This window comes from Limnospira indica PCC 8005, assembly GCF_000973065.1.
Taxonomy (GTDB): domain Bacteria; phylum Cyanobacteriota; class Cyanobacteriia; order Cyanobacteriales; family Microcoleaceae; genus Limnospira; species Limnospira fusiformis.
Map to the genome: position 1 here is coordinate 3,254,718 of NZ_FO818640.1, position 57,671 is coordinate 3,312,388.

Sequence of the window (57,671 nt, forward strand, 5' to 3'; positions counted from 1 at the left end):
TTTAGAGCCCATAAATTGGCCCGTTGACCCGATAGGTTTCCCCTGTGCGCCACCCTACTTCCTTAGAAACCCGGTTTCTTTGAGAAACCGGGGTTTCTTGACCTCGGCGATAATTGTAGGGGCGGGTTCTGGTGTCAATTTTTCCATCCCTACGACTATCTTAATAAACCCGCCCCCCGTCTGCGGCTGTCAATTTTCCATCCCTAGGACTATCTTAATAAACCCGCCCCCTCCCGATAATTAATGTGGTGCGTCAGAACCATAAAATTGGCCGTTGACCCGATAGGTTATCCCTGTGACGCACCCTACTTCCTTAGAAACCCGCCCCACCCCCGATAATTAATGTGGTGCGTCAGAACCATAAAATTGGCCGTTGACCCGATAGGTTATCCCTGTGACGCACCCTACTTCCTTAGAAACCCGGTTTCTTTGAGAAACCGGGTTTCTTGACCTCGGCGATAATTGTAGGGGCGGGTTCTGGTGTCAATTTTCCATCCCTACGACTATCTTAATAAACCCGCCCCCTCCCGATAATTAATGTGGTGCGTCAGAACCATAAAATTGGCTGTTGACCCGATAGGTTATCCCTGTGACGCACCCTACTTCCTTAGAAACCCGCCCCACCCCCGATAATTAATGTGGTGCGTCAGAACCATAAAATTGGCTGTTGACCCGATAGGTTATCCCTGTGACGCACCCTACTTCCTTAGAAACCCGGTTTCTTTGAGAAACCGGGTTTCTTGACCTCGGCGATAATTGTAGGGGCGGGTTCTGGTGTCAATTTTCCATCCCTACGACTATCTTAATAAACCCGCCCCCCGTCTGCGGCTGTCAATTTTCCATCCCTAGGACTATCTTAATAAACCCGCCCCCTCCCGATAATTAATGTGGTGCGTCAGAGCCATAAAATTGGCCGTTGACCCGATAGGTTATCCCTGTGACGCACCCTACTTCCTTAGAAACCCGCCCCACCCCCGATAATTAATGTGGTGCGTCAGAACCATAAAATTGGCTGTTGACCCGATAGGTTATCCCTGTGACGCACCCTACGAGGGTGATAATTATTAATTATTAATTATTAATTATTAATTATTAATTGGAATTGTCCAAAATCTCGATCGTTCCCCGGTAGCCGTCTACCCGGACCCGTTGACCGGTCTTGAGGCGGGACATGGCTTGGGAGACATTCATCACCGCCGGAATGCCATATTCGCGGGCGACGATCGCCCCATGGGATAACTGACCCCCCACCTCAGAAATAATCGCCGCCGCCCCCATGAGTAAAGGAGCCCAACCCGCATCAGTATAGGGGACTACCACAATGGGCTTTTCGATGCCATTTTCCAAGCCTTCCGCCAAATTCCGACAAACCTGTACATAGCCTTCCACGGAGCCGACACTGGCGGGAATTCCCTGTAAAGCGCCTTCGAGGGGTTCTGGTTTAGGTTCGGGTAGCAAATTCCCATAAACTACGGGAGGGACGGTGCGATCGCGATCGCATTCATACTGTTGTCGCCGCCGTTTGACCACTTCCCGCCATTGCGGATCAATTCCCGACTCTATCCAACTGCGAATTTCGGATAATTTCAAAAAGAAAATATCCCCCGGTTGCGTGAGAATTTCCGACTCTAAGGCGACGGCTTCAATTGCCAAAAAAGTCCAGCGCAAATGAGCCAATAATTTACCATAAACCTCGGAAATTTCACCCTTAATTACAGCTCGTTTATAACACCGATTGAGCCGCCATTTTTGCCAGACACTAAATCCGCCTACATTGCGATTAGTGCCGCTGGCGGGATTTTCCGCCATAGTGAATAACATCTGCCGAAATGTCTGGGGTTGTTCCCACCAAGTCGCGACGGAAATATCGGTTCCCACTTCACTTAAATATCCATACTCGCGCAACCATTGTTTAAACTGTTGTTGCAACTCAGGATTTTGAGAAAACTGGTCTGCTAATACCTGTAAATTTTCCCCTTCCGGGAGGTGATCGGCAATTTTCTGCAACTCTCGCATGGAAGCGACTTCGGGGGAATTAGCCACGGGTAGCCATTCCTCTGGGACTTGAAAAAGCGATCGCCGAATTGCCAAGCCAATGGGTCCCAAAATATTGTAATAAGTTGCTAATTTCAGGATTTCTTGAATCCGGTCAACCCGTTGGATCAACTGTGGTAAAGATAGGGAACTTGGTAGGCGAGTTTCATAATAACTATCAGCTTCTAATCGTTGTAAACCCGGATCGAAAATCTTGTCGCGATCGCGTTCAAATTCATGGACTAGCGCCAACTCTCTCTGTACCAATAACCATAAACCTGGTACAGAAGCCAACATAGTTTTTAGGGGTGGTTTACCCATATTTTCCCCCCGCAACAGAAACTCTAAACCCTGTTCTGGTAATCCCATCATCCTAAAAATTTCCCCCAACAGGGTGGCATTAAAATAGGCGTGGGAACCCAAGAGGGTCGCGGTTTCTTGAAAGTCTAGTTGACTGGCTTTTTTCCCTAAAACCAGGCTAAAAATTTCCCCCCATACTCCACAGGTCAAAGGCCGATTAATTGACCAAGTGAGGGGAGGAATTACCCCCGGAATTACCTCGGCGGCAATTTTCCGAGTCCAAATAGGTCGCAGGTTGGTAATGGGTCGAGTTTGCAATATCCAAATCTGTTCGCCATCCCAAACCCATTCTATATCTTGGGGTAAACCATGATAAAAGGCTTCGATCGCCTGTGCTTCTGCTACTAAATCCCCTAGTAGCGATCGCGATAATAAACCATCATCTCCCAGTTTATTTAAACTCTCATAAGTAGCCGTTTCTGTGGCGGTGTCTATTTCTAAATGTACGGGGGTATTTTGCCCAGAAACTACGACATCTCCTTCCCCGGCTAAGGCTTCTATGACCACCTGGGAACCTCCATCTAAGGGATTCCGGGTAAACATGACCCCAGATATCTGGGCGCTAATATAGGGTTGAATTAAAACGGCAATTCCGGTGTCATATAAATTCCTTTGGTGGCGATAGGCTTTGGCTTCCGCACTCCAGTAAGAGTCTCTACAACGGGCGATCGCTGACCGCAATTGTGCCTCAGATGTAATCAGACCAACGGTGGTATATTGTCCGGCGGCGGAACTGCTATCTCCATCTTCTCCCAAGGCGGAAGAACGCACAATTAACGGATAATGATAAGTTGGTGTTGGCAGTTGAAAATAGTCGATTTCGTCTTGATGTTGAGATTGGCTATCTCGGGCAATTTCCTGATTGCCCATAGTTGGTAAAACCCAGCCGGAAGGAACTTTAAACCCGGCTTGTTTTAGTTGACTAAGCCGGGTGGCTTTTTCACCACAGCTATCAAGATCTAGGGGGTCATTTAAGGATAATAATTGCTGTTTCATAAACAAGCCAAAATCATCACCTTGGCGCAGGTTAATTATAATCAACACCAAAGCTAAAGCGATCGCTGCTAGGAGTTCTGCTAATGATAAATCACGATGATCCGGGAGACTATGCCAAGCAGACAACCAGAGGGGACTACTTAAACAGGCGAAACGCATAGCCCGCAGTCGGGCGCGGGTAGGTTGACTCGGCCAAATAGTCAGGGCTAACCGCCACAGTAATAGACCGCTAATCCCTGCGGAGATAGCCACTGGGGGAGAATAAACTAAAACCCCCCAAGTGGCATTAGTGACACCGCCGCCTTTGGCGATCAGATATCGACCGACTACCAGGAAAACTAGGGAAATTAGGGCTAAGGGTTCCCATTCACTAGGAAATAGCGATCGGGCGACAATTACTGGGATAATACCTCGGAGCGCTTCAGCTACAGCCGCGAAAATGCCCGCGACCCTCCCGGCTTGGGTAAAAGCTGCCGCAACCCCGACGTTACCGCTACCCTGCTTGGCTAAGTCAATGCGAGTTAACCCTTTGACAATCCAACTGGTTAGGGGAAGTCCCCCTAACACAAAGCTACCGACCATCATCAATAATCCAAAAACCCAAGGTGGCATTGGGAATTTTTCCTCTACAGCGCGCAATGTATGTATTGCAGTGTAACCCCAAATGGAAGTGAAAAACTCCTAGCCTGCTCTATCAGGTAGGATAATCGTTAATACATTGGTGAAGTGAAAGGAAATATCTATCATGGAAAATACCCTTTGGATTCCGGTAGCTGTGTTGGTTGTGGGTTTTATTGCTGCTGTGAGTATTGGCTCGATCGCTTGGTACAATTCTAAACGACCCCCCGGTTGGGAAGGTAAGGATCGCCCCGATTTTATCCCTAAAGTTGGTAAGGATGATCCTAAATCCTAACCCACCTATCCGGTGGTAGTTGACTGCCTAGGGCTTAGACAATAGGCCCTAGGCTGGGGTTAGTGACCATCAACCCACGATTAACCCCTTTTTCCCTTGGGAAATTGGTTGATTTGCGCTGAACCGTAGAAAATTAGGGACTCATTCTGAATCCGCATCCGATCAACCCGTAGTTGTGTACCTTCTAGGGCAAACTTATCGAGATCAAGTAAATTGTTGACGTGATCAATCATGGCTTTACCTAGGTTGACAGCCTCTTGGTCCCCGTTATATTGGACGTTGACAAATTGGATATGCCGACGTTTTTGTACTTCGACCTGGGCGCAAAAATCTACACAGGTTAAACTCCGAGAGTCGCCAATCCTGATCTGAGACTGAAACCCCAGGGTATTATCTGGGTTGACCTGCATTTGGGTTTTCTGAAACTTTAGGGGTTCGCCCTGATACTGGAGACGTTGTAACTTCTCTACAATGAAGGGGGTATTAAAGGATTCTGTCAGATCCTCTTGGGTCAAAACTACTCGCATCACTGCCATTGTCGGTTGTCGCAGTTGGACTTGACCCGAAAAAATGGCGCTAAAGTCGATCGCCACTGCTTCTAGGTAGAGTTCCATCACTGCGATCCGCAGACCATTGTACATCAGCATTCCTTTGCCAATGAAGTCAAATCCATCTACGCTTCCCTGTAACAGCTTGGCCACGGGTTCGGCACGGACGTTAGCTTCTATGTGATCAGAACGTTTGAATAATGAGGCGATCGCTGCCCCGACAACTTTACTGACCAGGCGATCGCCACTTGGGGTCTGAATCGGACTGCTTCCAAACAAAGCCTGTACCATTCCCTTTGCTCGCTTGCTATCGCCCGCTATTATAACGGAATCTTAAGATATGTTAAATACTTTGTCGCGATCGTCTCCATAGATAACCCTTATATCCCACATAAGACAGGGTTTTTCAGTTTTGGGTTTGACAAAATCACACTGTACAGTCTATCCTGATGCTCCAGTAGCACTCAAACTGTAAAATCTAGCAAGTATCAGGGATTATGGATATATTATCAGTGGCGCTACTACTGGGGGCTATTGTGGCTTCCGATGAAATTTTAAACCGCAACTGGCAACTATCGCGCCGTTTACTGGAATGGATTGATAACTTAGGGAAACAGTCCCGCCAACCAGACAGAAACCCGCCTCGTTAAGGCGGCGATTTTCCCTCGACCCCCATACTCCGGCGTTTTCCTCGGCGGGATTATACCAGGCTTGGTCTATTTTGTCAAGTAATCAATCGGAATAATTGATCATCCCAAATCAAATCAGTTTTGGATTTGTTGAATGACCAATTGGCGGTTAATTTTACCTCGGTCATTGCGGGGTAATGTATCAACTGCTATCCAGTTTTTGGGATGTTTATAACGACTGAGGCGATCGCCTAAAGAATTGGCTAATATTTGAATAGATACCGGAGGGTCATGGGGAACATAAACCGCCGTGACCACTTCTCCCCAGTGGCGATCGCCAATTCCCACCACACAAACATCAGCCACCATTCCCGTGGCTAAAATAGCGGCTTCTACTTCCACCGGAAAAACATTTTCACCCCCAGTAATAATTTTATCTCCCTGTCTTCCCACCAGGGTTAAATATCCACATTCATCAAAATATCCCAAATCATCAGTAATCAACTGGGTGAGTCTAGGTTGATTTATCTGTGTGTCATGACCCCAACTGAGAGAATTAGCCTGAATTTTAATCAACCCAATTTCGGGAGATTTTACCGGTTGACCCTGTGGATCTACAATCATGACCTTAGCATGGGGAAGGACGCGACCGCTGCTATTGTTTCCGGCTAAAAAATCATCAGGTTTGAGGGTGACAACCCCGGAAGCTGTTTCGGTCATTCCATAGGTGGGAGAAAGTCTAATTTGGTGTCGTCTGGCTTGGTTGAGTAACTCTAACCAAGGGGGACTTCCCCCCAATAAAACGGTGGTAAATTTGGATAACCAATTAGCGGTTTGGGGATGGTGTAAAAGGCGGTGTAGTTGGGTGGGAACTAGGGAAATAAAAAAATCGGAAATATCTAGTTGGGGATAGTCACGGTTTTCTAAATTTTTGCCAGACCAAATTACCAACTGTCCCCCAGTAATTAGCGATCGCACAAATTGCATTAACCCACTCACATGAAATAGGGGTAAAATACAGAAACTATTTATCTGGGATTGGTCAAAATACTGTTGAAATCCTATGGCGGAAGCGGTGAGGGTTTCCCAGGTGTGAACGGCAAATTTTATGGTTCCTGATGTACCACCTGTGGGAATTAATATCGACCCATCAGGAAAAGGCGATCGCCTCATATTTACGGGATTATTGACATGATCAATATTGGCAATCTTGGGAATCTTCCCAAATTGTAAATCCGTTTGACCTATGCGATTAAACACCTGTTCCCATTCCCCAATACTCCAATTGGGATTAGCTAAAATCAGGGAACAGTTAGCCATAATACCCGCCCAAAAGGTGGCTAAAAATATGACCGGATCAGGTTCCGCCATTAAAATAGTCGCTGTTTTCCCATATTCTTGATGATAATTAATCAATTCGCCCAGAGTTTGCTGCACAATATCTAGAAATAAATCGCCGTTTTCAGCAATTAAAAAATTGTGAGGGTTAGGGATATTAAAATTCTGTGATTTAGGAGATATTTGATAATCCATAGATTACAGCAAGCCAGACATTTCATAAAGTCTTCGGACTAAAGCCACAATGCGATCGCCATATTGAGGGTCATCAGACCATCTTCCTCCCAAAGAAAACACAGAGGGAGCGACCCCCCTAGTGATATAATCAAAACGAGGGTCTACAATTTCCTGAACAATAGGTTCATGGGTAGCGTAGGCTTTCAGATGTTGAATATGCGCCCTCACCCCTTCTTCAGTAGTAGCAAATGCAGCAATTTCCGAGGAACCCCCAACAGTTCCCAAACCCGCAAAATTATAGTCTGAAGGTTTGACAATTCCGCCAAATTTGAGGAAATCCGTCTCCAAACACATCTGACAAAAAGCCACATCATAATTAACCCCTTCGACCATAGCTTCACGGCGATATAATTTAGCAATTTCGGGAAACTGATTAGGCGCATCAGGATTTTCTGACTTCAGAAATACAATCATTTGTACTTCCGTGGTATATCCTCCCCCCATAATGCGATCGATTTGGTCGTTATAGAGTCGAGAAATCGACCTTAAAACCACCGTCCGATTAGGATTATCCCAACTGACAGCAATACCAAAATTCCGCAAGTCGATCGCCTTAATATAAACAATATTATTATATCGAATCCGAATCACCCTAGCCAATTGGGTTAAGTCAATTCCTAGGCGGTCTACCAAATCGATAGGTATATAAGAGTTACCATTAACCAAAAGTCCCCTTTCCCCATAAACCTGACCGTTAATTCTAATCCCAATTGAACCATAAACCCGATTTCCTGGGGGTAAAGGAGGGGTGGGATTAATATGTTCACTTTTCACCCAAGCCACCAGACCATCAGCCAGACCGGTAGCGATATCTGCGCGGCGGCTTTGTAAAATATTCCGGTCATTAGGATTAGTCAAATAACCGATTTCTATATATAAGGAAGGAATAGCAATCCAACGGCAAAAAATTAGATGTCCGAGTCCAGTTTCCGTGTCCGGTTTAGCGCCACGGCTGGGAAACTGAGGAACCCGCCGCAATAAGGACCAGAGAATCAACTCGGCATCTTTTTTGCGTTGAGAATTATATGCTATATGAAATACAGTAACCCCTCGATTAGAAGGATTAGGAGAGCCTCCCATGTGCAATTCAATAGCCACATCACCACGATGGGAATAAGTATTAATCCAGTCAATAGTTTGGACCTGAGATAGATCATCAGGGACCGCCAAAGCCTGAACCCCACGAGAACGCAATTCTGATAATAATATATCTCGAATTCGGATCATTTCTTGAGCTTCAGTAGTTCCCCCGGCTACAATACCAGGGTCTCTAACCCCATTCTCAAAACCTCCATGACCAGCAGATATAAAAATTCGCGCCATTGTTCAATTAATTAAGTGATCTCGATGAAAGTAATCAATGATATTTAAGACTAGATTATGCCGATCGCCTGATCCCAAAAGTAACTATGATGATCAAGTGTAGTCAAGCCCCCCCTTTTTAAGTTCCCAAATATGGTTTTACACTGTCACGCGGCTGTTGTCACCATCTCGACCCCTAATCTGGCCCAACTCAGCCAATTTTATAGTGATTTATTGGGGATGCCACCCCAGATCTATATTGAGGGAGTGTATGCGGAATTTCAATTACCGGGTTTACGATTAGGGATATTTGAACCCAGAAGCGGCGATCGCCAAGAATTTAGTTCCCCTAAGGGCGCAATGAGTTTATGCTTGCAGGTAAGTGACCTAGAAAAAGCGATCGAGAATTTTCGCGAATTAGGCTACCCACCACCGGGCGAAATTATCACAGCCTCCCACGGTCGGGAAATTTACGCTTATGATCCTTGCGGAAACCGGATTATTGTATACGAATCCAAAACTTGACAGTTGACAATTAACAGTTATTAATTAACCCTGTCCCATATATTCCTACTTTCCTAAAACTCTGTGTCAGAATCACCACAAGTCACCCGGTCCCTGGTGGGAATTGCCACCATTGTCGCGATCGCCACTCTGATTAGTAAAATCTTTGGCTTAGTCAGACAACAGGCGATGGCCGCAGCCTTTGGAGTAGGGCCAGCCATCGATGCTTACAACTACGCCTATGTAATTCCTGGCTTCCTGCTGATTTTATTAGGTGGCATTAACGGCCCCTTCCATAGTGCGATCGTCAGCGCGTTGGCCAAACGTAAACGGGAAGAAATCGAACCCCTAGTAGAAACGATCACCACCCTAGTGGGGACTGTCTTGCTATTTGTGACGGTGGGATTAATCATTTTTGCCACCCCTATGATTGATCTAGTCGCCCCAGGACTAAGCCAGACCCCGGAAGGCATAGAAATTAGGGCGATCGCCATTCAGCAACTCAAAATCATGGCTCCGATGGCCCTTTTATCTGGGTTAATAGGTATTGGCTTCGGTAGCCTCAACGCCGCCGATATGTATTGGCTACCCTCCATTAGTCCCCTATTTTCCAGCCTCGCCCTGATTGGCAGTTTAATCGCCCTCGCCCTATATTTGGGCGAAAGTATCACCCAACCGCAATACGCCCTGTTAGGAGGGCTAGTATTAGCCGGAGGAACCCTATCTGGGGCTATCCTACAGTGGATAGTACAACTTCCCGCCATGTGGCGATCGGGACTCGGTAAACTGCGGCTGCGCTTCAACTTCCAACAGCCCGGAGTCCGAGACGTAATGAAAGTAATGATTCCCGCCACCCTGTCATCAGGGACGCTACAAATTAACGTCTATACCGACCTATTTTTCGCCTCCTACATACCCCAAGCCGCCGCCGCCATGGCTTATTCCGGGTTAATGGTACAAACGCCCCTCGGCATCATTTCCAACATGATTTTAGTGCCATTCCTGCCCCTGTTTTCCCGCTTGCGAGACCCCAGCGACTGGCCAGAATTAAAAGACCGTATCCGTCAGGCTTTAACCCTAACGGCGATTACCATGTTACCCCTGAGTGCATTAATGGTAGCCTTAGCATTGCCTTCTGTGCGGGTGGTATATGAACGCTACGCCTTTGACCTAGCCGCCTCCAAATTTGTGGCTTTAATGTTAATGGCCTATGGTAGCGGAATGTTTGTCTACCTGGGGCGAGATGTTTTAGTCAGAGTCTTCTACGGTCTCGGAGACGGACAGACTCCCTTTCGGGTTAGTCTCTTTAACATTTTCCTGAATGCACTATTAGACTACATTTTGGTTAATGCTTTCGGTGCGCCCGGTTTAGTTTTGGCTACCGTGGGAGTTAACTTAATCTCTATGGTGATGATGTTATGGTTATTACATATCCGCCTAGGTGGTTTACCCTGGAAAGATTGGAGTCGGCCATTTCTCGGCTTGGCTGCTGGTAGTATAGTCGTTGGCTTAGTGGCCTGGGTAATTCGTCTCGGTTTGGAGGAGTGGTTAGGTAGCCGAGGATTTTTTGCCATATTATTGGAACTGTCTATTCCAGGATTTATTGGTTTGGGGTTGTTTGCTTTCTGGGCGTTACAGATGAAATTACCGGAAGTGGATTTACTGATTTCCCGAGTTAAAAAACGCTTCCAAAAATAGGAGGTTTGAATGCTAGGGCTTTTTTTCCGGGTGATCAGATTTCCCGGTTGCCAAAATATCCGGTAGGGTTTATGGTGGTGACAGGTCATAAATTTTAACAACCAAAGCACCATGAGTCAAAAAGAACAACTGATTTTAATGGCAGAAGATGAATTAACGGAGTATAGTACAGAAGCCCGCAAAATGGAGAAACTGCGCCGTAAATTTAGCTTTGCAGTCCCCTATCCCCAACAGCATAAAATCCGCGAAGAAATTATGGCGGAAATACCTAATAATTTTTTGGTGAAATTAGTGGAAAAAAATCGGCAAATGGTAGCTTTGCCATTTTGGGGAATTGGTGGCTTGGGTCTATTGTTCGGAATTTCCTGGTCACAGCCTCTGGATTTTATCGCTACAGCGGTGGGGTTTTATGCGGCTTTTTCGATTCAGCAATTAGGATGGAAACTACAAGCGAAACGACTGGTAGTTAAAACTTTAGACCAAATTCAAGAAATTGTGACTTCCCCAGAAGAGAAAACCAGGGAGACTAATTCTTAGTTACCCCATAAATACCCGCCAACAGTAACCATCCTAACAGATTAACCCGAAAATCAAATATGGTGACATCGGCTAAGTTAAATAAAACACAGGCCCCAAATGCTACGATATAACTAAATAAAACTAGGCGATCGCCTTTAGTTAAATAGGGTCGCCCCATCAATTTTACCCCATCTACTAATACCCATCCCACCCCAGCCCAAAAAGCTATAGTTATCGGAATACCGACTTCCGCCATCATCATTAATGGTAGACTGTGGGGGTGTCCCATCCAAACATTCATTTGGGCTTCATAAACGGGGGTAAAATTTCGCAAACCCCAGCCAGTAATTGGTCGTTGTCGGGTCATTTCCCAAGTAAATCGCCACTGAGTTATCCTGAGAGTTTCTAGGGGGCGATCGAAATTTTCATCGGTTAATCTTTGCCAAAAATAGCCTGGAATAATTACCCGTAAACTATCCCGAAGAGGAGAAGGTGCAAAAGCAGCCCCCAACACCGCAGCCACAACTACACCGACCAACCCTAACAACCAATTCCAACCCAAATATATGGCGTATGCTAAACTAACACAAACCCCCACAATCCAAGCATTACGGGAGTTAGTGACAATTAAACCCAACCCGGAAAGTAGAGTTGTAGTAGCAGCAGTTACCAGCAAAAATCGAGGATTAACATTAGTTAAAATCCCGTGTTTTTCATAATTTACATCAGTTATTAACCCTAATTCTGCGACTAGCAAACCCAAAGAAAAGGCGAAAACAATGACTAAATAAGCAGCCAAAATATTCGCATACATGAACACAGAAGCCATCCGCCCTTGTGGGTTTCCTCCTGGTGCTAATACCCAGCCTAAAACACTTTGTAATAGTTCGATACCGGACCAACCCAGAAATTGCTGTCCCCAACCCAAAATCACAATAGGAATTCCGGGTAAAATCAATAACCAAGACAGCCATCGAAGTTGTGCAAAATTCTCAAGGAGGATTGCTACAGCAGCAAAGACGATAAAATAGGGGATAAAATTAGCAGTGCCCAAAATTGCCTCAACTGGATTTTCGGCAAAAATAACGGTTAACAGTAACAGTCCAGCTAATCCTAATAAGCCTCGGATTTTAGGTAGATTAAGTATCTGTTGATATCTGTGTTTAAGGGTAGTAATGACGGCTACAAAGATGGCAATAGCCCCTAAATTAGGCAATAGGGGCAAGGCTAACACTCCCAACTGTATGCAATTCCAGGCAGTTTGTAAAGAGCGATCGCTGTGAGTTGGGAACCACTTCCAGGTCATATCAAACCATTACACCATTTGCCAACTATAGTCGCCACGAGTTAACCGAATTTGCGCCAATGCAAAAATAGTCGGAATAATCCTCGCATAATTAGTAGCAATGGCGCGCCAACCGAGGTCGGCTAAAAACCAAGTCCACAACACGGGACCCAAAAACCCCAAAATACTGCGGGTAGCGCCATAACGGGCGGCGGTCAAAGCCATACCCCGATTAGCAGCCTGGGCCGCGAGATGTCCCTGAATTTGGGTAGCAGCCACTGTCCCCCCTTGAATTAAGGTTTGGCGCGCGACTTGATATTTAGCAAAATGCAAAGCAAACTGATGGGCAATATGCCCTAGAATAACAGGTCTGACTACAGAACTAATAGCTACAGCGCTTCCGGCTTTAAACAGCAACCCTAAAGGGTCTTTCTGTACAGACATCGGCAAAGGCTGCATAGGTTTAGATTTAGCTAAGGCCTCTTGTACACGACGGGTCAGGTCTTGCTGTTCAGATACGGGGAGACGGTCCCAAGCGCGACCCAAGAGGGAAAGAAAAATTTCCGCCTCCAAATCAGTAGTAGACAGTTGTCTGGAATAGGGAATCTTGAGATACCGACAAACCTGGATCAAGGTTTGACGATAGGTGACTTGTTGGGTTTTTCCCCTCAAGACAGTCATTCCGTCGGCAGCCAAATAACGGAAACGTTGTTCCAAAGAATCCAACCACGCATCGCGATCGCGACTCTGTACGTCAATAGGTTGGGGTGTGTTAACATAATCCAACGGGTTAAACCGACGGCTAAATAGAAGTTCAGTCAACTGCTCTAACTCATCTTCTGTTGCCAATTCTAATGCTGTTCTCAGTTCATCCAAAATCGATGCCCTCCTCAGCCCCAGATGATACCATAATTATATATTTTACTCTCTGCCCGGCTATCAAAAGTTAAACAGGAGTGTAGGGAACTCTTGACGGTAGCCATAGAGTCAATCAATATGATTGACATCAAAGTAATGGTGTTCCCTAGGCATGGAGTCCCCTGGCTAACCTCATTCACCAGATTTCGGAAAAGTATCTACTATTGCCATTTTGATTATGACCCAAGTTGATATAATTGTGATTGGTGCTGGGATTGCCGGGTTAATTTGCGCCCAACAATTGCGGCGGGGTGGATATTCGGTGGTAGTTGTGGAGAAGTCTCGGGGAGTTGGGGGACGCGCAGCTACTCGTCGGGTAGGCGGAGATCGGGTTGATCATGGTTTACGGTATCTCCAACCTACTGGGGAGACTGTGGGAAAGTTAATCACGGCTATGGGGTCGGATCTGCAACTGTGGACTGATACGATTTATCAGTTTCGGTCGGGAGAATTTCACCCCTCACCAATGCAGCGCCTTTATATTTGTCCCCAGGGAATGAATGGGGTGGGTAAATTCTTAGCGGCTGATTTGGATATTTGGTTTGGTCGCCGGGTAGAGTCAATTACTCCCCAGGATAATGGCTGCTGGTTTTTGGATTTAGCAATAACGGCTGATAACTACCCGGAAACTCCCCAAAATATCGCGGCTAAAGCGGTAGTTGTAGCTATTCCAGCCCCCCAAGCGTTAATTTTATTAGAATCTCCGGCAGCCCAAATTCCGGCGGCGCTGGTGGCACAAATACGATCGCTTAACTATAATCCCTCTCTGGCAGTTATGGCGGGTTATGGTGAGGATAAATGGGCAGCATTAGAGAACAGAAATCCCCTCTGGAAAGGGGTAGAATTTCCCGAAGGCGATCGCCTGGAGTGGGTCAGTTTGGACAGTAGCCGCCGCCAGAACCCCAAAACACCTATTTTGGTTTTCCATAGTACCCCGGAATTTGCCCGCCAATATCTTGATGTCACGGACTTAGAAACCCCCGGAAGGATTCTCCTACAAACTGCCAGCGATCGCTTATTTTCTTGGTTAAACTCCCCCGAATGGATGCAGGTTCACCGATGGCGTTATGCTTTTTGTCAAGAATCTTTATCGACTCCCTGTATAACTACTATAACCCCCCTGCCTTTGGTGGGGGCCGGAGATTGGTGCAGCCCCAAATCTATTAATGGTGTGTTAGAATCAGGAATGGCGGCGGCTGATTGGGTTAATTCCCAGTTACAAAAACGCCGATTGCCTGGTGAACAAATCTGGCAATTATTGGCTGCTGATTAGGGTGCTTATCTCGATTTAGTCCCGTTTGGTTACAGTATATAATGAGTTACCCCAAATTATTTGGCTTCAAACATTACTTATTGTGGGCTACTGCTTTAGTATTGGCTATGGGTGGATTAATTCGCGCCCAGGCTAACTCACCCCAAACCTATAGCTTCTCGACTGAGTTTCAAGGGGGGATTCTGCAAGGAACATTTACCGGATATGATGCCAACAATAATGGAATGTTAGAACAGCAAGAGTTAACCAGTTTTGTGGCTACTTATAATGGCTTTAATACTGAACCTACAACCGCTAATTGGAATCAATCCCATATCCGCCGATTTCAAATGGATCTCAACTCTCAAAAGATTATCCTGTTAGCGATCGCTACTCAAGATATACCAGAATCAGGGGTTAATTGCAGCCTGGAATTTATTTTGCGTCTGGGGGGATATGTGGAAGGACGAGATTTAATTGAAATTGAAAGATCATCGGGCTTTTTTAATCAAGTCTGTCTCGATAAATTCCCGAATTTGAGAAACCATGAAACTCAGTCTTTACAGGTTAATTTGATGAACTGATCTGCCTCCTAAAAACCCCCACCTTGGGGGTAAAATTTAGGGATTTTGGCGGACACAACTATCAGGTAAGATAGGTGTATTTTCGGAGTTCAGTAACAAAGGGAAGAGTATTAATTCCATGCTTGACAGCTTCGGGATTGTTTTCCAAAACTTGAATAATACAATCAGCAAAATTGTAACGGCGATCGCTAAGACCATATCGCTTAGTTAAGTAGCCCAAAAGTTCCAAAGCATAATCATAAAAACTCAACATATCAGCCAAGCAGGCTAATTTAAGAATCCGGTCTGGGGTTTTGAGGTGATGATTTTGGTCAGGTCGAATTAAATCACGGAAATAATAGCCATCAGTCCAGACAAACTGTCCGCGATGTTGTCGGGACATGAGACTAATTCCTTGTCGCAAGCCATGCCATTTTTGACCGATATCAAACAAAGTAAATTCGGAGTTTCTCAGATATTGATCAACATCTGCAAACAGAGGTTGATGCTTGTATAATTCAATAAAATTCACCTCCACTACGGCGGCGAGGACATCAGGGATAATGTGATTTTTACCTCCGAGTAAAACATTCAATTCTCCCCCTTGTACATCCAATTGTATAAAATCAATGGGATGTGCTAAATTGGCAAAAAAATTATCCAATGTAGTGGTAGCGACCTGAGTAGTGGAGATTAACTTATGGCGATCGCTATATTCTGATAATCGGTCAATCACGACATCATTAGGGGGATATAGGGAACAACAACCTGGATGTTGAGTAACATATAAACAAGCACCTTGACAGTGATTCCAGAGTGCGAGGGGGATATGTTTTTCAGTCCAATTAATATTTTGAGAAGCGAGTTCAGCATTACGGCGATCGCAGGCTTCTTGGTCAGCATCAAAGCCATAAATAGTCAAATTCGGGGCAAAAATTTCCCAACCTTGGCGGGAATAATCCAAATCAGCAAACTCATCTATTTTCCGCGACCCGACAATACAGAGGGTGAGATGAATAGAATCTAAATAACCCCATTGTTTTAAAGTAGGTACAAAAAAGGACATTTTGGTAATCTCAAATCCGGTGTTAATGACATCTGATAGTGCTAGGTAGGGTGTGTCAATAATGACGCACCCTACAGGATTATGGATTATCCAATAGTAGCAGCCCGCTTGTAGGCTTCATCAAGAACTTCTGATAAAGTCGGGTGAGTGTGGACTAAAAAGGTTAAGGTATTGACAGATTGACGGAGAGCGATCGCATTAGCAGCCTCTTGAATCAAATCGGAAGCATGGAGGCCAAAGATATGAACTCCCAGGAGTTCCCCGGTATCTTGGCGGTAAATAACCTTAGCAACTCCCTCAGTATCGACCTCAGCGATCGCCTTAGAATTACCCTTAAAATAGCTTTTGACAGTAGCCACCTCAAAGCCTTGAGATTTACCCAACTCTTTAGCGGCGGGTTCAGTCATACCCACATAACTAATTTCTGGGTGAGTAAAAGCAGCAGCCGGAATACTGAGATAATCGACTTGGCGATCGCGTCCACAGATAGTTTCCACTACTGCGACTCCTTGGGCTGATGCAGCATGGGCTAACATCATTTTACCAGTAACATCACCAATCGCCCATAGATGTGGTACTCGTTTCGTCCCGGAGAGGGCCCCCAAATAATTGTCAACGGGAATAAATCCCCTTTGAGTTTCCACCCCGACAGTTTCCAATCCCATATTTTTACTAACAGGAATGCGACCAGTAGCCACCAAACAAGCATCAACTTCCAAAACCTGTTCGACCTGTTTAGTTTTCGCGTCAGCGAGTTCAATTAACACCGGAGAACCGGGAGTCACTTTCAGGGCTAATTTACCAGAGAAAGTTTCGACATCGCGGGATGACAGAAGGACCCGTTCAGCCAATTTAGCAATATCGGGGTCAAAAGTAGGCATCAAATTATCGAGGGCTTCAATCATGGTAACTTCACAGCCCAAAGCCGTATAAATATCGGCAAATTCCAAACCAATATAGCCACTCCCCACAATAGCAATCCATTGTGGTAGTGATGACAATTTCAAAGCATCATCACTGGTAAAAACGGTTTGATGGTCAATTTCAATACCTGGGGGTACAAAGGGGACAGAACCGGGGGCGAGAATGATATCCTTAGCGGTGATAATTTGTTCACCGTCCCCAGTAGCGATCGCCACTTTTTGGGGTCCAGCCACCTTACCCCAGCCATGAAATGTATCGACTTTCAGGCGTTTAAGGCTATTAGTTAAATCCGATCGCAGTTTAGTAACAATATTTTCGGCGTGGTTAGCAATAGTTTGGCGATCGAAATTAACCGCCCCCACCTGAATTCCCAGGGACTGCAAATGGTGGGCGTTACGAAGTTCCCGCACCCTTCCAGAAGCCGCTAATAAGGCTTTAGAGGGGATACAGCCACGGTTAACACAGGTTCCCCCCATTAGGTCGGCTTCCACAATTGCGGTCTTTAAGCCGCAGTTGACGGCGTGGATAGCCGCCCCATGTCCTCCCACACCCGCGCCAATAATTACCAAATCATAATCAAAACCTTGGCTCACAATCACTCTCCTGGTGCGATTCTATTCACAATCATTTTCACAATCATTGTTAACCAGAAAGGGTACATCAGACAAGACCATCTGAGGACAATTCTCGCAATTTGTCTATATTTCCACTCGCTAAAACCTCAAGATGGGCGGTAATTTTTGCGGCTTCCCCATCCCACCAGGACAATTTTTGTAATTGTTCTATTACTTCATCTGGGAAGCGTTTACGAATGATTTTGGCGGGATTGCCACCGACAATCGTATAGGGTTCTACATTCTTAGTGACTACAGAATGAGCCGCTATTATTGCCCCATTTTCGACTTTAATGCCGGGCATAATAGTAGCTTTGTAGCCTATCCAAACATCATTTGCAATAATGGTATCTCCTCGACTGTATTCGGAATCAGGCTGGACTTTTTGCCAACCATGACCGAAGATTTCAAAAGGATAGGTGGTAAAATTATCTAAACAATGGTTAGCGCCATTCATAATAAATTCTACATCACTGGCGATCGCACAAAATTTGCCAATAATTAATTTATCCCCGATAAAGTCAAAGTGATAGCGCACATTTTTCTCAAAGTTTTCGGGATGGTCCAAATCATCATAGTAGGTGTAATCTCCCACAATAATATTGGGATTTTTGATAATATTCTTGAGAAAGCACAACCGCCGATAACCAGGTAAAGGATAGGTTAGGTTAGGGTCAGGTCCCCATTCTGCGTTGGTGGTCATGATAGTTGAGGTGTTGATTTTTAGTGGAACATTCAAAATTCGTGGCACAATTATTTATATAGTACCGAGAGCCCCAAAAATCTCAAGTAAACCCAAAATATGCAATCAACCATTACAGCCAAATCAGTTGTGGACTTTTTAGGCTCAGAAATTGTCCCGAACCAGAAAACCGACAAAGTAGCCATTTTACCAATTCCCTTTGAAGCCACCACCACTTATCGCAAAGGGTGCGAAAACGGGCCGGGAGCCATCTTAGAAGCCTCCCAACAACTGGAATGCTATGATGATGAACTGGAAGCGGAAATCGGCTTAATCGTGGGAATTTACACCCATGAAGCCATTGCCGATACCCGCGAGAGCCAGTCGGTGTCACTGGAGGAAATGCTGCGCGTGACCACAGAGACGGTAAAATCTCTAGCTGATCAAGGTAAGTTTGTGATTGCGCTGGGGGGGGAACATGGCATCACGGCGGGAGTAGTGGAAGCCTACCGCCAAAGCTCAACGGAACCATTTACAGTAGTCCAAATCGATGCTCACGGTGACCTACGCCACGAATACGAAGGGTCTATCTACAATCATGCTTGTGTGATGCGTAGGGTGGTGGAGATGGGTTTACCGACCGTACAAATAGGGATTCGTAGTATCTGTAAAGCCGAAGCCGATCTAATTCGGGATCAGGAAATGAAGGTAATTTGGGGTCGCGAAATTGCCAGGGGGTCTGATTGGATACAAAAAGCGATCGCCAGTATACCTACAAAGCGAGTATTTCTGACCATAGACCTAGACGGTATCGACCCCAGCATCATACCCGGAGTAGGCACACCAGAACCCGGAGGACTTTCCTGGTATGATTTAATTGCCTTTCTGCGACAGTTATTTATATCCCAGGAAGTGATTGGCTGTGATGTAATGGAATTAGCACCTGTTGTGGATTCGGTAGTTTCTGAATTTACCGCCGCCAAACTGGTCTATAAACTGGTAGGGTATCAGGCATTAGCCAAAGGTTGGATTCAGTCAGCACCCCCGGCTGAAGCACGGGGGCTTCCTGCCCCCCGCTTTCAGGTAGCTGACCAGCTTAAGCCTTAACTGGCTACGTGAGCGAGCAAGAGTTAAAGTTCCTACCCTGGAATGCGTGCTAGTTCCAGGCACTAGAACCAAATCGTTAAACAGTCCTAAGGGGTTAAGACAGTGCGATTGGGAAAGTACCGACTCTGAACATTAGCGTTCGCGCAGCGTGCGCGTTAGCGCAAGCGCAAACATTACCCCGCAAGGGAGTCGGAGCCAACCATAGCTCCATGGAGGGGCAACCATACCCCTCCACCCCGCAAGGGGGTGCTGGCGGCGGTCAGCCGCTTGAGTCGGTTTTCCTCTCCGCGATAAATCACGGAGCTTCCAACCCTCCCAGGAGTTTTACGTGACGCACGCGGAAGACAAGCAGTGGGAGCCAAAGCAAGTTCAATGGCACGGGATTCAAGTTCGTGCAAGGGTTTCAGACTGGTGATATGGTCAAGACAGTGGCGGGTGCAGGTAAAAAGATCCGAACCTATTTGGGTTCTGTGGGGATTCGCTCCAGTGGTAGCTTCAATGTGACCACTGCGAGGGGCTGGTGCAAGGCATCAGCCACAAATACTGTACAGCTATACAAAAAGGATGGCTACGCTTATGGCTATTGAATGGGCAATTTCGGGGGTATTTAACCTCGCTAAATTGCCACTCCTGTCCCGACCCACCCACGAGGGGATGGGGTTTCTCGGAGGAAGATTATGAAAGGTACTCTGATTAACAGCTATGCTCCTGACTTTGAATTACCTGGGGTGGATGACGAAGTTCACCACCTAGCCCGCTATCTGCAAAGGTTTCAGGCTGTCATCGTTATCTTTATGTCAAATTCCTGCCCCTACGTTCAATCTTATTTGGGGAGAATGAAGGCACTGCAAACCTATTTGCAAACGGTGGGAGCGACTATAGTGGGGATTAATGCTAATGACCCATTACAATCGCCGTCTGACAGCTTTGAGCAGATGAAAATCTTTGCCCAAGAACATGATCTGAATTTTCCATATATTCGGGATGTGACCCAGGACGTGGCTCACTGTTTTGGCACGGAAACTACCCCGGAAGCCTTTGTGCTGGATAACCAGGGAATTTTGCGCTACCGAGGGGGTCTCGACGATAACCCAGAATCCCCGGAAGCGGTAACTATCAACTATCTCAAAAATGCAGTATCTCAATTATTGGCTAGAGAAGCGATCGCCCCGGAAACTACCCCCCCTATTGGTAGTCCGATTCAATGGCGAAGATGATGGTTCCCTCTCACAAAAAACCTGAGATTAATAACAGCTTTCTGGTATCTTGAATTGGGACCGAACCTTATATCTGCGTAATCCGTAGATGGGATATAGCCATTGTCAATAGGGGATCTAAATGGGGACAAAATATAAACGGATCTTACTGAAACTCAGCGGTGAAGCCCTTATGGGTAGCCTGGGATATGGCATAGACCCGATTGTGGTTCAGGAAATCGCCCAGGAAGTTGCTGATGTGGTCAATAAAGGGGTGCAGGTAGCCATTGTGGTGGGCGGCGGTAATATCTTCCGAGGAATGAAAGCGGCTTCTGCGGGAATGGATAGGGCAACCGCAGACTATGTGGGTATGATTGCTACAGTGATGAATGCGATCACCTTACAAGATGCCCTAGAACAAATAGGTGTGCCGACTCGTGTACAAACGGCGATCGCTATGCAGGAAGTGGCTGAACCCTACATCCGCCGCAAAGCTATTCGCCATTTGGAACTAAACCGGGTGGTGATTTTTGGGGCGGGTTCGGGTAATCCGTTTTTTACCACGGACACCACAGCCGCACTGCGGGCGGCGGAAATTGACGCAGAGGTGATTTTTAAAGCCACTAAGGTAGATGGAATTTATGATTGTGACCCGGCAGTTAATCCTGATGCTCGTCGCTATAATACTCTTACCTATGGCTATGTGCTGACCCATGACCTACGGGTGATGGATAGTACGGCGATCGCCCTGTGCAAAGAAAATAATCTTCCTATTATTGTATTTAACCTGACTGAGCGTGGCAATATTGGCCGGGCTGTGGTCGGTGAAACTGTTGGAACTTATGTCGGAGGTTCTTGTGAAGTTAGCTGATGTTGAAAACCTGATGAAAAAAGCCTTAGAATCTACGGGGCGATCTTTTAATACGATTCGAACCGGACGGGCTAATGCTTCCCTATTAGACCGGATTACCGTAGAATACTACGGGAGTCCGACTCCTCTTAAATCTTTGGCAAGTATCAGCACTCCTGATGCTTCGACTATTACTATTCAACCTTTCGATCGCAATTCTCTTAACAACATTGAGAAAGCTATTTCTATGTCAGACGTGGGACTGACACCTAATAACGATGGCTCAGTTGTACGTCTGAATATTCCGCCGCTGACGGAAGCACGCCGCCAAGAATTTGTCAAACTTGCCGGAAAATATGCCGAAGAAGGCCGGGTCTCAGTTCGTAATATCCGCCGAGATGCGATCGACTCCGTTCGCAAACAAGAAAAAAACGGGGATATCTCCGAGGATGAATCCCGCGATATTCAAGACAAAATTCAAAAACTCACCGATAAATACACAGCCAAGGTCGATGAACTACTCGAAGCCAAAGAAAAGGATATTATGACCGTCTGATGTATTCTCTTGGGGGTTCATCCCCCAAAACCACCCGCAACCCCCCCTTGATGTAAACAAAGGTTAATCACGGAAATTTATGTTTGACTGTATCATTGTTGGAGCTGGTCCCGCTGGTGGGGCGGCGGCTTATCATCTCGCTAAACGCGGGCGCAATCCTCTGGTGGTCGAAAAAAACTCCTGGCCGCGAAATAAACCCTGTGGTGGTGGGGTTTCTCCGGCGATCGCCGCCTGGTTGGATTTTGATTTTACTCCCGCCATATCCACTACTGTTGATAAAATCCGTTACACTTTCAAACTGGCTGACCCCGCCGAAACTGCTATATCAAAACCTATGTGGATGGTCCGCCGAGATGTGTTTGATGCTTTCCTTATCCAGCAGGCTCAAGATCAAGGCGCTAGTTTCCAACCTAATACGGAAGTTACTGCTATTGAGTTTAAAGGCGACAGTTGGCAATTAACTACTGCTAATGGTGAAACCCTCACAGGTCGATATCTGATTGCAGCAGATGGCGCAAAAGGCCCTGTGGCTTCATGGTTACGCCTCAAACAGTCTAATCCCCGACTGGCTATGGTCACGGAAGCTACTCAATTATCAGATGTGCCAACTTTTGAATTTGGTATGGTGAAAAATGGCAGTCTGTGGGGGTTTCCCAAGGCTGATGGTTACACGGTTAGCACTACTACTTTCCGGGGAAAAGAACCTAAAAATTTGAGCCAAGATTTGAGCCAATACCTGAAAGCCTTGGGGCTAAATCCTAATTCCCCTATTGTTGAACATCCTTTGCGACTTTGGGATGGCGATCGCACCCTTCATAGTCAAAATGCTCTCATCGCCGGAGAGGCTGCTAGTATTGTTGACCCCCTCTCTGGGGAAGGTATCCGCCCCGCTATTTTGACCGGTATCAAAGCCGCAGAGGCGATCGATATGGCGATCGGTGGTGACCAAAGCGCACTCGAAAAATATACCCAAATTATCCGAACCGAATGGGGCGTAGATATGGTTTGGGCTTCACGGTTGGCTGGTGTCTTCTACAGTTTCCCTGGTATTGGTTACAAGGCGGCGGTTAAAGTTCCTGCTGCTACTGAGTTGATGACTAAAATCCTCTCTGGCGACCTTCGCTATGGTGATGTGGCTGGTCGCGCTATCAAGAAATTGAGTCCTTTCTGATTTTCACCCGGAATCAGTTTTGTTGATTTAGGGGTTGTGCTAAACCCCCACAAGTCTCTCCCAGGGGGCTTATTTTCAAAAAAAAAATTTTTCGCCGCCCCCCGCCCTAAGGGTTGACAAGCACCGGGAACTAATGGTAGTATATTGATGTACAGTTAAATAATGAAAATTTAGCCACAAATAACAAAATTGTCACTATTCCCATTATCTAAAAGTATACCAGAAGCCGACCAAAAAGACAAGCACCCCCCAGCAAAAAAATTTTCCGCAACAAAACTTAACAATTTGTTACAATACTTAACATAACCCTAATCATAGAGTTATCGATTGTGGATGATTGAGATTAAGGTGAAATAATGAAGTTCCCTGGCCAGGTATTGGATGGGAATCTCTCATTGTTTTGTTAGAATAACTACAATCGACATATCGTAGTAGCCACCAATGTTCTGAAAAGAGCAGCAATTTTAAATCACCAAAGCAGACTAAATATCTGTGAAAAATAGTAAAACCTAATTTAGCATTGTAGTTAAATAGAGAGAATCTCAACGGGATTCTGGAAACTGCCTCCCCAATCAGGAAACTTATGTACACTGTGGACACTGCACAAGACCTTAAATCTCAACTTGATCATCAAGTTTTGCTACGTCGAATCATTAGTAGGATTCGGCAATCACTAGAACTTCCAGAAATTCTGAAAGCCACAGTGGCGGAAGTCCGTTCATTTTTAGGAACAGACCGGATTATGATCTATAGATTTGATCAAGATGCGAGTGGTGAAGTGGTGGCGGAGTCGATTTATGACGATCGCCTTCCTTCTTTGCTAGGGTTGCATTTTCCGGCGGATGATATTCCCCAAGAAGCACGCGATCGCTATGTAAAACTTCGGCAGCGAACCATAGTTAATGTGAACTCTGGAACCATAAGTATAAGTCCCCTAGACTCTCCAGAAACGGGGGAACCGCTACCGACGACAGAAATCAAATCGAGATCTGTAGATCCTTGTCATATCAGTTATCTGACGGCGATGGGAGTGCAGTCTTCGGTAGTTGTACCGATTCTGTACTCGGGGCAAAACCATGATAAATCCCGATCTGGTCAGTTTTCAACCTCATCAAATCAATTGTGGGGGTTATTGGTTTCTCACCACTCTGAGCCCCGGGAAACTTCCCCATTAGAATTGCAGATTTTGCAATTAGTTGTCGATCAGATGACCATAGCCATTGGTCAAGCTGATATGCTGGCTAAAACCCGTAAACAGGCGATGTTAGAAGCTGCCATTAATAAGGTAGCTTCTCTCCTACATGAACAACCGACGATTCAGTTACAAGCGGCTTTAGAGGCGACTGTGGAGGACTTCCAAGGTTCAGGAGGGCGACTATATATCCAATCTCATCCTGAAAAGACCCCGGAGGTGTTTTATTGTGGTGAACAGCCAACGATGCCTTCATGGGAAACCAAATCAATCATGGAAGAACATCCCCTCTGGCAAAAGTGGCTCAGAGAGGGGTTTAAGTCTAACAGTGGTAGGCGATCGCTTGATAGTTGTAGGGGGAATATTTGGGCGATTACAGATTTATATAGAGAATCAGAACTGCGAATTTTTACCCCAGCTTTTCAAGCTACGGCCATTCGGGGTTTGTTAGTATTTCCGATTCAATACCGCCATAATAACCTGGGATGTCTAACTATTTTTCGTAATGAAATTGACACAGAAACCATCTGGGCGGGACGTTTTGATCCTAGTTTAAAACAAATGATGCCCAGACAATCATTTGAAGTGTGGCGGGAGTTAAAACAAGGTCAAGCCCAACCTTGGACAGCGGATGAAATCAGGTTAGGTCAAGCATTAGGGAAACATTTTTCCATGGCTATTCAACAATATATGCTGTATCGAGAGGTTCAAGAATTAAACAGTACCCTAGAAAAACAGGTACAGCAGCGGACTATTGAACTCAAAAGGTCTTTAGATAATGAACAAGCGAAAACGGAACAGTTAGAAAAGACTCTGGATGAACTGAAACGTACCCAAAGCCAACTTATTCAAACGGAAAAAATGTCAGGTCTGGGTCAGTTGGTGGCTGGAGTCGCTCACGAAATTAATAATCCGATTAACTTTATTTTTGGGAATTTAAGCTATGTGAACGAGTATAGCGATAGTTTACTTAAACTCATCCTCCTTTACCATCAATACTATCCCGAAAGACACCCGGAGATTGAAAGCTATGAAACGGAAATCGAATTAGATTTTCTTCAGGAAGACTTACCGAAAATTCTGGCATCAATGCAGATAGGATCCCAAAGAATTCGCCAACTGGTGTTATCACTGCGGAATTTTTCCCGTCTTGAGCAAGCCGATCGCAAATCAGTTGATATTCACGAGGGTATTGATAGCACTCTGTTAATTCTGCAACATCGTCTGAAGCCTAGACCTCATCATCCCACCATTGAAATCGTGAAAAATTATGGTGATATTCCGCCTGTAGAATGCTATGCGGGATTACTTAATCAGGTGTTTATGAATATGCTAAGTAATGCGATAGATGCTATGGAATCTCATATTAAAGAACATCCAGAGGATAATTTTTCACCCCAAATCATGATTAGCACTGCTTTAATTCCTGATATCGATAATGGTAAAAATTGCTTGCAAATTTCCATAGCTGATAACGGTCCGGGAATCCCGTCAAATATTCAATCTCATATCTTTGACCCTTTCTTTACGACTAAACCGGTAGGATTAGGTACAGGTTTAGGTTTGTCTATCAGCTATCAAATTGTGGTAGAAAAACACCAAGGTAAAATCAACTGTTGTTCAGAACCTGGTCAAGGTACAGAGTTTAGGATTACCATTCCGGCTTATAATATACCTACAACCGAGTCTAAGTAAGTCTCAGGAATACGAGAAAGCGATTAACAAAAATTGATGATCATGAGAAATCTGTTAACTATTTTACTGCTGAGTGTTAGTTTATTGTGGGGTTGTTGGACACCAAAGGCGATCGCAGATAATCTGAATATTGAGAAGGGGGGGGAAATTTTTAGCGTCCACTGTGTGGGCTGTCATGCTGGTGGTGGTAACATTATTAGGCGGGGTAAAAATCTGAAACAGCGGGCTCTCCAACGGAATGGCTACGACTCAATAGAGGCGATCGCAGAAATTGTGGCTAATGGTAAAAGCAATATGTCGGCTTATTCTGACCGTCTGAGTGTCTCGGAAATTCAACAGGTCGCCGCCTATGTCTTAGACCAAGCCGAGAAAAATTGGCGTTAATCAAATGTTGATGATTAACTTCTGGCGGTAACAGATAACCCTTCGACAATCAGAGATGGAGTATAAATGGAACCATTCCAGTTACCATCTCCTCCCACACTAACCACTTGTTTTAAGGCGGTGTAGACATTTCCGGAAACCATGGTATTTTTAACCCGACCGACAACCTGACCATTTTCAATGCGATATCCCAGATCGACATTAACGGAAAATTCCCCAGTAATTCCGGCACCAGATCCTAACATCTGATCAATAATTAGACCGTGGTCTAGCTGTTTAATTAAGTCTTGCATAGAGTCGCGTCCCGGTTCAATTAACAAATTGAATAATCCGGGGATGGGATAACTATTTAAATCAGCTCGAAACCCGTTCCCTGTGGTGCCACTACCGAGGGTGCGCCCAGTGGTTAAATCAGTATAAAATAGCTTGAGTATGCCATCTTGAATAAAGACAATGGGGCGAGTGGGGATTCCCTCATCATCAAAGGGGCAGCTAAACGGCCCTAGGGCGGGTTTCTGAGAGAGGGTAAGGGAGGTAGACACAACTTGAGTTCCGAGGCGATCGCTCCACGGAGAAGACCCTTCTAGGACTTGTTTACCATTGAGGGCGGCGGAAACTGTACCCCATAACATATCTGCCGCTTTAGCGGTAAATAAAATGGGGACACGCCCAACCAAGGGGGATGCGTTTTCCCTAGCCCATTCCAGCCGTTGAAGAATGCGTTGGCTCAATAACTGTGGTTCAAGGCTACCCCGTTGAGTCTGACCGTCGGAAATGTAGAGAAAATCACTGTCGCGCACCCATTCGGTTTCTAAATAAGCGCTGAGGGTTGTATCGGTGTGGCTACAATCAAGACCTCTGGAATTAATCAGGCGGGTTGATTCTACTTCACAATCCCATTCTCCCGAACAGATAATATCTGGGTGGATATCTCGAATGCAGCCAATAGTCTCTTTTCCCCAAGCCATAAGCTGTTCTACTTCCATAGAATTTCCGATCGCCGGATAGTGATTTCGGGAAGTATCATCGGCTATGGTAATAGTTTCGGGGTCATTAAGGGCTGATAGGGCGATCGCTCGCTCCACTAATTTTTGAGGGGGTACTGCACCGTGGGCGACAGCCAATCCGGGGCGGCCATCGCGCCACAATCGCAGAACAATTCCCTCTGATTCAATGCGTTCGATTTGTTTGAGTCGGTTAGCTTCAAAAAAGAGGGGGCGAGCTTGGGACCTAGCTCGGAATACCTCCGCCACTTCGGCTCCGGCTTTTGCCGCCAACTCCAGAAGCTGTTCGGCTATCTGGTCCTGGGTCATGGATGGTCGATTCTGCCATAGCTTTCACATCGTTACATCCTACCCTGTGGCGAGCCATAAAAAACGGCTATTTTCCAGAGAGATTACCAAAGGGGGGTTAATCGGTCTCCTGGGGTCCAAAGACCATTTGCAGGACCATGGGTTCACCTCCGATCTCATGATAGCGATCGGCCCACTGGCGAATAATCTCATCTAACTCTTCTAAAGCCGACTCAATGCGATCGCTCGGAATATCCAATTCTTCCAAAACCCGCATTACCTTGGGCTGACGTTCCGCCCAGTCCTTCATTAAACGGAAATACCTCGCCGTATCTTCCACCATAATATAGGTCCGTTCTTCCTGATCTTCGGGAGAATAGGAAGCCCGGGTCAGAGCATAGAAAGGCATCCCCCAAGGAGAATCTATTTTCGTCACCGTGCCAGAGTAGATCAAGCGCCGTTTAATATGTTCTGTTAAGGCTTCACTTAATGGCATCCGTCTACTAGGTTCGATGTCTTCTTGGGAACGTCTGTGAAGAAACTCGATCAATTCCATAAACTGAAAAGAATTGATCAATTGAGCGTCGGGTAAATACTTGGGTAAACGACTTTCAATTACCCGTTTTTCATCTTGAGTTAAGCTCGTGCCGGGGACTCTGGCTTTTCCCGGTTGCCAGGGGTACTGTTCTAACCACACATAGGGAAACTGAATCAGATAACGGGGTTCCGTAGAACCCAACATTTTTAAGAGCTTCCCTTCCGTCAGGGCTTCCCGCACTTCCTCAACAATCACTTTCACCCGTTTGGGTTCAATATGATGTAGGTGTCCAGTCATGCGGAGGTTTTCACCCTGCTCCATATAAGTTGTATAGATAGCACATTTGGCCGCAGTTGCCGCCGCATCTAAAAAAGCCCCATGTCTATGCCCACTGGTTCTCATGGCGCTAAAAGCCAAATAAAGCATGATCTGATCCATGGCGCTGGGGCTAAGGCTTTTGATCAGATCTGTATCTTTTTTCATGATAATCCCTGGAATTTCATAAATAATATATGGGATGAATGGTATCATCCCCATTAGTGAGAATGGATGATCTTACCCAGATCTATTGCTGAGTAAATAAATAAACGACTGGAGACCGCGCAGTTTCTATCCCTGATGCTAGTATGGGTCTGCCACGGGGACTTCTGACCGGGCGCAACCTATTTGATTAGACAACTGACCTGGCCTTTCCTCAATTGGTAATATAGTAGTTTGGATGCACCCTCGGCACTCAGGGCTTTCCAATTGAGATGAGTTTGATTGAGATATCGTTATTATACACACAAAACCGCCCAACATCCATAAACTAATGGAAATGTTCGGCAGTTGTGGTCTTTATAGATTGGTTGTATTTGTTGACAAATGCTCGGATTTATGTTCTAAAATTTATTGGGGCTAAAACATGACACTAGAAGGGGATTTTTGTACCGGAATCATCAGTCATTGATTAGCTCTGCCACTGCCACGATGGGGAAACAGGGATTCTGATGGAGATGTTTGCTCGAATGTCTCAGCAAATCCCCGTCGGGGTGTTCCTTGCCAGGGACTGCGGGAGCCATGATGCTCCGTTTGCGCTGAGAGCATATATTGGTTAGTCATGGATTCTAATTGCTGTCTGCTTGGTCTTATTTCCATAGCTTGGGCGGCACTGCTCATGCCTAACAACAGCAACATAGAAAAGCCAAAAGTAGGGTTGAGTTTCATAGAAATGTCCGTATTAAAGCGTCCATTTCCTGATACCAACCCAATAGGCCTACATCAGGATAATCTGATAATTTTTTCCTTCAGCCCTACAATACTTGACTTGTGGCGCTGGCATCTGCCGCTGGGGGTTGACAGTTTTCGGACGGTAGTGGTATTATTAAGATAGTACAGATTAATTTGGGAATATGTAGGCAAAAAATAAAATTGTTAATATTCCCATTATTACATAGACTACCACAGGGCGATCGCTTTTGTCAACCCCCCCAGTCATAAAAGGCGATTTTTTTTGTTACAAAACTTAACATAACTCTTTGATGACTTCGACGAGTAGCCAGCGACCGGCGGAGTTGTGTCGTCCCCAAACGGTGATGGGGGTAGCGGTAGGTATGGTTTGTAATTGTTGATTAATGTGTGGGTGGAGGGTAACGAGACTCAAGACCTGACCGAGGAGTGAGTGAGGTTGAGAGAGGGTGAGGGAATATTCTTGGTCTGGGTGGCGGTGAAATTGTCCGCTAAATTCTGATAATGAGGGTGATATTAATTGTGTCGGGTGGGGGTCGGGTGGGGGAACTTCACCAGTTATGGGATAGGCTTGTGGGTGGTCTAAATAGTATTGTTGCCATTTGAGCCAATCGGCGCGATCGCCTGTAAGGTTAAACAGGGGAATAATGGCGGCGGGGGCTATGGGGTCGGTTAATAGTGCTTGTTGAAGCGATCGCACTGATAGCATTCGGGGAGATATGCGCTGTTGGACAGATAAAGCCGCAGCCATTCCCGCCGCCTGTCCGATACCCAAAACCACAGGTTGTAGACGGGTAGCGCCATTAGCGATATGGGAAACGGAAATATTTTTCTCAGCCACAATTAAGCCCTCTGTAGTTTCTGGAATTAGGGTACGATAGGGGATAGTAAAGGGGGTTCCCGTCCAGCGACCTCCCCAGCGTAAGAGTTTAAGTTTAACTGGTAGTAACCCGGCGCTGTAGTGGTGATCATTGGGATAGTTACCAATGGCGATCGCCTCACATTGTCCATTGTGGTCTATAGGTAAGGCGGCGACGCGACTTCCTGAGACAGGTAAAATATGATTTTCTGTAATCGTTTGGACTCCACACAGACGGCGACTTTCTCGGTAGTAGGGATGAATAGCAAAAGCGCCAAGTTGCTGAGGAGTTAAGCCTAGGTCAGTTTTCCAAGCTGACATGGTATGGGGAAATATGCTCTCAGCCAAGCCGTAGCGCCTTCCTAGGTGCTGTTGAATGAAGGCGGCGAAGTTCAGACTATGCTGTAGACTTTCCCGCCAGAATGCCTGTTTTTGTGGCGCTGAAGCAATCAAACGATCCAATCCTACCCCGTAATCATTGCCTTTATGGGGCCAGTTTATCATCATTAACCCCCCAGGTAGGCGACCATAGTTGAGGAATTGTTGGGGGTCGTAGCCATCCCAAGCGCCCTGAAATTTGCTAAAATCGGCTTCTGGGGTAGGTTTAATGGCTGGGGCTTGTGTTTCGCCAAAATCCTGTAATAATACTACCCAGGTGGGGTCTTGTACTGGACAATTATCGGTAAATTGGCTAGATTGAATTGGGGCGCTAGGTTCTTGCCATTGCTGTTGCCATTCCCAACCCCAGCGATAGGGAATTTCACCTTGAGCTAAAATATCTCCTAATTCTGTGGCATCAATGGTAACCTGGGCATTAATGGTAAAATCTGGGAATCTCACCCCAGTAATGCGATCGCCTTTCCGCAATACTTCTAGGGGTGCATATCCAGAAATCCAATGTAGATTTTTTTGAGATTTTACCCAGTCTGACCAAATTTGCGCGCCTATGCGGGGGTCATAATTAAAAAAACTAACCCATCCCCAGTCTAAACCCGTGGGTTGTTTTTGTCTAAGTTCTCTTAAAAAAGCACCCCATAGACCCGTCTGAAAGGCTACTAATTCGTTCCCGTCTGGTGCAGCTACTCCGGCGGAGGTTAACATTCCTCCTAACCAGGAAAATTCACTCACTAAAATAGTATTAGCCCCACCACGGGCGCTCTGGAGGGCGGCGGCAGTTCCCCCAGCACCTCCACCAACCACTAAAACATCTGTTTGCAATTGTTCCATCAATCTCGGCAATTGTCAATCACGAAAGATAGTTATAACACAATTAGGCGATTCTGAAAATAGGTGGATAATTTTATTGAAATGGATAATATCATCAAACATAATCAAATTCTCAAAAACGGGCTGATTTATACAACCCAAAAAATATGTTTTTTCGGATTAACAGTCAACTGTGTGGGGTTAACATGGCTGTTGATGTCTCTCCCGGCTGGGGGGGAGTTTTTACCACCGCCACCAATGCCGACAATTAATCATGGTAATAATGGGGCTAACAATTGGTCTCCTCTGGTGGTGGGGGAATATATTTTAGGGGCGGGTGATACCATAGAAATTGATATTTTCAATGTTCCCGAATATAGTGGCGAAAGAGGTCGTCATCAGGTGTCAGTAGATGGAAGTTTAAACCTCCCGTTAATTGGGAGAGTGACGGTTCAGGGAATGACAATTGATCAAGTTTCGGAACTGCTGAAAGAACGATATGGGGAATATTTACAACGACCACTGATTACGGTAAAATTATTAGAGAGGAGACCTGTTCAAGTAGCGATCGCTGGAGAAGTTAAGAGACCCGGTTCTTATATGGTATCGGGTAATTCCCAGAGTCAAAATATGGGAGGTGTTTCTAATGCTGCTACTGTGACAGGTGTTTTGCGAATGGCGGGGGGAATAACTACTAGCGCCGATATTCGCCAGGTAAAAATCCGTCGTCCTGGGGGGGGAGGTGAGGAAACTATTGTTAATCTTGATTTGTGGGAACTTCTCCAAAATGGTGACCTGAGTCAAGATCTAGCCCTGAGAGATGGAGATAGGATATATATTCCGACTGTTACAAATATTAATCGCCACGAAGCGCGTCAGTTGTCTAGTGCTAATTTTGCTAGTAATGCTGACGGACCGATTAATGTGGCGGTGGTGGGGGAGGTGAACCGACCAGGAACCCATATCCTTAGCATTGACACCATGGCTGGGACTGAGGGGGAAAATGTATCGGAGTGGCGAGGTATAGTTGGAGTTGATCCGGTTGGGGTGTATACAGTCACCAGGGCTATTAAAGCGGCGGGGGGAATTACACCGGAAGCAAATATTCGAGAAATTCAGGTGCGGCGCATTAGTCGTACAGGGACGGAACAAACTGTTATGGTTGACCTATGGAAACTTCTACAAGAGGGAGATCTCCAGGAGGATATTGCTTTACAAGGGGGGGATACAATTATTGTGCCTAAAGGGGGGACTGTAGATGCTACAGTTTCTGGTAATGTGGCAACAGCTAGTTTTTCTCCGGGTATAATGCGTGTTAGTGTGGTGGGGGAGGTTCTACAACCTGGGGCGATTAGTCTACCCCCCAACAGTTCCCTAAACCAGGTGATTCTGGCGGCGGGAGGTCTGAAACGGGGTCAGGCTGACTCCAATAGGGTAGAACTCATCCGTATATCCCCGGATGGGACTGTTTCCCGAAGGGTGATCTCGGTTAATCTATCGGATGATGTGAATGAGGCTAATAATCCGGTCCTGAGAAATAACGATGTAGTTATGGTGAACCGTTCAGGGGGTGCGGCTTTTCGGGAGGGAATGGGTACGGTTTTTAATACCTTAAATCCGATTAGTAATGTTTTGGGGTTGATGAGGTTTATAAGTATCTTTTAAGCAAAATTCATTTTCTGGTTATTTAGCACACGCAAAAATCGGGGAGTAAGGTAAGATGAAAAAGGCTAGACGTTCCCAGTTATCGATGATTTATACCCGGAGTTCATCGGCGGAGGGTATGGGATTTTCTCCCTGGTATCGCGGAGATTTGGAAGCTAGAAATGTTGAGATTGTTGGGGCTAAACCGAGGGGAATGTTGGCGAAAATTGCGGATCTGTTTTGTCGCCGCTGGTTGGTGGTTGTGGGGGTGGCTGCGACAACAGTGACGGGGGTTTATTGGTGGACGGTTGAACAATTACCTGAGTATAGAGGGACGTTTCAACTGTTAATAAGTTCCTCAGATGAATTGGGGGAGTTAGACGAAGCATCTCAGTTGACAATGCTACAGAGTCCCCAGGTTATGGCTGATATTTTGGAGAATATTCAAAGTCGCTATCCCCAGGTTGATTATCGGTTTCTGTTTAATGATAAATCTCCGGGTCGGTTGGAATTGCGAATGCTGGAAGGTGCTAAGATTTTGGAGGTGAGTTATCAAGATAGTGAACCGCAAAAGATCCAGTTTATTCTGGAAGCGATCGCTTCGGGATATCTGGAATATCATCAAGGGTTACAACGTCCGTCGGAAACCAGCCAAAAGCTGGAGATGATTAATCAAAAAATTAATCCCCTAGTTACCCAGGTGAATAACCTCAAACGAGAAATTGTGAATCTCCAGCAGGAGCATCTGATGATTACGCCGGAAGTTACCAGCCGCCAAATAAGCGATCGCTTAGGGATGATAGAAACGGAAAGACTACAAACTCAAACCCAACTCCAAGAGGAAAAGTCTCGGTATTTAACTCTACAACAACAACTAGGACTCGACCCCCAACAGGCGATGATGGCTTCGGCTTTAACAAATTCTCCTCGCTATCAAACCCTCCTACAAAAACTCTTAGCGGTGGAAACGGAGGTAGCTGTAGAGTCGGCTAGGTTTAAGGAAGCATCCCCGCAAATTCAATCTTTATTAGACCAACGCAATCATTTATTACCATTACTCCAAGAAGAGGCGGTGCGGGTTTTGGGTCAAGACTTAACTACTGTAGACCCCAGTATTTTAAGTCACCAAGACTCCCTGCGAATGGGATTAATTCAGCAGATGATGGTAGCAGCACATCAGATAGAAATGCTACAGGTACGCGATCGCGTTTTACAAACAGCAGCGACCAGTTTACAAGAATACTCTCAAAGTTTACCGGAAGTCATCCGCCGCTACAGAGACTTAAATCAGCAGTTAGAAACCGCTACCACCCGACTAAATGACTTATCGGATCGCCAGGCGGAATTAGAATTAACTATAGAACCGCCTGTTAGATCCTGGCAATTAATCGCCCCCCCCATGATTCCTCGCCAAAGATCCGGACAACTGGAGACGGTTTCGCCGAATATTCCCCTAAATCTAGCTTTGGGAGGATTGGCGGGTTTAGGCTTGGGAATGATTATAGCTCAATTGGTCGATCGCCTTAATAATGTGTTCCACAACAGCGAAGAAATAGCGGAGAATACCCCCATTCCGCTGTTAGGGGTAATTCCAGCCAGCGATGATGCTTTGATGCTTCCGGCTAATTCTCGGTTGACTGGGGAGACCGATGTTCTACCAAATTTGTCGATGGTCCCCTGTGGGATATTTCACGAGGCTTTTCGATCGCTTACGGCTAATTTACGCCACTTGGCTACGGAATCACCCATCAACTCCTGTGTGATTAGTTCCGCACGACCTGCAGATGGTAAGTCTACTGTAGCCCTAAATTTAGCGATTGGGGCGGCGGCGATGGGTCAGCGGGTGTTATTGGTAGATGCTGATTTGCGTAACCCCCGTATTCATTCGATGTTGGGGGTGTCTAATTTACAGGGTCTCAGTGATGCGATCGCTGGTAATCTGGAGATCGAGACTTTGATTAGGCGATCGCCATCGGATGAAAATCTGTTTATTTTAACTTCCGGTCCTCTACCTGTTGACCCGACTCGAATGCTGGCTTCTGCGCGAATGCAGGAGGTTATGGCTCAACTGCGCCAACAGTTTGATTTAATTGTCTATGATACTGCTCCCCTGTTGGGTTTGGCTGATGCTAATTTACTCGCCTCCCACACTAATGGGTTGATGATGGTGGTCGGGTTGGGAAAAACTGACCGATCAGCTTTTAATCTGGCTCTGCGAGAGTTGGAAATGGCTGGAGTTCCCGTTTTGGGTATGGTTGCTAATGGCGATCGTCAGGAAACTAATTATTATTACAGTCAACGCTGAAGTTGAACTACCCGGAAAATGTCGTCTATGCACAAAATGTCGTTTTTGTCAATACCCCTAAAAATGGCCCCCTGATTTTACCCAAAAACTCGTGAATCGCAAATTTAATTTTTTCGGTAGAGAATAACTTTAAGGGCGATAGAATGCGGGTTGTAGCCTCTATTTTTGAATAAAGGCATAGTAACCCCTTGGGTGCGATTTATTTGAGGATACCACAACCCCTATAATCTCGTCAACTATTTGCGAGGAATTTTCAACAAAATTGTAACAATTCTTAACAATATTTTGCTATTTAAATCTATCTTGCCAGACAAATTAGGAAAACTTATGCTATGGACAGGATTTTGATAAGTATCTTCACGGTTGTAGACTATCATCAACCGAGTGTAAATTAACCGTAAAAGAAGCGCGATTTTTCGCTAGAATATGCGATCGCAGAGTTAAGCATTAATTGAGTAGCTTCTTCAGCAGGTAAAGCCTTAGAAAACAAATTATTATTTATTACCGTCAACGCTGAAGTTGAACTACCCGGAAAATGTCGTCTATGCACAAAATGTCGTTTTTGTCAATACCCCTAAAAATGGCCCCCTGATTTTACCCAAAAACTCGTGAATCGCAAATTTAATTTTTTCGGTAGAGAATAACTTTAAGGGCGATAGAATGCTGGTTGTAGCCTCTATTTTTGAATCAAGGCATAGTAACCCCTTGGGTGCGATTTATTTGAGGATACCACAACCCCTATAATCTCGTCAACTATTTGCGAGGGATTTTCAACAAAATTGTAACAATTCTTAACAATATTTTGCGATTCAAATTTATATTCCCAGACAAATTAGGAAAACTTATGCTATGGACAGGATTTTGATAAGTATCTTCACGGTTGTAGACTATCATCAACGGAGTGTAAATTAACCGTAAAAGAAGCGCGATTTTTCGCTAGAATATGCGATCGCAGAGTTAAGCATTAATTGAGTAGCTTCTTCAGCGGGTAAAGGTTTAGAAAACAAATAACCCTGACCATAATCACAGCCAAGATTGTGCAAAAACTGCATCTGTTGTCGAGTCTCAATACCTTCTGCGGTAACTTCCAGCCCCAAGTTATGAGCCAGGGAAATAATCGCCTTGATAATTTGTTGAGGTTGGCTGTATTGATCGATATAATTGCTGGGTTCTTCCTCCAATCGCTGTACAAAGGATTGGTCGATTTTCAAACTTTTGAGGGGTAATTGATGCAGATAACTCAAAGAGGAGTATCCCGTCCCAAAATCATCAATGGCTAGGTGAATTTTGCGTGCTTTTAGTTGTGCTAAAACAATCAAAGCGGTCTGGAAGTTCTCAACTAACATACTTTCGGTAATTTCCAGCTTGAGGCTTTTCGGGTCGCAATTAGTTCTGGCTAAGATAGCATCAATTTGTTGTATCAAATTAAGCTGATTGAGTTGTTTCCCAGACAAATTGACACTAATGGTTAAGTGAGAAGAGACTGATTGCGGAGACCTCTCCCAGTTTTTAAGTTGTTGTTTCCAACTACTAAGCTGACGGCATGATTCTTCCAGGACCCAAGCGCCTAAAGGAACAATTAATCCCGTCTCTTCCGCTACGGGGATAAATTCAGCAGGTGACACTAATCCTCGGCGGGGATGTCTCCATCGCACCAAGGCTTCAAAACCGACTATCCTACCAGTAATTAAACAGACAATTGGCTGATAGTGAATGATAAAGTCATTTAAACTTGGGAGTTGACTAGGTATGACAGATACATCAGAGATGGCTGAGGCTAACGGGTTGGACTCAGATCTAGAGATGTGATTGAGTGCAACATTGAGTTGAGCAGATCCAAATATGGCTTTACGCAAATCAGTTTCTAATTGCAGAAGGGCGAGGGTTTGGGTGTGCATTGATAAATCAAAAACTTCTGATCGCGCCTTTCCTCGTTCTTTAGCATGATACATGGCGATATCTGCATCTCGGAGAAAATCTTCGGGGTTGTTGTATAATAAACAGTGGTAGTTGTCGGTCTCTGCTCCTTTTTTAAAGGTGCATCCGCGACTGGGTACAATACCAATACTAGCAGTGGTAAAAATTTCGTGACCTTCGATATAGAAGGGCTGGCTGAGTTCCCGATGAATTTTTTCGGCTACTTCTAGGGCTTGTTTAGGCTCAAAAATGTGATCCATCAAAATGGTAAACTCATCCCCCCCTAATCTGGCGATGGTATCCCCAGGGCTGGTAACACATATTTCTAAGCGATGAGCAATTTCTATGAGCAAGAAATCACCGATAACATGACCTAAACTGTCGTTAACAACTTTGAACCGATCTAGATCTAAAAAGAGAACCGCAAATTGATAATTCGAGTCCTCTTTAGAACGCCGTAAGGCTTCGGAGAGTTTTTGGTTGAATAAACTGCGGTTAGGTAGTTCGGTTAAAGGGTCATAAAAGGCGGCGTGGAGTAGTTGGGCTTGGGCTTGTTTGCGATCGCTAATATCGCGGATAATGATTTGAATGGCATCGCGACCATGATAATTAGTGGGAATGCCGGCAATTTCCACGTCAATAATTGCGGCATCTAAGCGGATTAATTGTTGTTCAAAAAGCGTCGCCGATTGCTGTTTGGCTTCTCCAGTTAATTCTTGGTTGAGAATGACTGTGGTCTGATCATAATCCACAAAATCATAAATGGAACGACCAATAATATCTTCGGGTTGTTTAGCCCCCAACAATTCTACCCCGGCACGGTTAATATAAACAATTTGGTCATCGCAGTAAATAGCAATGGTGTCGGGGGAAAGTTCTACTAACATCCGATAACGTTCTTCACTTTCTCGCAAGGCTTGTTCAGCCTCTCGTTGTCGCTGTTCAATTTCTTGGGCGGCGAGGAAGTCTCCTAAACCCTGTGCCATCAATTCAATAATTTCGCGATCTTCTGATTTAAAGGGTACGGTTCTCTGTGGTTGGTGAACAAAACTCAGTACGCCATAAATGCGATCGCCTACCCAAATGGGAGTACCGATATAAGATTCTAATGTAAGTGTCTGGTAGGCTTGGACTTGACTCCATTCCGGGTCAAGACCGGCTTGGGTTTGGGTAACGGTTTCCTGAGTGTGATATGGTTTAGCACAAAAGGTGTCGGCGATGTTCGCAGTTTGACCGATGGTAAATAAGTCGGAGTGAGGATAAACAAATTCTAAGCTATAGACTCCGGCGGAGATTTTACCAATTAAACCTGTTGACATTTGCAGCAATTCACACCCGGTCTGTAGATAGTCTTGAAACCTAGCTTCCAGGCTAGGATAAAGACGGGTAGTAATGCGATGTAGTTGTTTAAGTTTGCTGCTAAACTGCGCCAGGGCTTCGGATTTGGATAAGAGGTTAGCTTCCGCCTGTTTGCGATCGCTAATATCGGTTTGAATACCGATAAAATTGGTGAGAAAGCCTTGGTTATTGTAGACCGGAGAAATTGATAATTCATTCCAAAAACTGCTACCGTCTGGGCGATATTTTTTTAATTCAATATTACATTCCCTCCCTTCTTCAATGGCGCTTCGTAACTCCGCCAAGGCTTTGGGGTCACTGTCTCGACCCTGAAGAAATCGACAATTTCGACCAATGACTTGATGGCGAGAATATCCGGTAATTTTCTCAAAGCCTGAGTTCGCAAAAATCACCCGGTTGTCCGACTCAGTAGCGTCGGTGATAATAATGCCATTGCGACTGCTATTGATGGCTCTTTCCATCAACTTGAGTCGTTCATCAGCCCGCTGTCTCTCGATCGCCGTAGCGAGAATGTGAGCGATCGCCTCCAAAAAATGTACATCATTTAAGGTAAATTGATGCACTCGTCGCGTATGTACACTCAACACCCCCCAAGGCTTGGAGTTAGCCCCTTTTGGTCCGGGAATAATCACACTTAAACCGCTGACAATTTTGTGGTTGTGTAGCAGAGGAGTTCCTGGGAAACGAGTTTCTACTCGCAGATCTTCAACGATTACTGCTTCACCCTGTTGGAGGGTGTAACCTGCCTGGGAATTAGGAGAGGCAGTAATTTGAGCCGACCCCACTAGCCCTGGTCGCCAACCAATACCCGAACGTAGTAAAAAAGCCTGATGATTGGGTAGTAGTTCCAAAACCATGCAGCGATTAATTTTTAAGGTTTCCTTGACCTGAGTAATCAATTTCCCCATCAGAGAGTCAAGGTCAGGGCTGGTGAGAGCAATTTGTCCAAATTTGGCGACCGCCGCTTGATAACTAGCTTCATTGTCTAGCTGGTTTTGGTTGGGGCGGCGAATATGGCTGTTGGTGTCTGAGAAAATTGTTAGAACTACCGGTTCAGGGATTAAGGGTAGCGATCGCATAGATAGGCATACCCAAGTCGTCCGCCTATCTGACCTATCTGACAGGCGGATTTGGATTTCTGCTGAGTCTATGACATTCCCTTGCTCAAACTCTTCCCGAATCTGCTGATAACGGTTAATGGATGTATAAATAAGGGATTCTTGATGTCCGATTAGACTCTCCCTTGAACCCTTCCAGATTTCTAGCCAAGCTGTGTTACAGTAGATAATATTACGATCCGGATCGCTCACTATCGCTGGTTGGGGCAGGGACTCGACCAACATTGACATTATTTCTTGAGGGGTTGGTGACACTTTCTCACTCTCCGAGGAAAATTCTCTATAATGGCGATCGCTCTGTCCCTTGGGGTCTGTAAACTGATATTCACGCGCTTTTTGATGTTGGCCAGCCACTTTGGGAGTCCTGAAAATTATTCAATCAACAACCGCAGCCGCTTGTGATTACCGAGCAGATGCACAGGTCGTCTCATACTTCCTATATTACGATTGTACTATTTTTCTGGCAAATCAACTTAGATAGCCCGACAAATTTAAAAAACTTTAACAGACTGGGGATCAACAGCCCATCCATATAATAAAGGTTAATATACAGGTTATATGGGCGGAAATTGTAGTATAATATTAATGTCGTCACTCATCAAATGACATGGGGCGGGTCTATCGGCATCCCCAAATAAGCAGACCCATGGATAATCAGAAGCTGACTAAAGCACCTTTATAGATGACATTTGTAGGGTGCATCCGCATCGTCAAATCAGCAGACCAAGGATATCATGATTAGCTGAGATACTAATAATGTTGTCTAAAATACAGTTTTATGTAACTTGATATTATCCTACTCATCTAGTTTCCGATAGAGTAAGGGGGGAAATCAAATGATAGATGTTGAAAGCCCAGCAGTAGAAACCATGAGATGAAATCAGAAGGACAACGGATAAATCGTCCTAGCCATTTTTGATGGATTCTAGGTAGCATAAAATAATCAAACGAAAAGGAGAACAGAAGTAATGATAGAAGCCTATCGTCAACAAGCTGCCGAACGCGCCCAACAGGGAATTCCGCCATTGCCCCTAACTGCGGAGCAGACATCGGAACTGTGCGAACTGCTGAAAAACCCACCGGAAGGGGAAAAAGAGTTTATGATGGAACTATTGCGCGATCGCATTCCCCCCGGAGTAGACGAAGCCGCCTATGTAAAAGCCGGATTTCTGACAGCGATCGCCAAACGGGAAATCAGCAGTCCCCTCATCTGTCCCCAAGGAGCGATCGACCTACTAGGTACAATGGTAGGGGGTTATAACGTGCAATCCCTGGTAAGTTTCCTGAAGTCTTCCGACTCCAACATTGCCAGCGAAGCAGCCAACGCCCTAAGCAAAATCACCCTAGTATTTGACGCATTCAACGACATTCTAGCGCTGTCAGATATCAACCCTTACGCCAAACAAGTCCTAGACGCTTGGGCTAACGCCGCCTGGTTCATTCGCAACCCGAAAGTCCCCAAAGCCATAACCGTCACCGTCTTCAAAGTCCCTGGGGAAACCAACACCGACGATCTTTCTCCCGCCCCCCACGCCACCACCCGACCAGACATACCTCTGCACGCCCTAGCCATGCTAGAGTCAAGGATGCCCGAAGGTATACAAACCATCGCCCAACTGAAACAAAAAGGCTACCCTGTAGCTTATGTTGGGGATGTAGTCGGGACTGGTTCATCCCGCAAATCTGCCATTAACTCAGTCCTGTGGCATATTGGGGAAGATATCCCCTTTGTACCCAACAAACGGCGGGGAGGCTATATCCTAGGTGGAAAAATCGCCCCCATTTTCTTCAACACCGCCGAAGACTCTGGCGCATTCCCGATAGAATGTGATGTCAGCAAAATGGAAACCGGGGATGTGATCACCATTCACCCCTACAAAGGCGAAATTACCAACCAAGCAGGGGAAGTGATTTCTACCTTCACCCTGAAACCGGAAACTATCCTAGACGAAGTACGCGCCGGGGGTCGGATTCCCTTGTTAATTGGTCGCAGCCTGACCGACAAAACCCGGGAAGCAATGGGACTAACCCCCAGTGAACTTTTCGCCCGTCCTGCTATCCCAGAAGATACCGGAAAGGGCTTTACCCTAGCCCAAAAAATGGTTGGGAAAGCCTGCGGACTACCGGGAGTCCGTCCAGGTACCTCCTGCGAACCGATAATGACCACCGTAGGTTCCCAAGACACTACCGGACCCATGACGCGGGATGAATTGAAGGAATTAGCTTGTTTAGGGTTTTCCGCTGACCTGACCATGCAGAGTTTCTGTCACACCGCAGCCTATCCGAAACCAGTGGATATCAAAACCCACAAGCAACTACCCGACTTCTTTGCTACCCGTGGCGGTGTCGCTTTGCGTCCGGGAGATGGTATCATCCACTCCTGGCTAAACCGGATGCTGTTACCCGATACGGTGGGGACTGGCGGCGATTCTCATACCCGTTTCCCCTTGGGTATTTCTTTCCCCGCTGGTTCGGGTTTGGTGGCTTTTGCAGCCGCTTTGGGGGCGATGCCTTTGGATATGCCAGAATCGGTTTTGGTGCGCTTTAAGGGGCAATTACAGCCGGGTGTGACGCTGCGCGATATTGTTAATGCTATTCCCTGGGTGGCGATGCAGCAAGGTAAGCTGACTGTTGGTAAGGAGAATAAGCAAAATGTCTTCAATGGCCGGATTATGGAGATGGAAGGTCTACCTGATTTGAAGGTGGAACAGGCTTTTGAGTTGACTGATGCTACTGCGGAACGTTCCTGTGCTGGCTGTACGATTAAGTTGGGGACTGAGACGATTTCTGAATATTTGCGATCGAATGTTACCTTAATGCGGAATATGATTGCTCGTGGATATCAGGATGCTCGGACTTTAACCCGTCGCATTGCCAAGATGGAACAATGGTTAGCTAATCCTGAGTTGATGGAAGCTGACGCCGATGCTGAGTATGCCGATATTCTTGAGGTCAATTTGGATGAAATCGTTGAACCTATTGTGGCCGCACCTAATGACCCTGATAATGTGAAACTGATGTCTGAGTGTGCGGGTGACAAAATCGATGAGGTGTTTATCGGTTCTTGTATGACTAATATCGGACATTATCGCGCTGCTGCTAAGGTGTTAGAAGGGGCAGGTCCGGTGAAGGTGCGTCTGTGGATTTGTCCGCCTACCCGCATGGATGAACAACAACTTCGGGAAGAGGGGGTTTATGGTACTTTTGCGGCTGCTGGAGCGCGGACGGAAATGCCTGGATGTTCTCTTTGTATGGGAAATCAAGCACGGGTGGAAGATAATACAACGGTATTTTCTACTTCGACTCGCAACTTTAATAACCGTATGGGTAAGGGGGCTCAGGTGTATCTGGGTTCGGCTGAATTGGCGGCGGTTTGTGCTTTGTTGGGTCGCATTCCCACGGTTGAGGAATATATGGCGATTATCACCCAGAAAATCGACCCGTTTGCGGGGGATCTTTACCGCTATTTGAACTTTGATCAAATTGCAGGGTTTGAAGATGAGGGTCGGGTTATTCCTATTGAGCAAATGCCGAAAATTGAGGATGTTTTAGGCATCCCGGCTGGTGCGTTAAGCAACTAGGTTGTCTAATGGTGGGAGGGCGATCGCGCCTTCCCCTCTTTGGTGTAGGATTGTGGGGAGGCGATCGCGCCTTCCCTGCACAGTGATAAAGAAAGACGATACCAGCGAAGGATATTTACCATGATGCTGTCAAAAATGCACTGATAAAGGACGGGTGGACGATTACTTTCGACCCGTATTTCATCAAGTATGCAGAAGTCAAATTGATGGCAGATTTAGCTGGCAAAATCGAAGTGAAAAGTTTGATCGGGCGTTCTCCGATGCGCGAATTGGGAAAGGCATTATGAAAAATTTTTCAAACAGGTTGCTTGCGATCGAACTAATTGTGCAAAGATTTCAAGTTTTCCTGTGAGTTGTCGATATTAAAAATGAGGAGATGGTAGAATGGATAAATTAGCCCATTATCAAAATATCATCAAAGACGTTCTGAGTCAATATGATAAGCTATCATCCCAAATCCCAGATCCAGACATCGATGAAATCCTGATATTTGACGATGAAAGAAGTTAATATCTTTGGTTTAATGTAGGTTGGAAAAATAATCGGCGAGTGAATGCGGCTTCTGTGTATGTTCGGATCAAAAATGATAAAATTTATATTGAGGAGGATTGGACGGAGGAGGGAATTGCAACTGAGTTGTTGAGGGAGGGTGTACCGAAGGAGGATATCGTGTTGGCGTTTCACGATCCCGATACTCGCAAGTTGACCGAGTTTGCTGTAGCTTGAAAGGATATTTTGGGAATTCCCGCAAATGTGTTGAGCAACTAGGTTGTAGAATAGCGAGGTGAGCAGTTGTCCCCACCCTTTACATACTCCTTCCCATGCCTACGGTTTTACGGATTGGCTCCTATCGCCTGTATTTTTACAGTCACGAACCGAACGAGTCGCCGCACGTTCATATTGATCGCGATCGGGATTCGGTAAAATTTTGGTTATCGCCCGTCAGTCTGGCTCGTAATATCGGTTTCAGTGCGAGGGAGTTGCGTAAAATACAGAAAATTGTACAAGATAACCAGGAGATTTTGTTGGAGGCTTGGTATGAATACTTCGGCGGTGAAAGTTGACGAGCGAGTGAAAGATGTCTCGTTTGACGAGGATTCGATAACAGTCTTTTTGATGGATGGCCGTGCAATTTCCGTCCCTTTAGTTTGGTATCCTAAGCTATACCATGCCACGCCAGAACAGCGAGAGGCTTGGGAGATTTGCGGCGGTGGATATGGTTTGCATTGGGAAGAAATTGATGAAGATTTGAGTACAGAAGGGATGCTGCGGGGCGCTCCTGCACCAGGAGCTAGGAATTAAAGGATAAAGGATATTTTTGCGGTTCCTGCGAATGTCTTGAGCAACTATGTTGTAGAATAGTAGAGTAGGCGATCGCGCCTTCCCTATTATCGCCCTAAATACACTTGACCTAGGGCGACTTTGAAGCCACTAAGTTGTTGAGGGAAGGTGTGCCGCCGGAAGATATCGTGTTTGCATTTCACGATCCGGAGACTCGCAAGTTGACTCAGTTTACTTTATTTGGCTATAATTAAGCGAGTCAATGAGCATGGGGGAAGCTAAAAATTGATTATTCTGTGTACCCACAATAAAGGTGGGGTAGGAAAAACTACGTTAGCCGTCCATGTAGCAGGTGTATTGCTCAATCGGGGAGACAGTGTACTTCTAGTTGATTGTGACGATCAAGCCGACCTTTGGCAATTTTTTGCGCGCGACGAGAGTTCGCCAAATCAATATGATTCATACTCTCTGGTTGATAGCGGAAGTAGTACGGTTATTTATAATGAAGAACGTAAATCAGTGAAAAAACAAGCTCAATCTTACAGTCATATTGTTTTAGATATCAAATCCCCTAAAAGCGATACGGTTAGGGCAATTGTTGGAAACGATCCGGATTTAATTTTAATCCCTGTCAACACATCTCAAAGGGAAAGAGCAATTAAACAACTTCCTAATATGCTAGATCTGATATCTCAGCTCAGATCTACAGCCGGTTATATGGCACAAGTATCAATCGTACCTTTGGGTATACCAAGGGAGTTAGTAGAGAGAGAATTATCTCAAATCAAGGCAGAGAAAAAAAACCAGTTTTGGCAGATAGCTCTTCCGATGGAAGAGCTACAAGATGAAATGCAAACGGCTATTTATCAAGAAAGACAGTATATTTGGGAATACGAAAATCACGAAAATTTATATGAATATTTTTCCGATTTATTGAACATTGACTCAATTGAGAGGGTATAAAAATGACGAAAAACCACCAAAAGCAAACTGTTCCAAATATCAAAAGTGCAATTAATAAAGGAATTCTAGAGTCAGAAAAGGAGGGACCAAACAAGCTACAAGATAAAATTTCCTATAAATTGACAAAATCAGAGGCAGAGAAAATGACTGAATTGGGTCAGTTTGTGAGAGGTAAGACTGAAAATTTTCCCAACTTTGCCATCAGTTACGTCCATTTTATGGATACAACAATTAAGAAACAAGAAAATCGGGATTTGATAGATAAATGGAAGAAGAGAAAATCAGAAGAGTGTCAAAATTTTCAAGAAGAGTTAAAAGCAACTTTAGCCGATATTGGAAATTCAAGACTCAAACAAGAAAAATACAATAAGGATTTTCTGCCGACTCCAGATATAGATCAGAAGCTCCGGGAATTAGAGATGACTGACCAAGTAAATGAATGTATTTTTTGGGGTATCAAATTAATGTATGAAAACTTGATTGAAAATCCTCTCAAATCTTTGAAAAAAGCGGGTTAATCGAAAATATGAATCCTTTAGTACAGGGAATAATTGAATCTGAGCAAGCAGTCAAGCAAGATTTAGGGCGGCGTTTTGCCGCCCACCTTGGTTTGAATCCAGGGCCACCCGGAAAAGATGGCGGAATTGATGGTTATGGGGTACTTGGTAACAAACAAATCTATTTTCAGTGCAAACTTTATCGTACTGCTTTAGATGCTTCGTTTACTGCTGATTTTTGCGGTAATTTGATGATCAACAATGCAGATATTGGCATTATGTTGTCAGGGGTTGGTTATACAGCAGGATACTTAAACCGTTTACAAGAATTTCACAGAAATTATCCCAATATAACTACCCATCTTCTAAAGCTGGAAGATATTTTTTCAAAAACAGATATTTTTGAAAAAGCCAAACTAGATTTACCAGAACTTCGAGATTTAAGCAATGGAGGATGGTATAAACTCAATCAATAAGAAATAATCATCTCCCAATATGCGATCGCAATTCATAGGATAAAATTGAGGATATTTTCTGATATATTTGTTTCAGTGCAAGGGAGTTGCGTAAAATAGAAAAAATTGTACAAGACAACTGGGAGATTTTATTGGGGGTTTTACATGAATAATTCGGCGGTGAAAGATGTCTCGTTTGATGAGGATTCGATAACAGTCTTTTTGATGGATGGCCGTGCGATTTCAGTTCCTTTAGTTTGGTATCCGAAGCTGTACCATGCCACACCAGAACAGCGAGAGGCTTGGGAGATTTGCGGCGGTGGATATGGTTTGCATTGGGAAGAAATTGATGAAGATTTGAGTACAGAAGGGATGCTGCGGGGCGCTCCTGCACCAAGGGCTAGGAGTTAAAGACTAAATTAGTACACGAGAGTTTTTATTTTTTGGGGTCTGAATCATGAGTTATCAACGCAAAGCCTACGAATCATCGCTGAAAGCACATCAAAAGCTAGTCGCTACCAAGCTGCTTGATGGCATAGAAAAATTATATGAACATAAAGGCTCAGAGAGGCGGTGGATTTGGGAATTGCTGCAAAATGCCAAAGATGTTGCAGATCGCCATGTCAAAATTGAAGTCATTTTGACCAAGGATTCAGTCGAATTTAAGCACAATGGCAATCCATTTTTGATGGATAATATTACTTATTTAATCGAACAAGTTTCGACGAAAGATAGAGCAGAATCTGCTGAAGAACTGTTAGCGACGACAGGAAAATTTGGCACTGGCTTCATGACGACACATTTATTATCGAAGAAAGTCGGGGTTTCCGGCATTTTGGAAGACAGAGAAGAAGAAATAATTTATAAGCGTTTTGATCTCCAACTTGATCGCGAAGCGAAAACCCCCGATGAAATGACGGCTAAAGTTAAGCAATCTTATCAGGTATTTGAGGAGTTGGACGACAACAATTTATGTCCGGTATTGACGGAATATCAACCCCATAAAAACCTCGATACTTCTTTTAAATATGATCTTGATCGCCAAGGACTGAGTATTGCCAAGATTGGAATTGATGATTTACATAATGCTTTAAGTTACACTTTGGTTTTTATTCCCAAAATTGAATCGGTGACGGTAATTAATGAAATCGAAGATACTAGAATCGTTTATTATCGGGGAAGTGAAGAGACCATCGGTGGGGTAAAAATTTCGGCGATCGCAATTCAATCTAATGACAATATAGAAATAATTAATATCGCTTCTATTTGCAATAATGAAAATACAATTTTTATAGCTATTCCAATTCACAAGGTAGAGGAAAATTGGATGGTTAAAAAAATCAGTCCTGATACTCCTAAGCTATTCTGTGATTTTCCTCTAATCGGTTCGGAAGACTTTAGTTTTCCGGTAATTTTAAATAGTCCTATGTTTAATCCTACAGAACCGAGAGACAGCGTTTTATTAGATGATCGCGATGATGAAAAACGCTATCTCAACAAGGAAATATTTGAACAAGCTGTAGAACTATATCACCGAATTTTAGATCATGTTAGCTTGAACTGGGGAAATGCTCATTTATTGGCTAAATCAGGAATACCCAAAAACATTGACGATAATTGGTATAAAGCTAAGGTACAAAAACCAATCAGAGAAGCAATTTTAGCAACGCCAATAGTTGACAATCAACAAGGAGATAGAATTCCTCTACAAGATGCGTTAATTCCCTATCACCGTACACCAAGTAAAATTCTGAAACTGTGGGAGTTGGCGCTAACATTGCATTCCGAAAAGTTGCCCAAAAAAGAACAGGTTTCAGATTGGTATGAATTTATTGATGGAGATTGGAAAAAAGATTTTCGGTGTAATTTGCGTTACGATTTGTCGAATTTGATTCAAAATATTTCGGCGCAGGAAAATCTCAAGCAATTAGGAGAAAAAATTAATCAAAATGAGTCGGAAACTCTGGATTGGTTGAATCGAGTCATTAAGTTTGCGATCGCAGATGAATCCAATAAATCAACGCAATTATTAGATAATTATCCGATTATTCCGAATCAATACGGTAATTTTAAACTGTTTAGTGAACTATTCAAAGACGATCGCATCCCGGAAGAATTGAAATATGTCCTCAAAATTTTGGGACAAGATTGGAAAAATGATTTGGCACATTTAGAAATTAATTGCGATTTTTCTAAGCAATTGGAAATTCATCAAGTTTCCAATAAAATTGATGCGGTCATCAGAGACAATAATACGCCGTCAATCCGAAAAGCGGTTTACTACCTGATTAGCTGTTTTCCGGAAGAAGATTTCGGCGATACGGCGATGGAGTTGAGAGATAAAATTTGGCAGTTTGCCAAAGATTTGGATGAAGCTGTACCGGAAAAGCGTCCCTTGAATCGATACACTGCCAAACTTTGGAATGAGTGCGATCGCTGGCTGCTAAAAACGCTCGTATCAGATTTGGTAAAATTGGGAAATGTGGACAATCTGAAATCTCGTTTATCTAAAGGCGATCGAGAAGCAGTCAGTTGGATTAGTGATTTTATCGAATTTTTAAATCGGGATGAAAATTGGCAGTTATTTTATCTCAAACAGCCAGTATTACCGAATCAGGAAGGGAACTTTAAATGTGAAAGCCAAGTCAACTTCGACCAAAACATTCCCGAAGAAATTAAAGATGTTTTACTAAAACTAGGGATGAATTACCGAGCCAAATTATTGGATAGAGATATCAAAGGCTTTGAGAAACATCAGCAACAGTTAAGTGTGGGTGATGCTTCAGATGACATCAACAAAATCATTAAACTTGCACAAGATACACCCAATCCAAGATTGAGAAGTGCAGTTTATGATTTGATTAGTTATTTGTCTAGTCCCAATGAGAGCGATCGCGAAACGATTTGGCGATTGGCACGAACCATCTATGGTGAAGCTGTCCCGTCTTCAATTAAAATAATACCCGAATTAAAATGTTTTAACTGGGATGATTGCAATCAATGGATTATGAAATCAATGATTGAAGACGTAGCCAGTAAAGTGAGCTTAGATGAATTGTCAAAAAATATAAATCTCAGTTGGGAAGATGCGGTCAGTTATTTGGATGAGTTGGTTTATTTTACTCGAAAATTTCCGTCTCATATATCCTACTTTGCTAAAGACAAAAAAGTTTGGCCGAATCAAAATGGTGAGTTTTGTGAAAAGAAACGGGTTAAGAAGGATGGGGGTATTCCCGAAGAAATCAAAGAGATCGCTAACTGCTTAACCAAGAAAGACTGGGGAAGTGAACTGCTACTCAATCATGAAAACTTTAAGCGAACCCCAGAATTTTTTGATGAATCTGAAACAGAAACCATCGAGAATATAGCAAAAGAAATTGATGAAGCATTGGCTAAATATGAAGGCGATCGCAAAGATTATAATTTCGTTCATCCCGTCAAAATATTGCTGTCGTGGTCTGCATCTCAAGATAAAGAATTCATCAAAAAATGCTTTCCTTATTTCTTTGAACAGAAGGCACAACTTTTATTAAACATTATTGGCGATGAGCGAATCAATGAGAATATTTTTGAACTGATACAGACCGATCCAGAAAAATTAAGCGCGTTGACGAAGTTGGCTATCAATCCCAATATATCGGAATCCGACATCAATCAAATGTTGAATAACTTTGATGATTTTCGGAAACTGGAAGAGTTGAAACAAAAAGCCATAACTCCCGGTTCGGAAACGGAAGTCATCAGTTTATTGGAAGAGTTGGGTATCGATATGCAATCTTTGAGGCGATCCTTAAATGATACGGAGTCTAGCGTATCTAAACCTTCTGAAACTGACTCGATAAGTCCCCGAAGAACTTATCCTAATACTATCAGTTTTGATGATTTCCATGATGAACCTAATATTGGTGAACGGGGAGAAGAATTTGTCTATGATAAATTGGTGAGAAAATTTGGGGCGGATCGAGTTCTGTGGATGAATCAAGATGGAGAAGAAAAATATCCTTATGATTTCAAAGTCTGGGAAGAGAATTTAACAGACGTTGCATATTATATTGATGCCAAGTCAACTAAACAAGCAGAATATCAGTCCGAGTCCACGCTATTCAGCATCACTAACGCTCAATGGGAATTTATGAAAGAATGCGATAATTATTACATTGCGAGAGTATTTCGCGCCATTAGCGATCGCCCCAATTTAAAGTTACTGAATATCAAACTAGATGACAACTTACTCAGATCTTGATATGAAATATACGATCGCATCCCCGAAACCAACAGCCCAGAAGTGCGATCGCCCAATCTTTCAGGCTATAATAAACTTGATTCAGTCACCCGAATTATGATACCATCGCCATCCCATATCAAACAGCTTTACGATAAAGACTATCTCCAATGGCTGGAAATGACGATCGCCCAGTTGCGATCGCGCCACTATAATGACGTAGATTGGGACAATTTAATCGAGGAAATCGAAGACATAGGACGGCGGGAACGCCACAGCCTTGAGAATAATTTGGTGGTGGTATTGCTGCATTTACTCAAGTGGGAATTTCAACCGAAATGGCGAACCGGAAGTTGGGAGGGGAGTATTATCGAAAACCGTCGGCGTATCCGTCGGGCGTTGAAATCCTCTCCGAGTTGGCAGAATTATCTCGCCAGTGTCGTGGACGAATGTTATACCAGTGCGCGAAAACAAGCGCGGGCGGAAACTCAGTTACCATTGGAGGTGTTTCCGGCGGCGTGTCCCTACGCGATCGCGGATATTTTAAATGATGATTTTTTGCCGGGAGAGGATGGGAACGGGAGATAAAGATTGGCGATCGCACTCAAAACAACCATTATATCATCAAAAAAAATGATCGAATCAGAAATTCTGAAAAAAATACAAGGTACATCGATAGAAGAGCGTATCCTGATTATTGAAGCCATTTTGAAAACGGTCAAAAAGGATATGCGATCGCGACAGCCTTCCTCCCAAGATCAACCCCTGCATGGGAAGGTGATTCACTATGACGATCCCTACGAACCCGTCGCAGCAGATGACTGGGAAGCATTGCTATGATCGTTCTAGACACTCATATCTGGATTTGGTGGGTGGATGAAAACCCCAAGTTATCTCCCCAAAACCAGGAGATCATTCAAACCCATCAAACAAGTGGTCTGGGTATCAGCATCATTTCTTGTTGGGAGGTTGCTAAATTAGTCGAGAAAAACCGATTGAGTTTTAGTTGTTCTGTCCATGAATGGCTAGAACTTGCTTTAAGCTATCCGGGAGTTCAAATCTTAGAACTGAGCCTTCCAATTATACTTCAATCAACTCAATTGTCTGGATTTCATTCGGATCCTGCCGATCAAATTATCGTTGCCACAGCCAAAGTTTATGACACATTCTTACTCACTCAAGATCAAAAAATATTGAATTATTCTGAAGTCAAAACTTACACAAAGGGCGATCGAACTTCCGAAACTCAGAATCAACCTTAAACCCCGTATTGGCGATCATCGGATATGACGTTATCGAAACAGCAATTGACAACACTTGACTGCGAAGATTACGTCCTCTGGATTGAGGGGACATTGGAACAATTGCGCGATCGCAATTATGACCAAGTGGACTGGGAAAACTTGCTCGAAGAAATTGAGGATATGAGTAAGCGGGAACGCAGCAGTCTTCGCAGCAATTTGGCGATGGCGCTATTGCACTTACTCAAGTGGGAATTTCAACCGGAGTTGCGGACGGGAAGTTGGGCGGGAAGTATCACCGAACATCGCACGCGAATTTTAGATATTTTGGAAGATTCGCCGAGTTTGAAGAATTACTTACCGGAGGCGATTTTGTGGGCGTATCCCCGGACACGACGACAGGGTAAGGACGAGACGGGGTTGCCGTTGGAGGTATTGCCGGTAGCGTGTCCCTACGCGATCGCGGATATTTTAAATGATGATTTTTTGCCGGGAGAGGATGAGAACGGGAGATAAAGATTGGCGATCGCACCCCCGAAACCCAACAGCCCAGAAGTGCGATCGTCTGATGATCACCGTCCGCGTATCCGTCGCGCGTTGAAATCTTCTCCGAGTTGGCAGAATTATGATTTCATGTTAGCCTGAGCATTACGCCGCCACATATAGGGCTTAATTCGGCGCAAAGCTGAGGCGGTGAACCTCTCACTCCAAGTCTCATCGGAAATAGTGGCTAATTCTTCTAAAGTCGGGGCTAGATTTTCCGGATAGGGATTAAAGGCGGCTTCTTTTGTGGGTTTAGCAAATCTTTGATTCCACGGACAAACATCCTGACAAATATCACAACCTGCCACCCAATTATGAAGATTGGTTGCTATTTCTGGGGGCAAGGTTTCGGCTCGGTTTTCTATGGTATGATAAGCAATACAGCGGTTTGCGTCTACGACAAAAGGTTGAGCGATCGCATTAGTCGGGCAGGCTGACAAACAGCGAGTACAAGTGCCACAATGTTCTGTATGGGGGCGATCGTACTCTAAGACCAAATTAGTTAACACCTCTCCCAGAAACACCCAAGAACCGTAATTTCTAGTAATGAGATTCCCATTTTTAGCAATCCAACCCAACCCCGCCCGTTGCGCCCATAACTTATCCTGAATCGGTCCGGTATCAGCATAATAGCGGGCTTCGATATGTTCACCCTGCTGTTTTAACCACTGACAAAACTGCTTTAATTTCTTATGCAAAATGCGGTGATAATCTCGTCCCCAGCCATAGCGAGAGATTTTGGCATATTGTGGCTCATGTTTATGTTGATGTGGTGTATAATAGTTAATGGCAACACAAATAAGCGATCGCACTTCTGGCATAACTAGGCGAATATCCTGACGTTTAGGATTATCCATCCAAGCCAGATCCGCCTGATATCCTGCCTTTAACCATAGACGCAACCCTTCCACCTCTTCAGGGGTTGATGTGGCTGGGGTAAAGCCGACCTGATCAAAACCTAAATCTAGGAGATATTGTTGAATTTGAGAACGGTCAACAGAAGCAGCCATCAGAGAGAAAAAGTGAACAGTTCCAAGTGATTAATCATCGAGCCAATGCCACCCTAGGGGGGGTGGGGTTAGAGTGTCAAGACGAGGACTCCTTAGAACCCAAACTAGCCTGTAACTCCAAACAATTACGGCCATCAGTTTCAAGTTTATAATCAACCCGATCCATTAGGCGCTTCATAATCAACCACCCATAGCCATGTACTGGCTTATCTTCCGGTAACGGTGGTTCATAATCACTCATTTGATACCCCTTACCCTGATCCCAAATTTCCAGGCGAATGTCACCCTGATCAAGTTCTAGGCGAATAATCACCGGAAGTTCAGGCTGATCGCGGTGAGCATGGCGAATGACATTAGAATAGGCTTCAGCTAGGACTAGGCGAAACCGATTCGACTGACGGGGCCAATCCACCGAGTCCCCTAACTGGACTTCCAAACTGCTTAATAGCCAGTGTTCAACAACTTCTAAAAACCGAATATCGCTCGGCACCTGTAACTCAGTGATCATCTGTTGACACAACCTCCAGAGAGAGTATGGTTTGATCGTCCTCCTGAACCGGATTTTGTTCACGGATGGAAGCCAGTAAAGCCTCTAAATTTAATAGGCTAGTTTGTTGTTTTAGGAGTTGCCATAACCCCTCCTGTTGCAGCATGGCACGAGCGGAATTACCATCATTGCCTTGTTGTAGCACAGTAGCCTCTGTAATTCCATCACTGGTAAGTAAAAATACATCCCCAGGGGACAAGACACGACTACCTACTTTTCCGCGCCAGACCGGAAGAATCCCTAAAGGAATACCCCGTTCCTTGAGAAAAATCGGCTCAACTGTGACATTCCCATGACCATTAAGGTTTTGTTGTTGGAGGGTACGATGATCCCAAATCAGGGGGTAGATATGTCCAGCGTTAGCATAGGATATTTCTCCTGTTGCGGGTGTGTAGCGAGCCAAAACCATGGTAATAAAGTGGTTATTGCCAATCAAATCATCAGATAAGATGCTATTAAGATTGTGCATTACCTGTTCTGGTTCTGGGGAGGTATCTTGAGAGAGTTCTCGGCGCAAGACAGAAATGGCACTAGCCATAAACAAAGCGGCGGGAACTCCCTTCCCGGAAACATCCCCCAAAGCCACCCAAATATCCCCCATAGAGTGGATATAGACCTCAAAGAAATCGCCCCCAACTTCTCTAGCTGGATAGCAGCAGGCTTGTAGCTTCAGATTGTCAAATTCCGGCCAACTTTGGCGGAGTAAATTCATCTGAATTTGACGAGCCACCTTTAACTCACTCTGCATTTGCTCGGCGAGTTCTAGGGTACGTTGATATAGTCTAGCTTGAGACAGGGCGAGAGATGCTTGTTCGGAAACTACTTCTAGCAGTTGAATGTCCTCTTCGGACCAGGGTTGGTCTGCGGCATGGCGGTAAACGGCTAAAACCGCTAACAGGTCGTGTTGATAGGTAAGGGGAACAACAATTTGGCTGATGCTATCATCTCCCTGACCGCCTTGGGTCTGGGTTTGACGGGTTTCTACAGCGGCTTGCATCAAGGCTATGGTATTGTCGGGTTCCGGGTGGGACTCACCTTGATAAGAGAACTCCTGTTCTGACAAAGATCCCGATTCGATAGGTTTGACCTTACAAGCAAAGGCTTCAAAGGTTTCACCTACGGTATCTGCAATGGTTTGCAGCATACTTGCGTAGTCGAGAGACTCGCGCAAGGCAATTACCACATCATTGTATAGCCGCTCTCGTTTCAAGGACCGACGCAGGGCGTTAGTGCGCTGTTTAAAAAATTTATAGGTTTCGGAGGCCTGCTGAACAACGGTTCGCAGTTCCTCTGGATTCCAAGGTTTGGTGATATATTTGAAGACTTGACCGGAGTTGATAGCTTCGACCAAATCTTCGACATCAGTATATCCGGTCAGCAAAATACGGATAGTGTCGGGAAAGCGTTCAACGGTTTTACCGAGAAACTCTGTCCCATTCATTTCAGGCATCCGCTGATCGGAAATGATAATAGCCATTTCTCCCTCTTGATCAAGAATCTCGAGGGCTGTTAGGGCGCTATCGGCTTTGTGGACTTTGAAATCACGGCGAAACGTCCTGAACAGCAGGTCTAGGTTATCGGGTTCGTCATCGACGACCATTAGTTTCAGTTTGCGACCTTCTCCCCGACTCATGCTCTACGTTTCTCCTAGATCAATCAGGCATCTTAAACATCTTACCGAAAAACTGGGTTTAAAGTCTCATTAAATAATCTGCTCTATAAAACTTAAACAAAACCGGACATAGCCGGATATTGACGTTTATTTCTGGCTTCGTCCGGGACTGTCGGCAGCACCCCGTCCACAAGTGTAATCGTCTGAACCAGGCGATTTTTCTAAATTTATACTGGCGTTCAAATCTCTATCAATCTTCAGGCCACAGTTTGGACATTCAAAAGTCCGACGGACTAGGGGCATTTTTTGACGATAACCGCAATTAGAACAAAGTTGACTGGATGGATAAAATCTATCGGCAATAATCAACTTTGAACCATAACGTTCTGCCTTGTAACCTAGTTGACGACGGAACTCATAAAATGAAGCATCAGCGATAGAACCCGCCAAACCATGATTTTTCAGCATACCTGACACATTCAAATCTTCAATGACTACTTGGCTGTGGTTTTTAGCCAAAAAAGTAGTTATTTTATGAATCGTGTCACGGCGAATATTAGCGACTCTTTGATGTAGCTTTTGAACTTTTAAGAGACATTTGGCCCGATTTTTTGAGCCTTTGACTTTGCGACTTAAATGGCGTTGTAATCTGGCTAGTTTTTTGGTGGCTGCTTTATAAGCCTTGGGATTAGAGAATTGGGTCCCATCGGAGCAAGTCGCCCAATTGTTAATTCCTAGGTCTACCCCGATTCTCTCTCGGAATTTCGGTGTGATTTCTGGTCTGATTTCTACGAAAAAGCTCATATACCAGTCACCTGCTTGGCGCGTTATAGTGACTTTCTTAACTAGACTGGGTGGTTGTGCCTCAAATGTAGAAACCCAGCCCACAAAAGGCAGCTTATGGCGAGTTCCTGACAACTTGAATGGCTTTCCGGAATTGTCAAGCGTAAAACTATCATGGTGGCCTTTCTTCTTAAATTTAGGATAACTGCTTATTCCCTTGAAGAAGCGCTTAAAGGCATCCCCTAGATTAATGAAGGCATATTGATCAACTTTAGAAGACAATTCGGACATCCAAGGATATTGAGGTTTCACATAATTCGTAAAAACCTTTTTGATGGAGTTGACGTTAGGCTTGAGTCCCTCTTCATAAGCTGACATCCATAAGTGTAATCCCCAATTGAACACAAATCGAGCATACCCCGCGTGTTTGGCCATCAAGGTGCGATGACGGTCATTGAGTTTTAGTTTTGTCCGGAAAGCTTTGTAAGGCATGATTGGATTTTACCATGAAGAATCCGACTTGATGAGTATGTCGTCAAGGAAATTTGGCATGGTCTGGGGTTTGACCGTATACTCATTATTGAGTTGCGAATCTTTTTGGGTATTGTAGCTTATTGTCCTAAGATGTCAAGCAAATCTTGGATTAAATTCTGGCTCCGAGAAACGAATACCTTGGTACAGGTAGGGGAAGGGATAGGACGGCTGCTTGAGTGGGGTCGGACACTGGCGTGCTAAGGATGATCCAGTTCACGCCGGGTCCTCGGAAAAGGGGGGGTTGTTTCACGTAAAACTCCTGGGAGGGTTGGAAGCTCCGTGATTGATCACGGAGAGGAAAACCGACTCAAGCGGCTGACCGCCGCCAGCACCCCCTTGCGGGGTGGAGGGGTATGGTTGCCCCTCCATGGAGCTATGGTTGGCTCCGACTCCCTTGCGGGGTA

50 protein-coding genes and 1 pseudogene are annotated in these 57,671 nt (G+C 44.9%); 32 read left to right on the top strand and 19 right to left on the bottom strand.

The window, feature by feature from the left end:
- Window positions 1-1,092: 1,092 nt before the first annotated feature.
- Window positions 1,093-4,002 carry a glycerol-3-phosphate acyltransferase gene (locus tag XZ46_RS14200; RefSeq protein WP_008051363.1) on the bottom strand — a complete coding sequence of 970 codons (2,910 nt, stop codon included), beginning with the start codon at window positions 4,000-4,002 and terminating at the stop codon, window positions 1,093-1,095.
- A 133-nt stretch (window positions 4,003-4,135) separates the two neighbouring features.
- Between XZ46_RS14200 and psb35 the strand changes: the two genes are divergently transcribed.
- Window positions 4,136-4,303, top strand: a complete 168-nt coding sequence (gene psb35 / locus XZ46_RS35425; protein WP_006625228.1) for a photosystem II assembly protein Psb35 — start codon at window positions 4,136-4,138, stop codon at window positions 4,301-4,303.
- 80 nt (window positions 4,304-4,383) lie between these two features.
- Here psb35 and XZ46_RS14205 read toward each other — a convergent pair whose 3' ends face one another.
- Window positions 4,384-5,142, bottom strand: a complete 759-nt coding sequence (locus XZ46_RS14205) for an LmeA family phospholipid-binding protein (RefSeq protein WP_006625227.1) — start codon at window positions 5,140-5,142, stop codon at window positions 4,384-4,386.
- Window positions 5,143-5,348: 206 nt separating this feature from the next.
- On the opposite strand from XZ46_RS14205, the gene XZ46_RS35430 reads away from it, so the two are divergent.
- Complete coding sequence (locus XZ46_RS35430) at window positions 5,349-5,501, top strand: hypothetical protein (protein ID WP_006625226.1); 153 nt, start codon at window positions 5,349-5,351, stop codon at window positions 5,499-5,501.
- Between the two features lie 114 nt (window positions 5,502-5,615).
- On the opposite strand, the gene XZ46_RS14210 is transcribed toward XZ46_RS35430, so the two are convergent.
- Both XZ46_RS14210 and tftA read right to left on the bottom strand, forming a co-directional pair.
- Window positions 5,616-7,013: a 2-succinylbenzoate--CoA ligase gene (locus tag XZ46_RS14210; RefSeq protein ID WP_008051364.1), complete on the bottom strand. Its 1,398-nt coding sequence runs from the start codon at window positions 7,011-7,013 to the stop codon at window positions 5,616-5,618.
- 3 nt (window positions 7,014-7,016) lie between these two features.
- Window positions 7,017-8,378 (bottom strand): hormogonium tapered terminus morphoprotein TftA, encoded by a 1,362-nt coding sequence (gene tftA / locus XZ46_RS14215; protein WP_006625224.1) that lies wholly within the window; start codon window positions 8,376-8,378, stop codon window positions 7,017-7,019.
- Window positions 8,379-8,510: 132 nt separating this feature from the next.
- On the opposite strand from tftA, the gene XZ46_RS14220 reads away from it, so the two are divergent.
- From XZ46_RS14220 to XZ46_RS14230, 3 genes are all read left to right on the top strand, one after another.
- Window positions 8,511-8,882: a VOC family protein gene (locus XZ46_RS14220; RefSeq protein WP_008051366.1), complete on the top strand. Its 372-nt coding sequence runs from the start codon at window positions 8,511-8,513 to the stop codon at window positions 8,880-8,882.
- Between the two features lie 63 nt (window positions 8,883-8,945).
- Window positions 8,946-10,559: a murein biosynthesis integral membrane protein MurJ gene (gene murJ / locus XZ46_RS14225; protein WP_008051368.1), complete on the top strand. Its 1,614-nt coding sequence runs from the start codon at window positions 8,946-8,948 to the stop codon at window positions 10,557-10,559.
- A gap of 111 nt (window positions 10,560-10,670) precedes the next feature.
- Window positions 10,671-11,096: a hypothetical protein gene (locus tag XZ46_RS14230; RefSeq protein WP_008051369.1), complete on the top strand. Its 426-nt coding sequence runs from the start codon at window positions 10,671-10,673 to the stop codon at window positions 11,094-11,096.
- Here the strand turns inward: XZ46_RS14230 and XZ46_RS14235 are convergent.
- Both XZ46_RS14235 and XZ46_RS14240 read right to left on the bottom strand, forming a co-directional pair.
- Window positions 11,086-12,384, bottom strand: coding sequence for an O-antigen ligase family protein (locus tag XZ46_RS14235; protein WP_006625220.1), 1,299 nt, complete (start codon window positions 12,382-12,384; stop codon window positions 11,086-11,088). The two genes, XZ46_RS14230 and XZ46_RS14235, sit on opposite strands and share 11 nt — an antisense overlap.
- Before the next feature lie 9 nt (window positions 12,385-12,393).
- Window positions 12,394-13,239, bottom strand: a complete 846-nt coding sequence (locus XZ46_RS14240; RefSeq protein ID WP_006625219.1) for a YaaW family protein — start codon at window positions 13,237-13,239, stop codon at window positions 12,394-12,396.
- 220 nt (window positions 13,240-13,459) lie between these two features.
- Here XZ46_RS14240 and XZ46_RS14245 point away from each other — a divergent pair, with 220 nt between their 5' ends.
- Together XZ46_RS14245 and XZ46_RS14250 are read left to right on the top strand one after the other, a co-directional pair.
- Window positions 13,460-14,554: an NAD(P)/FAD-dependent oxidoreductase gene (locus XZ46_RS14245; RefSeq protein ID WP_008051370.1), complete on the top strand. Its 1,095-nt coding sequence runs from the start codon at window positions 13,460-13,462 to the stop codon at window positions 14,552-14,554.
- A 41-nt stretch (window positions 14,555-14,595) separates the two neighbouring features.
- Window positions 14,596-15,117, top strand: coding sequence for a hypothetical protein (locus tag XZ46_RS14250; protein WP_008051371.1), 522 nt, complete (start codon window positions 14,596-14,598; stop codon window positions 15,115-15,117).
- A 61-nt stretch (window positions 15,118-15,178) separates the two neighbouring features.
- Here the strand turns inward: XZ46_RS14250 and XZ46_RS14255 are convergent, their stop codons facing one another.
- The 3 genes from XZ46_RS14255 to XZ46_RS14265 all read right to left on the bottom strand — a co-directional run bounded on the left by XZ46_RS14255 (window position 15,179) and on the right by XZ46_RS14265 (window position 18,403).
- Window positions 15,179-16,162 carry an FkbM family methyltransferase gene (locus XZ46_RS14255; protein WP_008051372.1) on the bottom strand — a complete coding sequence of 328 codons (984 nt, stop codon included), beginning with the start codon at window positions 16,160-16,162 and terminating at the stop codon, window positions 15,179-15,181.
- An 86-nt stretch (window positions 16,163-16,248) separates the two neighbouring features.
- Window positions 16,249-17,679 carry a dihydrolipoyl dehydrogenase gene (lpdA, locus tag XZ46_RS14260; protein ID WP_048895100.1) on the bottom strand — a complete coding sequence of 477 codons (1,431 nt, stop codon included), beginning with the start codon at window positions 17,677-17,679 and terminating at the stop codon, window positions 16,249-16,251.
- 67 nt (window positions 17,680-17,746) lie between these two features.
- The gene (locus tag XZ46_RS14265) at window positions 17,747-18,403 is read right to left on the bottom strand and encodes a CatB-related O-acetyltransferase (protein ID WP_008051374.1); all 657 of its coding nucleotides are present in this window, start codon (window positions 18,401-18,403) and stop codon (window positions 17,747-17,749) included.
- A gap of 99 nt (window positions 18,404-18,502) precedes the next feature.
- Between XZ46_RS14265 and speB the strand changes: the two genes are divergently transcribed.
- A complete protein-coding gene (gene speB, locus XZ46_RS14270) occupies window positions 18,503-19,489 on the top strand; it encodes an agmatinase (RefSeq protein ID WP_008051375.1) in 987 nt (328 codons plus the stop codon).
- Between the two features lie 173 nt (window positions 19,490-19,662).
- Here speB and XZ46_RS36745 read toward each other — a convergent pair whose 3' ends face one another.
- Window positions 19,663-19,851: a hypothetical protein gene (locus XZ46_RS36745; protein ID WP_071829415.1), complete on the bottom strand. Its 189-nt coding sequence runs from the start codon at window positions 19,849-19,851 to the stop codon at window positions 19,663-19,665.
- A gap of 315 nt (window positions 19,852-20,166) precedes the next feature.
- On the opposite strand from XZ46_RS36745, the gene XZ46_RS14280 reads away from it, so the two are divergent.
- The 6 genes from XZ46_RS14280 to XZ46_RS14305 all read left to right on the top strand — a co-directional run bounded on the left by XZ46_RS14280 (window position 20,167) and on the right by XZ46_RS14305 (window position 26,533).
- Window positions 20,167-20,706, top strand: coding sequence for a thioredoxin family protein (locus XZ46_RS14280; protein WP_008051381.1), 540 nt, complete (start codon window positions 20,167-20,169; stop codon window positions 20,704-20,706).
- Window positions 20,707-20,827: 121 nt separating this feature from the next.
- Window positions 20,828-21,556 carry a UMP kinase gene (gene pyrH, locus XZ46_RS14285; protein WP_006670118.1) on the top strand — a complete coding sequence of 243 codons (729 nt, stop codon included), beginning with the start codon at window positions 20,828-20,830 and terminating at the stop codon, window positions 21,554-21,556.
- A complete protein-coding gene (gene frr / locus XZ46_RS14290) occupies window positions 21,543-22,091 on the top strand; it encodes a ribosome recycling factor (protein WP_035759499.1) in 549 nt (182 codons plus the stop codon). The genes pyrH and frr overlap by 14 nt, the downstream gene beginning before the upstream one ends.
- Window positions 22,092-22,170: 79 nt before the next feature.
- A complete protein-coding gene (locus tag XZ46_RS14295; protein ID WP_008051385.1) occupies window positions 22,171-23,262 on the top strand; it encodes a geranylgeranyl reductase family protein in 1,092 nt (363 codons plus the stop codon).
- Between the two features lie 583 nt (window positions 23,263-23,845).
- The gene (locus tag XZ46_RS14300; RefSeq protein ID WP_008051387.1) at window positions 23,846-26,149 is read left to right on the top strand and encodes a GAF domain-containing sensor histidine kinase; all 2,304 of its coding nucleotides are present in this window, start codon (window positions 23,846-23,848) and stop codon (window positions 26,147-26,149) included.
- Window positions 26,150-26,185: 36 nt separating this feature from the next.
- On the top strand, window positions 26,186-26,533 hold the full coding sequence (locus tag XZ46_RS14305) for a c-type cytochrome (protein ID WP_006625205.1): 348 nt from the start codon (window positions 26,186-26,188) through the stop codon (window positions 26,531-26,533).
- Between the two features lie 14 nt (window positions 26,534-26,547).
- Here XZ46_RS14305 and XZ46_RS14310 read toward each other — a convergent pair whose 3' ends face one another.
- The 4 genes from XZ46_RS14310 to XZ46_RS14325 form a co-directional block, all read right to left on the bottom strand.
- Window positions 26,548-27,846 (bottom strand): TldD/PmbA family protein, encoded by a 1,299-nt coding sequence (locus XZ46_RS14310; protein WP_008051391.1) that lies wholly within the window; start codon window positions 27,844-27,846, stop codon window positions 26,548-26,550.
- A 97-nt stretch (window positions 27,847-27,943) separates the two neighbouring features.
- Window positions 27,944-28,846 (bottom strand): heterocyst differentiation master regulator HetR, encoded by a 903-nt coding sequence (hetR, locus tag XZ46_RS14315; RefSeq protein ID WP_008051392.1) that lies wholly within the window; start codon window positions 28,844-28,846, stop codon window positions 27,944-27,946.
- Window positions 28,847-29,305: 459 nt separating this feature from the next.
- A complete protein-coding gene (patX, locus tag XZ46_RS14320) occupies window positions 29,306-29,569 on the bottom strand; it encodes a heterocyst-inhibiting protein PatX (protein WP_006670113.1) in 264 nt (87 codons plus the stop codon).
- 298 nt (window positions 29,570-29,867) lie between these two features.
- Complete coding sequence (locus XZ46_RS14325) at window positions 29,868-31,676, bottom strand: FAD-dependent oxidoreductase (RefSeq protein WP_008051396.1); 1,809 nt, start codon at window positions 31,674-31,676, stop codon at window positions 29,868-29,870.
- An 81-nt stretch (window positions 31,677-31,757) separates the two neighbouring features.
- Between XZ46_RS14325 and XZ46_RS14330 the strand changes: the two genes are divergently transcribed.
- Together XZ46_RS14330 and XZ46_RS14335 are read left to right on the top strand one after the other, a co-directional pair.
- A complete protein-coding gene (locus XZ46_RS14330) occupies window positions 31,758-33,320 on the top strand; it encodes an SLBB domain-containing protein (protein ID WP_008051398.1) in 1,563 nt (520 codons plus the stop codon).
- 55 nt (window positions 33,321-33,375) lie between these two features.
- Window positions 33,376-35,604, top strand: a complete 2,229-nt coding sequence (locus tag XZ46_RS14335; protein WP_008051399.1) for a polysaccharide biosynthesis tyrosine autokinase — start codon at window positions 33,376-33,378, stop codon at window positions 35,602-35,604.
- Window positions 35,605-36,512: 908 nt separating this feature from the next.
- On the opposite strand, the gene XZ46_RS14340 is transcribed toward XZ46_RS14335, so the two are convergent.
- Window positions 36,513-40,352 carry an EAL domain-containing protein gene (locus tag XZ46_RS14340; protein ID WP_008051404.1) on the bottom strand — a complete coding sequence of 1,280 codons (3,840 nt, stop codon included), beginning with the start codon at window positions 40,350-40,352 and terminating at the stop codon, window positions 36,513-36,515.
- Window positions 40,353-40,966: 614 nt separating this feature from the next.
- Between XZ46_RS14340 and acnB the strand changes: the two genes are divergently transcribed.
- The 16 genes and pseudogenes from acnB to XZ46_RS37565 all read left to right on the top strand — a co-directional run bounded on the left by acnB (window position 40,967) and on the right by XZ46_RS37565 (window position 52,883).
- Window positions 40,967-43,579, top strand: coding sequence for a bifunctional aconitate hydratase 2/2-methylisocitrate dehydratase (acnB, locus tag XZ46_RS14345; RefSeq protein WP_008051408.1), 2,613 nt, complete (start codon window positions 40,967-40,969; stop codon window positions 43,577-43,579).
- Between the two features lie 161 nt (window positions 43,580-43,740).
- Complete coding sequence (locus tag XZ46_RS29605; protein WP_230428106.1) at window positions 43,741-43,866, top strand: hypothetical protein; 126 nt, start codon at window positions 43,741-43,743, stop codon at window positions 43,864-43,866.
- 97 nt (window positions 43,867-43,963) lie between these two features.
- A pseudogene (locus XZ46_RS14350) lies at window positions 43,964-44,305 on the top strand (XisI protein).
- 95 nt (window positions 44,306-44,400) lie between these two features.
- The gene (locus XZ46_RS14355; protein WP_008051414.1) at window positions 44,401-44,643 is read left to right on the top strand and encodes a DUF4160 domain-containing protein; all 243 of its coding nucleotides are present in this window, start codon (window positions 44,401-44,403) and stop codon (window positions 44,641-44,643) included.
- Window positions 44,618-44,881, top strand: coding sequence for a DUF2442 domain-containing protein (locus tag XZ46_RS14360; protein ID WP_008051416.1), 264 nt, complete (start codon window positions 44,618-44,620; stop codon window positions 44,879-44,881). The genes XZ46_RS14355 and XZ46_RS14360 overlap by 26 nt, the downstream gene beginning before the upstream one ends.
- Window positions 44,882-45,018: 137 nt before the next feature.
- Window positions 45,019-45,114: an element excision factor XisI family protein gene (locus XZ46_RS29610; RefSeq protein ID WP_228116598.1), complete on the top strand. Its 96-nt coding sequence runs from the start codon at window positions 45,019-45,021 to the stop codon at window positions 45,112-45,114.
- Between the two features lie 31 nt (window positions 45,115-45,145).
- Window positions 45,146-45,823, top strand: coding sequence for a ParA family protein (locus XZ46_RS14365; protein WP_008051417.1), 678 nt, complete (start codon window positions 45,146-45,148; stop codon window positions 45,821-45,823).
- A gap of 2 nt (window positions 45,824-45,825) precedes the next feature.
- Window positions 45,826-46,341: a hypothetical protein gene (locus XZ46_RS14370; protein WP_008051419.1), complete on the top strand. Its 516-nt coding sequence runs from the start codon at window positions 45,826-45,828 to the stop codon at window positions 46,339-46,341.
- Window positions 46,342-46,349: 8 nt separating this feature from the next.
- On the top strand, window positions 46,350-46,796 hold the full coding sequence (locus XZ46_RS14375) for a PDDEXK family nuclease (protein WP_008051421.1): 447 nt from the start codon (window positions 46,350-46,352) through the stop codon (window positions 46,794-46,796).
- A gap of 144 nt (window positions 46,797-46,940) precedes the next feature.
- The gene (locus XZ46_RS14380; RefSeq protein ID WP_008051422.1) at window positions 46,941-47,186 is read left to right on the top strand and encodes a DUF2442 domain-containing protein; all 246 of its coding nucleotides are present in this window, start codon (window positions 46,941-46,943) and stop codon (window positions 47,184-47,186) included.
- 46 nt (window positions 47,187-47,232) lie between these two features.
- Window positions 47,233-51,018, top strand: a complete 3,786-nt coding sequence (locus XZ46_RS14385; protein ID WP_008051423.1) for a protein NO VEIN domain-containing protein — start codon at window positions 47,233-47,235, stop codon at window positions 51,016-51,018.
- A gap of 96 nt (window positions 51,019-51,114) precedes the next feature.
- Entirely contained in the window at window positions 51,115-51,585 is a 471-nt protein-coding gene (locus XZ46_RS14390; protein WP_008051424.1) for a DUF29 domain-containing protein, read from the top strand.
- 45 nt (window positions 51,586-51,630) lie between these two features.
- Window positions 51,631-51,837 (top strand): hypothetical protein, encoded by a 207-nt coding sequence (locus tag XZ46_RS14395; RefSeq protein ID WP_006625186.1) that lies wholly within the window; start codon window positions 51,631-51,633, stop codon window positions 51,835-51,837.
- Window positions 51,834-52,259, top strand: a complete 426-nt coding sequence (locus XZ46_RS14400; protein ID WP_006625185.1) for a type II toxin-antitoxin system VapC family toxin — start codon at window positions 51,834-51,836, stop codon at window positions 52,257-52,259. The genes XZ46_RS14395 and XZ46_RS14400 overlap by 4 nt, the downstream gene beginning before the upstream one ends.
- 24 nt (window positions 52,260-52,283) lie before the next feature.
- On the top strand, window positions 52,284-52,754 hold the full coding sequence (locus XZ46_RS14405; protein WP_008051431.1) for a DUF29 domain-containing protein: 471 nt from the start codon (window positions 52,284-52,286) through the stop codon (window positions 52,752-52,754).
- 3 nt (window positions 52,755-52,757) lie between these two features.
- Entirely contained in the window at window positions 52,758-52,883 is a 126-nt protein-coding gene (locus XZ46_RS37565; RefSeq protein ID WP_006625182.1) for a hypothetical protein, read from the top strand.
- On the opposite strand, the gene queG is transcribed toward XZ46_RS37565, so the two are convergent.
- The 4 genes from queG to XZ46_RS14425 all read right to left on the bottom strand — a co-directional run bounded on the left by queG (window position 52,862) and on the right by XZ46_RS14425 (window position 57,225).
- On the bottom strand, window positions 52,862-53,791 hold the full coding sequence (queG, locus tag XZ46_RS14410; RefSeq protein WP_006625181.1) for a tRNA epoxyqueuosine(34) reductase QueG: 930 nt from the start codon (window positions 53,789-53,791) through the stop codon (window positions 52,862-52,864). The genes XZ46_RS37565 and queG overlap by 22 nt on opposite strands.
- Before the next feature lie 76 nt (window positions 53,792-53,867).
- Window positions 53,868-54,299 (bottom strand): ATP-binding protein, encoded by a 432-nt coding sequence (locus XZ46_RS14415; RefSeq protein ID WP_006625179.1) that lies wholly within the window; start codon window positions 54,297-54,299, stop codon window positions 53,868-53,870.
- A complete protein-coding gene (locus tag XZ46_RS14420) occupies window positions 54,289-55,971 on the bottom strand; it encodes a SpoIIE family protein phosphatase (protein ID WP_008051433.1) in 1,683 nt (560 codons plus the stop codon). Before XZ46_RS14420 ends, XZ46_RS14415 begins: the two co-directional genes overlap by 11 nt.
- Before the next feature lie 126 nt (window positions 55,972-56,097).
- Window positions 56,098-57,225 carry an RNA-guided endonuclease InsQ/TnpB family protein gene (locus XZ46_RS14425; protein WP_008051435.1) on the bottom strand — a complete coding sequence of 376 codons (1,128 nt, stop codon included), beginning with the start codon at window positions 57,223-57,225 and terminating at the stop codon, window positions 56,098-56,100.
- Between the last annotated feature and the right edge of the window lie 446 nt (window positions 57,226-57,671).

Bases quoted from the DNA above. Each gene is read 5' to 3' on its own strand.
- XZ46_RS14220 (WP_008051366.1), top strand. From the start codon at position 8,511: ATGGTTTTACACTGTCACGCGGCTGTTGTCACCATCTCGACCCCTAAT.
- speB (WP_008051375.1), top strand. From the start codon at position 18,503: ATGCAATCAACCATTACAGCCAAATCAGTTGTGGACTTTTTAGGCTCA.
- XZ46_RS14255 (WP_008051372.1), bottom strand. From the start codon at position 16,162: ATGTCCTTTTTTGTACCTACTTTAAAACAATGGGGTTATTTAGATTCT.
- XZ46_RS14425 (WP_008051435.1), bottom strand. From the start codon at position 57,225: ATGCCTTACAAAGCTTTCCGGACAAAACTAAAACTCAATGACCGTCAT.
- XZ46_RS14405 (WP_008051431.1), top strand. From the start codon at position 52,284: ATGACGTTATCGAAACAGCAATTGACAACACTTGACTGCGAAGATTAC.
- tftA (WP_006625224.1), bottom strand. From the start codon at position 8,378: ATGGCGCGAATTTTTATATCTGCTGGTCATGGAGGTTTTGAGAATGGG.
- XZ46_RS14355 (WP_008051414.1), top strand. From the start codon at position 44,401: ATGCCTACGGTTTTACGGATTGGCTCCTATCGCCTGTATTTTTACAGT.
- XZ46_RS14200 (WP_008051363.1), bottom strand. From the start codon at position 4,002: ATGCCACCTTGGGTTTTTGGATTATTGATGATGGTCGGTAGCTTTGTG.
- XZ46_RS14375 (WP_008051421.1), top strand. From the start codon at position 46,350: ATGAATCCTTTAGTACAGGGAATAATTGAATCTGAGCAAGCAGTCAAG.
- psb35 (WP_006625228.1), top strand. From the start codon at position 4,136: ATGGAAAATACCCTTTGGATTCCGGTAGCTGTGTTGGTTGTGGGTTTT.
- XZ46_RS14235 (WP_006625220.1), bottom strand. From the start codon at position 12,384: ATGACCTGGAAGTGGTTCCCAACTCACAGCGATCGCTCTTTACAAACT.
- XZ46_RS14205 (WP_006625227.1), bottom strand. From the start codon at position 5,142: ATGGTACAGGCTTTGTTTGGAAGCAGTCCGATTCAGACCCCAAGTGGC.
- XZ46_RS14420 (WP_008051433.1), bottom strand. From the start codon at position 55,971: ATGAGTCGGGGAGAAGGTCGCAAACTGAAACTAATGGTCGTCGATGAC.
- XZ46_RS14400 (WP_006625185.1), top strand. From the start codon at position 51,834: ATGATCGTTCTAGACACTCATATCTGGATTTGGTGGGTGGATGAAAAC.
- XZ46_RS14210 (WP_008051364.1), bottom strand. From the start codon at position 7,013: ATGGATTATCAAATATCTCCTAAATCACAGAATTTTAATATCCCTAAC.
- XZ46_RS14380 (WP_008051422.1), top strand. From the start codon at position 46,941: ATGAATAATTCGGCGGTGAAAGATGTCTCGTTTGATGAGGATTCGATA.
- XZ46_RS14395 (WP_006625186.1), top strand. From the start codon at position 51,631: ATGATCGAATCAGAAATTCTGAAAAAAATACAAGGTACATCGATAGAA.
- pyrH (WP_006670118.1), top strand. From the start codon at position 20,828: ATGGGGACAAAATATAAACGGATCTTACTGAAACTCAGCGGTGAAGCC.
- XZ46_RS14295 (WP_008051385.1), top strand. From the start codon at position 22,171: ATGTTTGACTGTATCATTGTTGGAGCTGGTCCCGCTGGTGGGGCGGCG.
- XZ46_RS14370 (WP_008051419.1), top strand. From the start codon at position 45,826: ATGACGAAAAACCACCAAAAGCAAACTGTTCCAAATATCAAAAGTGCA.
- acnB (WP_008051408.1), top strand. From the start codon at position 40,967: ATGATAGAAGCCTATCGTCAACAAGCTGCCGAACGCGCCCAACAGGGA.
- XZ46_RS35430 (WP_006625226.1), top strand. From the start codon at position 5,349: ATGGATATATTATCAGTGGCGCTACTACTGGGGGCTATTGTGGCTTCC.
- XZ46_RS14360 (WP_008051416.1), top strand. From the start codon at position 44,618: ATGAATACTTCGGCGGTGAAAGTTGACGAGCGAGTGAAAGATGTCTCG.
- XZ46_RS14305 (WP_006625205.1), top strand. From the start codon at position 26,186: ATGATCATGAGAAATCTGTTAACTATTTTACTGCTGAGTGTTAGTTTA.
- hetR (WP_008051392.1), bottom strand. From the start codon at position 28,846: ATGAAAAAAGATACAGATCTGATCAAAAGCCTTAGCCCCAGCGCCATG.
- XZ46_RS14230 (WP_008051369.1), top strand. From the start codon at position 10,671: ATGAGTCAAAAAGAACAACTGATTTTAATGGCAGAAGATGAATTAACG.
- XZ46_RS14385 (WP_008051423.1), top strand. From the start codon at position 47,233: ATGAGTTATCAACGCAAAGCCTACGAATCATCGCTGAAAGCACATCAA.
- XZ46_RS14280 (WP_008051381.1), top strand. From the start codon at position 20,167: ATGAAAGGTACTCTGATTAACAGCTATGCTCCTGACTTTGAATTACCT.
- XZ46_RS14415 (WP_006625179.1), bottom strand. From the start codon at position 54,299: ATGATCACTGAGTTACAGGTGCCGAGCGATATTCGGTTTTTAGAAGTT.
- XZ46_RS14310 (WP_008051391.1), bottom strand. From the start codon at position 27,846: ATGACCCAGGACCAGATAGCCGAACAGCTTCTGGAGTTGGCGGCAAAA.
- XZ46_RS14325 (WP_008051396.1), bottom strand. From the start codon at position 31,676: ATGGAACAATTGCAAACAGATGTTTTAGTGGTTGGTGGAGGTGCTGGG.
- queG (WP_006625181.1), bottom strand. From the start codon at position 53,791: ATGGCTGCTTCTGTTGACCGTTCTCAAATTCAACAATATCTCCTAGAT.
- XZ46_RS14300 (WP_008051387.1), top strand. From the start codon at position 23,846: ATGTACACTGTGGACACTGCACAAGACCTTAAATCTCAACTTGATCAT.
- XZ46_RS14335 (WP_008051399.1), top strand. From the start codon at position 33,376: ATGAAAAAGGCTAGACGTTCCCAGTTATCGATGATTTATACCCGGAGT.
- XZ46_RS14250 (WP_008051371.1), top strand. From the start codon at position 14,596: ATGAGTTACCCCAAATTATTTGGCTTCAAACATTACTTATTGTGGGCT.
- XZ46_RS14390 (WP_008051424.1), top strand. From the start codon at position 51,115: ATGATACCATCGCCATCCCATATCAAACAGCTTTACGATAAAGACTAT.
- patX (WP_006670113.1), bottom strand. From the start codon at position 29,569: ATGAAACTCAACCCTACTTTTGGCTTTTCTATGTTGCTGTTGTTAGGC.
- XZ46_RS14245 (WP_008051370.1), top strand. From the start codon at position 13,460: ATGACCCAAGTTGATATAATTGTGATTGGTGCTGGGATTGCCGGGTTA.
- XZ46_RS14330 (WP_008051398.1), top strand. From the start codon at position 31,758: ATGGATAATATCATCAAACATAATCAAATTCTCAAAAACGGGCTGATT.
- XZ46_RS14265 (WP_008051374.1), bottom strand. From the start codon at position 18,403: ATGACCACCAACGCAGAATGGGGACCTGACCCTAACCTAACCTATCCT.